We start from the raw sequence: 44,059 nt of genomic DNA on the forward strand, positions 1-44,059 counted from the left end.
CGCGACGACGCGCAAGAGGCCGTTCTGCCCCAGTTCGAGCGTATCCGGGCGGCTCTGGCCGCGCCGGTGAAACGCGGGCTGTTCCGCAAGGCACTGCCGCCGCCCAAAGGCTTGTACCTGTGGGGCGGCGTGGGGCGCGGCAAGTCCATGTTGATGGACATGTTCGTCGAAACACTGGGGCATATTCCGGCCCGGCGCGTCCATTTCCATGCCTTCATGCAGGAAATCCACGCGGGCATGCATGAGGCGCGCGAAACCGGCGTGCAGGATGCACTGGCGCCGGTGGCGGCCTCGGTCGTGAATTCCGTGCGCCTGCTGGCCTTTGACGAGATGCAGATCACCGACATCACTGACGCGATGATCGTCGGGCGGCTGTTCGACCTGCTGCACGCGGGAGGCGTCGTCGTTGTGACCACCTCGAACCGGCATCCCGACGATCTGTACAAGGATGGCCTGAACCGGCAGCTGTTCCTGCCCTTCATCCACCACATCAAGCAGCAGCTCGAAGTGTGGGAACTGACGTCGCCCACGGATTACCGGCAGAACCGGCTCGAGGGCTCGCCGGTCTATTTCACACCCATCGGACCCGAGGCGCGAGAGAAGATCCGGGCCGTTTGGGCCGACCTGTCCGGTGGGCCGGCCGAACCATTGACCCTCCATGTCAAGGGGCGCGAGGTGGTTTTGCCCGCGTTTCGCAATGGAGTGGCACGGGCCTCGTTCTACGATCTGTGCGGCCGGATGCTGGGGCCGGGGGACTATCTTGCCATTGCTGATGCGGTAAAAGTATTGGTGCTCGAGGACATACCGCGCCTGTCGCGCAACAACTTCAACGAGGCGAAGCGGTTCGTCACGTTGATCGATGCGCTGTATGAGGCGAAGGTGAGGTTGATCTGTTCAGCGGCCGCCGAGCCCGAGATGCTGTATGTCGAGGGGGAAGGTGTTTTTGAGTTCGAGCGCACAGCCTCGCGCCTGCGGGAGATGCAGGCACAGGACTGGGGACAATAGCGAGCGTTGCCTCTGCCGTAGCTGTGGCTCAATGAATGGTCAGCCGTTTTCGCGTAGGATGTTGCCCGCGAGGTAGAGCGAGCCGCAGATCAGCACGCGCACCTGAGGGTCGGCTTTGATGATGGTGTCGAGGGCTTGGGACACGCTGCTGGCGGTCGTCGCGGGCAGGTTCACCGATTTGGCGGCGGCGGCGGTTTCGTCGGCGCTCAGCGTGTTGGTCTCGCCCGGGATGGAAACGGCGGTCAGGCTGGCGGCTTGCTGGGCCAGCGGGGAGAGGTAGCCGGTCACGTCCTTGGTGTTGAGCATGCCGCAGATCAGGTGTGTGGGTCGCGGGGGCAGCTTGGCCAAGACGTCCGCCAGCGCGACGCCGGCGGCGGCGTTGTGGCCGCCGTCGAGCCAGAGTTCGGCCTGAGGCGCCTGTTCGACCAGCGGGCCGGTCTTCAGTCGCTGCATCCGGGCGGGCCATTCGGCGCGTGTGACCGCTGCCTCGTAGGCCTCATCGCCCAGATCGAGGTGGCGCAGCACCGCCAGCGCGGCGCCGGCGTTCTGGATCTGGTGGGCGCCCAACAGGTTTGGCAGCGGCAGGTCGCGCAGGCCGGTTTCGTCCTGATAGATCAGGCGGCCATGTTCCTCGTAGACGTGCCAGTGCTGTCCGTAAGCCAGCAGCGGTGCGCCGAGGCGGGCGGCGGTGGCCTCGATGACCTCCATCGCTTCGTCCGGCTGCGGGCCGACGATGCAGGGCACGCCGCGCTTGATGATGCCGGCCTTTTCGGCGGCGATCTTGGCCAGCGTGTTGCCGAGGAACTGTTCATGGTCGATCGAGATCGGGGTGATGACCGTGACCGCGGGCTTTGCGATCACGTTGGTAGCGTCGAGCCGCCCGCCAAGCCCCACTTCGAGCAGCGTGTAGTCGGCGGGCACGCGGGAAAAGGCCAGCAGGGCCGCGCAGGTGGTAATCTCGAAATAGGTGATGTTCGCGTCGCCATTGGCGGTGTAACACTCATCCAGAACGGCGGTCAGGTCGGGTTCCGAGATCAGCTCGCCCGCCAGGCGGATGCGCTCGTGGAAGCGTGCCAGATGCGGCGAGGTGTAGGCATGGGCCGTCAGCCTTGCCCCTTCCAGCCCGGCGCGGATCATCGCCTGGGTCGAGCCCTTGCCGTTGGTGCCAGCGATATGGATCACCGGGGGCAGCTTGTCCTGCGGGTTGCCCAAAGCTTCGAGCAGACGCCAGACACGGTCCAAGGTCAGGTCGATGATCTTGGGGTGCAGCGCCATCATCCGGTCGAGGATGACGTCGGATGTGGGCGCGGTCATTTCTTGGGCTGGTCTTCGGCAGGCTTGCTCTGAGCGTCAGGCTGTTCGGCTTCGCCCCCTTTCGGGGCGGGCAGATCGCCTTTGACCGCCGGGGGCAGACCCATCAGCATCCGGGTGATGGTGATCAGCTCGTCCCGCAACTCGGTCCGTTTGGTGACGCGGTCCAGCATGCCGTGATCCAGCAGGTATTCGGCGCGCTGGAAGCCGTCGGGCAGTTTCTCACGGATCGTCTGCTCGATCACGCGGGGGCCAGCGAAACAGATCAACGCGTTCGGCTCGGCAATATGCACGTCGCCGAGCATCGCGTAGGACGCCGTCACACCGCCGGTAGTGGGATGGGTCAGAACGACGATATAGGGCAGGCCCGCCTCTTTCAGCATCTCCACCGCGACCGTAGTGCGCGGCATCTGCATCAGGCTGAGGATGCCCTCCTGCATCCGGGCACCGCCGGCGGCGGAAAACAGGATCAGCGGGCGCTTGAGCTTTACCGCCTCTTGTGCGGCGGCGATGATGGCGTTGCCCACATACATACCCATCGAACCGCCCATGAACGAGAAATCCTGCGCCGCGGCCACGATCGGCGTGCGGCCGATCTCGCCGGTGGCAACCAGCATCGCTTCTTTCTCGCCGGTCTTTTTCTGCGCTGCCTTCATGCGGTCGGGGTATTTCTTCTGATCGCGGAACTGCAGCGGGTCTTCCTTGGGCGCGGGCACTGCGACTTCGGTGAAAATACCACCGTCGAACAGGTGCTTGAACCGTTCGCGCGGGGTGATCAGCATGTGGTGTCCGCACTGGGTACAGACATTCTGGTTGTCCGCCAGTTCACGGTGGAACAGCATCGTTCCGCACTCGTCGCATTTGTGCCAGAGATTCTCGGGCACCTCACGGCGGGAGAAGATCGAGTTGATCCGGGGGCGGACGTAGTTTGTGATCCAGTTCATGTCGGAACCTTGCTGATGCGGGTTGCAGTCAAATAAGACGCTACGGAAGGAAATGCAATCAGCGCCTGAGTGCAAGTCGCGCAACAAGCCAGCTGACGATCATCACCGCGAAATCCACGACAAGCCACTGGCGCAGGATACCGGTGTCCGATGTTTCGAACGGAAGATGATAGAGGGCCAACCCACCCAGACCGTCAGGCAACGATACAATCAGCAGAGCTGTTACATTGTTGGCAAAATGCATGGCGATTGCGGGTCCCAGCGTCCCTGCTCTGGCGGTGATGTCGGCACTAAGCAGGCCAAAGACAAAGGCCCAACCTGCGATCAGGATCGCATTGTCACCGGCGGCAAGAGGTGCGTAGTGCCCGGCGGCAAAAATAAGGGAGGGTACGCCCATCCAAATCCACGGGGCCCTGAACCGGGCGGCCAGCGATTGTTGCAGGAACCCGCGGAACAGAATCTCTTCGGCGCTGACCTGAATAAGGACAGCCACCAGCGCCAGCGGCAACAGCAGCAGCCACCTGAAAACCGGCAGGTTTGGCTCCAACGGCGGTCCCATATCGTATGGGGGCAGAACAAAAAGCAGAGCGCCCAGCACGACCAGCGCCCGCAGAACCCGCCAGAATTGTCGAGCAGTCAGAATCGGTGGCCCGACCACCGAGATCAGTTTCCGGTGCTGCAACTGTCGCACGGCCAATCCGACGCCCAGCGTGGCGAAGGCGAAACTGGAAAGGATGACCAGCAGCGCCAGGGCCGAGGACCCGTCTTCGAAACCGGACACCAGTTCGGCCGAACCAAACGAGGTTATAGCGGCAAGGAGAACCAAGTTGAGTGCCAGAACGACGACCGTGATGATGGCGAACCCGAGCAGCATCCGCCAGAGTTCGGGATAAGCCCTGGCCGGCGCCACCAGGATTTCGTGCGGGGCATAGGCCGGGTGTGGCTGCGGGTCGCGCATCCTAACCGCCCGCCCCGGTCTCGGCTTCGGGTGTCAACGGGGTATTAGACAGCAACAGTCGTTCCGAGACGGTTGTCAGATACCCGGCCACCGTTTCGAGAAGGCGCATCGAAACAGCCGCGTCACCCTCTACCACGGCGCGCAGCTCTTCCGCGCCGATCCGCAGGAACGAACAGTCGGTCATTGCGACGAGGTCAAGTTGCCGAGGCGCTCCGGTGATTATCGACAGGTCGCCGATCAGGCGGCCTGGCTCGACGACGGAGATGTTGCGCTTTTCACCGTCCGGCATCGTCCATTCCAGGCTCGCCTGCCCGGAGATGCACAGATAGGCCGCGTCGGGCGTTTGGCCGCGCGAGAATATGGTCTGCCCCGCCGCCGCGTCGTACCATTGTGCCGAAAAGGCCAGCAGACGCTGATGTTTTCCGTCAAGCCTCGAAAACAGTTCCGTCGCCGAAATGATCTTGAGTTTTCGGCTGAAGTCTTCGGGTTGTTCGTCATCCGCCTCGGCCTTGGAACGCGATACACCGTCGATTCGGCCGTCCTTGATTTCCACGTACATGTCATAGGCTTCGGGATGGCCAAAATGATCTTCCATGAAGATCATGACCGAGTCGGGAAGCAACTCACGCAGCTTGAGGCGCGTGCGCAGACGGCTTTCCGAATCGTGGCTGGCAAGAACCTTGTCCAAGATCAGGATGTCGGGCCGCTTGATCGCTGCCCGTGAAAACGCGGCACGTTCCTGGAAAACCGTGGGCAGGTTGGCCCCGCCAAGACCGGTCGGCAGATCGTAGATGATGGCCGCCAGGCGACGGGTGAGGCCGGCCTCGATCAGGACTTCGGCTACGGCATCCTCGATCTCTTCGGCATGTGCCCCGGCCATCAGCGACACGCGGCCATACAGGGCATTTTCCATGACGGTCAGGCGCGGAACATAGGTTTCGGGGGCCACAGGAATGAACAGCCCGTCGAAAGATGCGTGCAGGTTTTGGGCCTGCGTGCGCCGGATCGATAGGATCTTTTCCTTGTATTCCTCGGGGAAACTGGGGCCGATCTGTTCGGCGGTCAGCATGAACGGCACCGTCAGCAACAGCGCCATTTCACGTTCGGACAGGGTTGCCTCACCTTTCGACATGCGGCGTTCGTCGATGTCGAGCAGTCGGTGGTACATGTCCTTGGACATGCCCAAGCGCAGGAACAGCGGGTGATCCGTCCCTTCGCGGCCGAATGTTTTGCGCAGCGTGCTGAGAACCGCCGTCGCGATGCTCAGGGCGTCCTTGTCCAGATCATGGGCCCTCAGCATGGCAAGAAATCGAGCGTCCCCGGCGAGGATGTCCGGTGAAATGTTGCGCGACGGTGAGGCAAACAAAAGGTTGCCCCCCAAAGGTACGGCCGGGTTGAACCGGTCCGGATCGAACCGGTAAACGTATTTGTCCAAGCCCTTTTCCTTGAGACGCGCTGCAACCTTGTCGCGCGCATCCACGATCGCCTTGGCCAGATGGGGGTGCAGTTCGGGATCGAATTGCGAACGCAACGTCCGCCGGAACATGAATTCGTCGATGCCCATCGCCTCGACCAGTTCGAACCACCAATCCCGGATCTCGTCGATGTTCTGCAGCCCTGCAAGGCGAGGGTCGACCCATTCGTCCTCCAGCAGGTCCGGGGAGTTGCCGGCGCGCACGGCTTCGACCTGATAACGTGATGGGGCCTTCAGAGCTTCGGCCTCGTGCTGGGGATGGGGACGCAAAGGCATCAGCAGGTTGTCCCCAAGCGTGCCGTTGAACAAGTAGGGTCGCGAGTGGGCATAGCCGACACGGGCGGCGATCACCGCCTGATGGAGTTCGCGAAGGTTGTGCCCAGACAGAAGGACCTCGCCCTGAACCGGCAGGATCTCGCGGATCAGCAACTGGGCCAGCGCCTGTCTTTCCGAGTCGTGCGAGGCCTTGATGGCGACCCGAGCGCCCTTTGGGATCGTCAGGTCGATGTCTTCAAGTATCAACTTGCCGTCTTCGTCGCGCACCGTGACATTGCGCAATTCGATGTCGCCCTGCAGGTGCGGGATGCTCTCCGGTTCGCCATAGAACAGTTCTTCGGGGATCATGTTCTCGGGTGCAAACCGTTCGGTGACGACCTGCCAGCGCAACGACATGTCCTGAACCTGATTGTAATAAGTCAGCAGATCGCGCCAAGGGCCGCTGAGGTCCTTGTACGCCCCCAGCGCCGCAACCAGCGCACCGACTGTCACTTCGCCCGTGATCGCGAGATAGCCGCCGACCGAATAGAACAGAAACGGCGTCATCTGCGTGATCAGGTTGTTGAGGAACTTCATGAAGAATTTCTTGTTGTAGATCCGGACCCGGATATCGAACAAGGTTCCCAGACGATGACTGAACTGCGCCAGCCGATAGCGCCAACCACCGTTCGCGCGCAGGTCGCTGATACCGGCGGCGGTTTCACCGATCTCGGTGCTCAGGTGGCGGATCTCCTGAATACGGTCCTTGTTCAAAAGGTTGATCTGGCGCTGCAGGCGCGGGATCAGCCAGGCTTGCAGCGGGATCAGCGCGATCGAGGCCAGCCCGAACCAGACGCTCTGCATGAACAGGAATGTGACAATCGTCATCATCTGACCGAACTGGAAAACCGGCTGGGCGATCGCGTCGCCCATCAGTCCGCCCATCGGTTCCGCTTCAGACGATATCATCGACACCAGCTCGCCCTGGCTTGTGGTCGAGAAATACGGCTTGGGGAAGCGCAGCATCCGGCTGATCAGGGTGAACCTGAGCCGACGCAACATGCGTTCGGCCAGGATCCCCTTCATGGTGTTGATGCGCATCTTCATGAGGCCGCCAGCCAGGACGGTTCCCAAGAACGCAAAACACAGGATCAACAAGTATTGGACCTGGGTCACCTTCGTACCGAACAGCGTTACCGTGTTTCCGGTCGCGCCGATGGCGTCGTTGATGATCTGCTTGGGCAGTTCAAGCGAGGCATAGAGAAACGGAAACGAAAGTACGGTCAACAGCAGCAGAATGAACTGCTGTTTCTTGGAATGTTTCCAGATGAACGCGAATAGGGTGGGTTCCATGCCCCGGCCTCGTCTTGTTTTTTGGACTGCGGCCCGTTGCGGAGGATCCACGGCGACCGGGTGACTGACGGTAAGCTCTGCCCCGTGCTATTTCAAGAACGTGCCCCTGCGTGATCTTGCAAAAAAGACCGGCCGGCAGGACTGACGTTCTTCACAATTCGGGAATTTTGCAGTGCTATCTGTCGAAGGCGGGTTTATTCCGCCCGCGGATTCCGACTAAAGAGGTGCAGTTTCAGGCACTGGGCACATGAGTAGACTTCTGGATCGGTATTTCAGCCGCAAGGCAGTTGGGCACTGGAAACGGACGGCGCAGAACGCGCCGCACGAGGACCTGCCTCTGCTTCGCCAGCAGCGTGAGCAGGCGCGTGTTCTTCGCGCCCAACTTGATCGTCTGATCCAGATTGCGGACGGGCGCCTGACCCGCCCGCATATCGGCACCCAGAATTTTCCGAGGCCGCTTGGCACGGATTGGGCCTGGCGCCCGGATTTGTGGGGCAGCCCCCTGCCCGTTACGGGCCTGGTATCATTGTCTCGCAAGGCGCAGCTTGATGACAGCGTGGCGCTTTTCCATGACTGTCCGCTGGCCGAGATTGCAGTCCGGCAAATCCGCAACAGCGGGGAAAAGGACCTGGCGCCTTTCAGCCTGGCGATCGACGTATTCAGCTTTCAAGGCTCGTTCCTCTCCGTGTCTGTCGAACTTCCGGGCAGCGCCGCCGAGGGTCTGACGCGGCAACACCTCGTCCGGGCTCATGTGACGGTCGACAGTGAGCGCCCGGCCGAGGTCTTTGCGAGGCTTAACATCCAGAATGGACCGAATACCGAGCAGGTGCTGCGAAAGCTGGAACCGCAACATGCGACATCCGACATCGATTTTGATCTTGCGCATCTGTCCTTGAACGAACGTCGCATCAAGAAGATGTGGCTGGACCTTATCATCCAGGATCCTGGTATGAACCGTGTGGTGCTGCGGGATCTGACCCTGTGCCGCCATCATCGCGCTGACTTGTGAAGGGAAAGGCCATGGCGGAAACAAAACTCGTCCCGATCCGGTTCGAAGACGGCTTATGGGAAGGCCACTATTCAGGAAGTATCGCACCCCAACTTGAAGCCCGGTACCGGGATCAGATCCTGCAAGATATCGAGGTTTCTGAGGCCGAAGGTGGCTGGCATGTTCGGGTTCCCGTACCAACGGTCCTGTTGTCCGATGGTGTGCATAGTGTGATTATCCTCGACAGCGCTTCACAGGAAAAAGTGGGTGACATCACCGTAATCGCGGGTGCGCCGGCCGTGGGCGATATCCGCGCCGAGATGGACCTGCTGCGCGCCGAACTTGACCTTCTGAAGCGCGTGGTGCGTCGGTTGAGCGCTGATCAGGGTTGATCGGCCAAAAGCCTGCAGGTTCTACGTAGCCGAAGCCTGCTTGGACGCATTCCTATCTTTTTCGCTGAATTCATGCATGATTGAGCCACCAAGGAAACTCTGGGGGCCGGATGGAACGTGACAGCATTATCAAGGTCATAGCGCTGATGGTAACGGCGTTTGGCATCGGCATAGACTTTACCGGTGCGCTGATGCTGGTTCCCGCGATCGAAAACTCGTTTGATGCCAATATCACCAGTACTCAGTGGGTATTGAACATCTATGCGCTGTTCTTCGCCATGACGATGGTTGCAGGTGGCCGGCTGGGCGACATGTACGGTCATCGCAAGATCATGATCATCGGATTGTCGCTGTTTCTATTCGCCTCGGTCATGTGTTTCGTATCTCCCAGTCTTGATTTCCTGATCGGCGCACGCGCGCTTCAGGGTATCGGCGCGGGATGCGTGTGGCCGTGCACGCTGGCTTTCGGGGCCACAAGGGTATCCCGTGAGGAACACCGTGCCATGGTGATGGGTTTGATCCTTGCCGGTGTCACGACCGGCAATGTATTTGGTCCGATGATCAGCGGGTTTGTCGTCAACCTTGGGGATTGGCGCCTGTTCTTTCTGGCAAATGTCGTCTTCTCGTGCATCTCGATGGCCACGGCATTCGTGCTGATGCAGCCGGACAAGAGCCACAAGACAGGTGAGCACATTGACTTTACCGGAATGGGTGTCCTTTCTTTTGCTGTCCTGCTGCTGCTGTACGCGCTGGATGTCGGATCGGACTGGGGCTGGCTGTCCGTTCCGCTGATGTTTCTGTTTTTCCTCAGCGCGGCGCTGTTTCTGTTGTTCCCACGCGTGGAAAAACGGGTGAAAGAACCGCTTTTGCTGCCGCAGATGATGCATAATCCGCAATTTCGCATCACCTTGGGGCTGAACATGTTCAACGTCTCGGCGGCCTTTGTGGGGTTGCTTTATTTTCCGCAATACATGCAAAAGGTTCTGGGCTGGTCGGTATTTGAATCTGCTCTGGGCCTAGCACCGCTGACCGTTCTTTTGGCGGTCGGGTCGATCGTGTCAGGCACATTGTATAATGATTTCGGACCCAAGCGCCTGCTGTTCTGGGGGTATCTCTGCGCTACGATAGGCGCGGCCAGTGTCGTCGTGATGCCGGCCGGGCTGGGGTATTTCCAAATTCTTCCGGGGATGGCTCTGATCGGGTTGGGAGCGACACTGACGGTTGGCCCGTCGGGCACCGCCGCCGTTTGCGCCGTCAAGCCCGAACGCGCCGGCCTGGTTGGCGGTCTGAGCTTCATGGTGCACTTGGTCTATGGCGCCATTTCGGTCGCCTGCGCGACGGCCATCATGTACATGGTCAGCCTGTCCAGCTTCCGCGAGCACCTTGCCAAAGCTGGCATCGACATGTCCCTAGCCGATCAAAAAGCCATCAATGGCGGTACTTTGACGACCAAGACCGCGCAGGCTGTCATGCAGAAATTCAGCGCGCCCGAGGCCGAAAAGATCAAATCCGCGTTGTCGATGGCCTTTGACAGCGGGATGGACATGGCTTTTGTCTTTTCAACGCTGTCGGTGTCGATAGGGCTGGTTCTGGCGCTGATGCTTGACGAAAAGAAACTGCACAAAATCGAGAGCTGAGCCAAAAGAAAAGGCCGCGGAAAACCGCGGCCCTTCGGTCATTGTTTGCGCAGCTTACTGCGATGCCCGCTCTGTCGGATTGAAGGCGGACAGGCCTTTGAGAATGTCGATCGCATAGGCCAACTGGTAGTCTTCGTTGCGCAGTTCGGCGGTTTCTTCCGCTTTGGTGCGGTCTTCCTCGATCTGGCGGATTTCATCCTCGGTCAAACTGTCATTGTTCAGGCTGCCCCGCAGGTCGGCCTCGGACCGGGTGCGGGCGTTGCTTTCTTCCTCTTCCTCTTCCTCAGCCTCGGGACGGACGCGGGGCTGTTCCACGATGATGTCGGGGCTGACACCCAAAGCCTGGATCGACCGACCCGACGGGGTGTAGTAGCGCGAGGTGGTCAGACGCATCGCCCCGTCGCCACGCAGCGGCATCACGGTCTGAACCGATCCTTTGCCGAAGCTTTTGGTGCCGACGACGATCGCGCGGTGGTGATCCTTCAATGCACCTGCAACAATCTCGGATGCCGAAGCCGATCCGCCGTTGATCAACACTACAATCGGCTTGCCCTGGGCAAGATCACCCGGGGTTGCGTTGAAGCGTTCACCATCTTCGGGATTGCGCCCACGGGTCGAGACGATCTCGCCCTCGTTCAGGAATGCGTCCGATACCTTGATGGCTTGGGTCAACAGCCCGCCGGGGTTGTTGCGCAGGTCCAGAACAAAGCCGTTCACCTTGTCGATGCCGCCAGCTTCGGCGATCTGCTTTTCCAAGCCCTCTTTCAGGTTCGGGAAGGTCTGATCGTTGAAGGTGGTCACACGAAGCACCACGCTGGCGCCTTCGGTGCGGGCGCGAACGGCGGTCAGTTTGATCGTGTCGCGGATGATGGTCACATCGAATGGGTCGGGTTCGCCTTCCCGCACGACGGTGATGACGATTTCCGAACCGACCGGGCCGCGCATCAGGTCGACTGCTTTGTCCAGCGTCAGGCCCAGGATGCTTTCGCCGTCCACATGGGTAATGAAATCGCCGGCCTCGATGCCCGCCTCATCCGCAGGCGTGCCGTCAATCGGCGAGACGACTTTGACGAAGCCATCCTCTTGGGTGACCTCGATGCCCAGCCCGCCGAATTCACCGCGCGTCTGTACGCGCATCTGCTCGGCGTCGTCCGGGGAAAGATAGCTTGAATGCGGATCCAGCGACGTCAACATGCCGTCGATCGCAGCCTCGATCAGTTCTTCGGGGGCGACTTCCTCAACATACTGGGCGCGGATCCGTTCGAAGATGTCTCCGAACAGGTCAAGTTGTTCATAGACTCCGGCCTTGTTTTCGGCCTCTTGCGCCAGCAGTGGCCCGGCGATCTGGGTAGTCGCAATAATCCCTGCCACGGTGCCGGCCAGACCGGCCATCACAAATCTCTTCATACTCGTCTATCCATCCTTGTCTGTCCGGAACCATGATTCCGGATCCACGGGGCTATGGTTCTCTCTTACCTCTATATAGAGCGTTTCTGGACGATCAGTTCCAGTGCCATCACCGCTTGTTGACAAAATCGCGCCGATTTCTGGTGTTTGACCGGGCATCAGGCCCACTGGTGTGCCTTCGGGGATCACCTGACCGGGGTCCCCATACACCTCCTGAAGGCCGGAGAAGACAAAAAGCAAACCGGGCTGCGGTTCCAGGATCACAAGGTTTCCGAGGTCCAGAAGCGGCCCTCTGTATCGGATCGTGGCCGCTGTCGGCGACAGCACCAATGCACGTGGTCTGGTTCCCAGTACAAGCCCCGGACGCGTGACCCCGGCGGCGTCCGTTTCGCCGGAACGATGGAGTATGACGCCTTGGGTCGGCAGCGGAATCTGTCCTTTCAGTTGGGACACATCCGCGTTCGAGGTTATGATTTCTCCATCCGATATTTCAGACAGACCGCTGGCGAACCCATCCAGCGTCTCCGTCGATGAGATCAGGATGGCTGTCCGTACTGGGTCTTCGATGAAGCGGCGCGGCAGGTCGGTACGGTCCGCTATGGCCTCGCTCAGCTTCGTCCTAGCATTCTGCACGCCTTCCAACCCTTCGGTCAGAGTGTCCGCAGCGCTTTGTTGCAATCGGCGCAGGGTCTGCACCTCGTCCAGATCCCGAGCCAGCGCCCGGGCCCTGGTGTTCAGGCCAGGCGTGACTTCGGACAGCATCATCCCGGTGCGTGCCGCCCCCAGCGGCCCGGCCGGGTGCAGCATCAGAACCGGTGGCGCCGTGGTTTCGATGGTTTGCAGCACGCCCAGCAACTGGCGGATTTCACGTTCCCGCGCGTTCAGCTCGGCGGTCAGCTGGCTTTCGCGCAAAGCCGCCCGGCGCAGCCCATCGCGCATGGCGGCCAGTCCGGCTTCATAGGCCTGAATCGTCTCGGTCAGGGCGCGCACGCGGTCGCGGGCCGTTTCCGCCTCGGTCAGCGCGATCGAGGCCTGTTCCAGCATCTGCGCCGCATCCAGCGCCGCCTGCGCGGGGTCCGTCGCGGCCTGGGCCGCCTGCCCCGCCATCAGGGCCGCCAGAAGAAGCGCGCGCAGCCTCATGACAGCAGGCTCTGACCCGTCATTTCCGGCGGCTTGGGCAGGCCCATCAGGTTCAGCACCGTAGGCGCCAGATCGGACAGGCGACCTTCGCGCAGGGTTGCGCCCTCGGGTCCGCCGACCAGCGCCACGGGCACCGGGTTCAGCGTGTGGGCGGTGTGCGGGCCGCCGGTTTCGGGGTCGATCATGGTTTCGCAATTGCCGTGATCGGCCGTCACGATCATCGCACCGCCGGCCTTTTCCAGCGCGGCGACCACACGGGCCAGGCCCTGATCCACGGCCTCGCAGGCTGTGATCGCCGCCTGCAGGTCACCGGTATGGCCCACCATGTCGGGGTTTGCGTAATTGGTGACGATCAGGTCATAGCCGGCCTCGATCGCCTTGACGAAATTGTCCGTCACCTCGGCGGCCGACATCTCGGGCTGCAGGTCATAGGTCGCCACCTTGGGCGACGGGGCCATATAGCGATCCTCGCCGGGCTCGGGGGTTTCCTTGCCGCCGTTCAGGAAGAACGTGACATGGGGGTATTTCTCGGTTTCGGCCAGGCGGAACTGGCGCAGGCCCTGCTTGGCAACCCATTCGCCCAGCGTGTTCACGATCTCGCGCTTGGGGAAAACGGTCGTCATGTAGGCATTGTGGCCGTCGGAATACTCCACCATGCCCAGCAGCGCCGACAGCTGCGGGCGCGGGCCGGTGTCGAATTCGGCGAAATCAGGTTCGGCAATGGCGCGCAGGATCTCGCGGGCGCGGTCGGCGCGGAAGTTGAGGCAGAAGAACCCGTCACCGTCGCGGACGCCGTCGTAGCCGGGCAGAACCGTGGGCGCGATGAACTCGTCCGTTTCGCCCCGGTCGTAGGCGGCCTGAATCGCAGCGCTTGCGGTATCGGCCTGCCCACCCTGCCCTTTAATGATCGCTTCATAGGCGTGTCCGACCCGTTCCCACCGGTTGTCGCGGTCCATGGCATAATACCGCCCCGAGACGGTGACGACGCGCGCGTTCGCAGGCAGGCGGCGCTCCAGCTCGGCCAGGAAGTCCAGCGCCGATTTCGGGGCCACGTCGCGTCCGTCGGTGATGGCGTGCAGCGCCACCGGCACGCCCGCCTCGGTGATCGCTTTTGCTGCGGCGACGATATGGTTCAGGTGCCCATGCACCCCGCCATCCGAGACCAGCCCCATCAGATGCGCGGTCCCACCCGCCGCCTTCACCTTGGCGACAAAGTCCTGCAGCGCAGCGTTTTCGAAGAACGAGCCGTCTTCGATTGCAAGATCGATCTGGCCCAGATCCATGGCCACGACCCGCCCGGCCCCGATATTGGTGTGCCCGACCTCGGAATTACCCATCTGGCCGCTGGGCAGGCCCACATCAGGGCCATGGGTGATCAGCCACGCGTGCGGACCCTTGGTCATGATCGCGTCGAATGTGGGCGTGTGGGCCAGATAGGGCGCGTTGGCCTGCGTGTCGTCGGACAGACCCCAACCATCAAGGATACACAGGACGACGGGTTTGGGTGCGCTCATGTCGGGTCTCCGGTAACTGCTCTTGTCCGTTCTTCTATCCCCTGCCCGCCGCGTCGTGAACCGCCTTTTGCGGCGACCCGCGCCGCGTCGGGCTATTTCCTGATCTGCTGCCAGGGCCGGGCCTTGCGGCCGCGATACTTGACCGTCAGTTCGGGCGGGGCGTCGCGTTCGTCATAAGCGCCCAGGATCACGCCCTTGCCGCGACTTTTGGTGCGCATCTCGACCAGTTCGGTCGCCGAGCGGGTGGTGCGCTGCGACGGACGCCGGGCCCAGTCGAACAGGTGGTCGTACATTTGCGCGATCACATCCGCATAGGCCGCACTGTCGCCCAGATCGGTCAGTTCGTCGGGGTCGTTTTCCAGATCGAACAGGATCGGGCGGAACCCGCCTTCGCAATGGATCAACTTCCATTTTTTCGTGGCCACCATGAACATCGCCGCATCACGCACCGACACGCCCAGCGTTTCCGCGATGGGCGAGGCCGAATAGTCGTATTCGCAGATCACGAATTTGCGCGGGGTCTCGTCCGCCTGCCCGTGCAGGATTGGCAGCAGCGAGTGGCCTTCCAGAATATGGTCGGGCACCGCACCGCCCGCGACCTCGACGAAAGTGGGGGCCAGGTCGATCGACTCGACCAGCGCGTCGCAGGTGGTGCCGCGCGTGGCATCGGCCTGTTCGGACGGGTCGTAGATGATCAGCGGCACCTTGGTCGAAGCGTCGTGGAAGAACGTCTTTTCGCCCATCCAGTGATCGCCCAGGAAATCGCCATGGTCCGAGGTCAGCACGATCATCGTGTCGCCCATGCGGCCGGTCTGCTCCATCCAATCCAGCAACCGCCCGATCTGGTCGTCGGCCTGCTTGATCAGGCCCATATAGGCGGGGATCACCGCCGCGCGTACATCCTGCCGCCAGAATGTCTGACCGATCTTGGTGTGCATGAAGGCGCTCAGCACGGGGTGCGCCTCGGCCCGCTCGGTCTCGGACCGGTTGGGCGGCAGAACATGCTCGGGCCCGTACATCGAGGCATAGGGCTCGGGGACGATATAGGGCCAGTGCGGCTTGATGTAGCTCAGGTGGCAGCACCATGGGCCGTCATGGGTTTCCATGAATTCCATGCCGCGCGTGGTCAGATAGGGGGTCTCGCTATCTTCCTCGGCAATGTTCGCGGCCTGCGGCGCGTTCTTAAGGAACCAGCCCGACAACACGTTTCCATCGGCATCCAGGCCGGAATTGGCAAAGTCGTGCCAGGGGTTGTCGCCGTCATAGCCCTTGTCGGCCAGCCACGCGTTGTAGGCGCGGGCCCCGTCGGGGTCATAGAACCCGTCAGGGCCTTCGGGGCGCATCCCGTCGTCGCGCTCGAACACGTCGAAACCGCATTCGGCCACGCGCGCGCCGATCAGGCTGTCGGGTTCCAAGCCCAGCCGCGCCATGCCCTCGGCGTCGGCGCGCATATGGGTCTTGCCGACCAGCCAGCAGTCCATCCCCGCCTTGCGCAGATGGTCGCCCATGGTCTGTTCGCCCACCTTCAACGGAATGCCGTTCCACGAGGCGCCATGTGACTGCACATAGCGCCCGGTATAGGTGGACATGCGCGAACTGCCGCAGATCGGCGACTGGATATAGGCCCGCGTGAACCGCACGCCGCGCGCGGCCAGCCGGTCGATATTGGGCGTGTGCAGATGTGGATGGCCGTAACAGCTCAGGTAATCCCAGCGAAGCTGGTCGAACATGATGAACAGGATGTTGCGGGCCTTGGCCATTCAGTGCTGCGCGCCCTGGCTTTCCATCTGTTCCACCATCCGGCGGGCGCGCTTGCATTGCAGCTTGTCACGCAGAGGGCTGTTGGGGTCCACGTCTTTTTGGCACACCACGCATTTGTCGGCCCCCGAGATCGCGTTCAGCCCGCCGCAACTGCCCTTGATGGTCTTGCCCATCAGCATCACGCCCAGCGACATGCCGACCATGATGATCAGCAGCAGAACAAACGCGAGAATAAAGGTGCTCATCAGCCGGCCCGCCCTTCAGTTCGATCCCAGCGCATCCTTGAACGCGCTGCTTTGTACCGTGATATAGGCATCTTCGCCGCCTGTCACATCCCGCGAGATGAAAAACACCGCCAAACCCAGCTGATCGGCCAGTTTCAGCCCCCGCTCCTGCCCCAGCGCCAGCATCGCAGTGGCCCAGGCATCGGCCATCATCGCATTTTCGGCCAGAACCGTGACCGAGGTCGTCCGATGCGTGATCGGGCGTCCGGTGATCGGGTCGATGATGTGCGAATACCGCACCCCGTCCTGTTCGAAGAAGTTCTTGTAGTCGCCCGAGGTCGCCATGCCACGGTTGTCCAGCGGCACGATGAATTGCACGGTCTGCGACCCGGCTTCGGGCTTTTCGATGCCGATGCGCCAGGCCTCGCCCTTGTCGTTCTGACCGCGGGCCACCAGGTCGCCGCCGATCTCAACCATGTAGTTCTCGATGCCGGCCTCTCGCAGCGTCTCGGCCACGGCGTCGATCCCGTAGCCCTTGGCGATGGCCGAAAGGTTGATCCCCACGCCCGGTTGCGCCTTGGCCAGCGTCCCGGCCTGTTCATCCAGCGTCAGCAGGCGCGCCTGCCCCACTTGTTCCAGCGCTGCCGCGATCTCGGCATCCGACGGTACCGGGTCTTCGGGCTTGCGCGGGCCGAAGCCCCACAGCTCGATCAGCGGGCCAAGCGTCACGTCGAACACGCCGCCGCTTTGGTCGTGCACCTGGTTGGCCGCCGCGATCACATAGGCGAATTCCTGTGACACCGGCATCGGGTCGGTGCTGGCCGAGGCGGAAAAGACCGAGACTTCGGAATTCGGGTCCCAGTTGGACATCTTGGCATTCACCTGCGCCAGCGTTTCCTCCACGGAGGTGGACAGGGCCGCCTCGTCCAGATCCTCGCCGATTGCGGTGATGTGATAGGTCGTGCCCATGGTTTCGCCGGACAGACGGACGATCTCGGGCTCCTCGTCGAACAGACAGCCAAAAACAACAAGCGGCAGGGCCAGAGCAAGCAGTCGGCGCATGGGGCGATCTCCTGGAAAAGTGTTGCCCGGCATATGCCAGCGGCCCCACCCAGAGTCAAACCTGCGTCAGGGCACCAGCGGCAGGAAGCCCAGGACCAGCAGCCCGGCCGCAGCGGGCACACCAAACAGCCACGCGCGTTTCTGCCAACCAGGGGGCTGTTCTTTCCACAGTTTGCGAAAATTATGTCCGCAGATCACGACCAGAAGGAAGATCAGGGCGGCAACCGCAGGAGACAGATGGAGTTGGGTCACGGGGTCCGGTTTTTCCTTGCGACCCGGCGCGGTTGCGCCGGTTTTTGAATTTGCACCCTATACAGGTTTCTCTGCTGCGATAAGGTGGTGAGGACAGCCTGTAGCGTTGAAGGAGGAGACCGCCCATGGCCCCAAGCTCTTACCAGCCCCCGACACGTGGCGACAAGGCCGGGTCAAGCACTTACAGCCAATCCGCCGAGTCGAATTTGTCACATACTCAGACCACTGTCGCCAAATTGCTGGAAGGAAAAGGTGATGCGGTGTTTTCGGTTCGGCCGAATGACACCATCCATTCGGTGGTCGAAATTCTAAAGGAGAAACGCATCGGGGCGGTTGTCGTCACCGATCAGAACGGCGCACTGCAGGGGATCCTGTCCGAGCGGGATATCGTTCGCCGCATGGCGGATACTCCGGGTCAGACGCTGCCACAATCGGTCGAGGCGCTGATGACACGCGATGTCCGGACCTGCACGCCGGACGACCTGCTGATGGACGTGCTGAAGACAATGACCGAGGGGCGTTTCCGGCACATGCCGGTTCTTCGCGACGGCAAGCTCTGCGGCATGATCACCATCGGAGATGTCGTGCATTTCCGGCTGAAAGAGCTGGAATACGAAGCCCTGCGCATGAAGCAGATGATCGTCGGCTAGATAGTCACACGTTGTAGCAACGGGCATAGGCCGTATAGGCCTGCCCGCCTGCCTTGGTCTGTTTTCGGGCAGACCTCAGGTCCGACATGACCAGCCCCGTGACCTGCAAGTTCACGCTGGAAAACTCGCGCAGCGCCTGTTCCAACTGGGCACGGGACGTGATGGCCGGCGCAACCGACAGAAGGATCGCGTCACAGGCCTGCCCGATTACCCGGGCGTCAGGAACGGCCAGTACCGGTGGGCTGTCGATCAGAATATTTTCGTAGTCTGCCCGCAACCCCGTCATGAGGTCATGAAAGCGCGAAGACGAAAAAGTATCTGCAGCGCTATGTGTGCTGCGCTCGCCCATCAGAACATCGACCGAGCCCCGCCAGGCTTTGCGCGAAGGCAATCGACATCGTGGTCTTACCCTCATCCGGTGCCGACGAGGTGCACAGAATGACCTGCGGTGGAGCGTCCGAATTTGGCGACAGCAGAGACGTTCGCAGGTTTCTGGCCGCCTCCGAGAGCGGTGACGTCGGATTTGTGGACACGTACCCGGCCAACTGACTGCGCTGGCGGATCGTCGCCAATGGCAAATGGCCCAGAACCGGTACGCTGGTAGTCAGCTCCAGATCGGACCCCGTCGGAACCGCAGCTTGCCGGATTTGTCGGACAAGAACGATGCCCAGCCCCAATGCCGCCCCGGCGATCACCACAAGAAACATGGTCAGACCAGAACGCGGTGCAACTTGTTTGCCCGGAGTGGCTGTCGAAATTATGCGGCAGTCCGGCGTTTGTGCGCCCTGTTGGACGGCGGCTTCCTTCAGCCTGGAAAGAAAGGTTTCGTGCAGCAACTGGGTTGCGCGGGCGTCGCGTTCGAACTGGCGTAATTCGGCCGTCACACCGGCATTCTTTTCATATTCCAACTCAAGTGTCGTGAGCAGTTGAGACAGGGTTCGGGACTGGTGATCGAGTTCGGCGCGTTCGCGGGCATTCTGGGCGATCAATTCTGAAACACGTTCGGCGAGAGCTATCCTAGCGGCTGCGCCTCCCGTGGCGACCTGCCTTGAAAGGCTGCTGAGAATGCGATCATGAATGATTTCAGGAACCTCGCCTCTGAAGTGTTCGGGGTCCAAGTCAACAAGTGTCTGGTCCAGTTGGTCAAGCTCTTGAAGACGGCTCTGCAGATTGGCCAACGTTGTTCGGGTTTCCGAAAGCTGCGCGGCCAGTGCATCGGGGTTGGCGGCCGCAGGATCTTGATGGCGTCCTCCTGCCGGGCGATTTCCTGCTCCAGCCCGGCCACCCGGTCCGACAACCATGAAACAGTTTCGGTCAGTCCTTCGGCTTTTCCGTTGATCTGATTCCGAACAAAAAAGCTGGGCCAAGGTATCCGCAATCTCAGCCGACTTCTGAGGGTCATTGGTTGTTGTGCTGCTCCGGATAACATCTGAATTCCGGACGTTCTTGATAGATATCGCCTGTGTGACGTTTTCCGCGACAATGCCCAGGTCTTCGCTGTCCGGCCGGTCCGCCGGTTTATGCCAAGGTACGGTCCAACGCGATGCGAGGATGGCTGGATTGAACTCGGGATCATTCTGGAGGGTCAACTCCAAATCTAGATTGTGCATCATACGAGCAGAGCCAAGGATTTCGACTTGAGTATTGATGCCGGAGATGTCTCCGCCTAGCCCCGTCATGGCCTGCGACGGCACGTCGGAATAGCCCGCAGGGCGTGTCAGAACCAGCGTCGTTTCGGACCGGAAGCGGGGTTTCATCGCAAAGGTCGAGATCCCAAATCCCTGCAAAAGGCCGCGACCCGCGCAGGCGGCGATTGTGTATCAGTGCGCCCAACACAGCCGGACAAAGGCCAGAAGGTTCAAACCGCCCACGGTTTCCTCGCGCCTGTTCGCGCCATGAGGTTTTTCGTCAGTTTTGTTAGGCCTTTGCAAGTGCTTGCGATCTGACAACGTCTCTCAGCGTCGATTGTCCTTGAATCCGGCAACCGCCTGCAGCGTCCGCCGAACAATCCAAAATTCGAAAGCAAGGCTCGGATTATTGATGTAGTAATGGTCTGCCCAAACTTTTTTCCGAATATCTTTTGGGTTTTATGCGTAACCGACTTCGGTCTGGGCATAGCCGCTGATTTCGGGGCGGACGCCAAGCCGGGCGCGGTAATCGGGCACATCTCGCAGATAAAACCGCGCGTGGTGGATGCAATCTGGGCGGGGACCGATCAAGCTCATGTTACCAAGCAGCACGTTGATGACTTGCGGAAGCTCATCAATCCGGGATCGGCGCAATGCGCGACCCAGGGGCGTGATACACGACGTTTCGACCGGGCCATAGGGTCCACTGATCTCACCGTGCCCGGGCTTAATTGAACGGAATTTGTAGGCGACGAACGCTCTTCCTCCTCTGCCCATACGGATCTGGCGGAAAAACAAGCGCCCTCGGTTTGGAATGGGGTTCATGACCAGCAACAGAACTGCACAAACCGCCACAAGTGGCAACAGGGCCAGAGAAACAGCAACATCCATGAAGCGTTTGGCGACACTGAATGTCAGACTTACGCGCGGCGCGGCAATACCGGAAAAAGTGGTCTGGGAACCAACAAAATCGATACTCATCCATCCCCTTTTGAGCGTCTGATGCCGCGTAGGCTCAGCGGGAGTTTCGCTGCGGAATGGTAAATGCCGAGTTAGCGTTAATGGAGTATTACGAGATCATCTTTTGACTATAGCCGTCATGCTCGACTGGCGGTGTCCGAGGCTTCATTCTCGGGGCTTGTTGATACGAAATTGACGGTGCCCGGGCTGATGTCTGCCGCCGTGAGCCGACCGGTTGCAAACGCGCCGGTGTCGATCGAAATCACCCGGCCACTGACCTTTGGATCTGGGACTATGGTATGCCCGTGCACGACCCATTGGCCATCCGTTCGAGCGGTGGACGGGAAATTGGGGTGCCCCCACAAACAGACATGGCGCGGTTGGTCATCGATTGGCAAAGCCGGATCAAGGGCCGCGTGGACGATGGAGACATTCCCGCTTGACCAGGTCAGTGGCCGGTTTTCGAGCCAAGTCAGAACCGGGTCACCGATCACAGACCGCAACTGATGCGAGATTTGGACAGCATCTTCGCCCAGTGTCGCTTCGGTTATTCCCGTCAGGCCGAACGACGCGAGTGTCTGAAGCCCACCGTTTCCCAGCCACAAGCGACTGGTCCGCTTGGGCTCCTCGATAAATCGAAGCAGCATCTCTTCATGATTGCCCAGCAGACAAATCACTTCGCGCTCGCCGTTTTCCGAAAGATGCCGCAGGTGATGCAAAACCTGAGCGCTGTAATCTCCACGGTCGACATAGTCCCCTACAAATACCAGAGGAATGTCCGGATCGAGCCGGGTCAGCAGTTGCTGCAACAGGTCCAGCCGCCCGTGTATGTCACCAACAACATAGAACCGCCGATCGGGTGCCAGGGTCCCCAGCAGCGATTCCTGCTCAGGCTCGCCGGTACTTCGCCTGAGTTTTTTGATCCACGATCCTATCATCAGACCTGTTCCCTATCGCGCCGTGGCCCCGGCAGCAATGGTGGACAGGGCCGGCTGACGCCACCGCCGTAGATGTGAACAACAGGTTATTGAGGCGGGCGGGCAACGCAAGGGTCCTCGGCACTAGAGTGGCCGCCGACAAACAACAGGAGCTTTCCATGCCTTCTATGACTTACAAACCGGCCGCGCAGTGGTCTGTCGAAAACCGCCACGTTGCGGCCGCGGACCATGGCATTCTTCTCAGCAACGTGGGTGGTGCATCGATCCGCTTTGAAATCGCCACCGACGATGCCATCCCTGAATTGGAAGCGGCTTTGGGTCACACGGTTCAACCGGTGCGGTCTTTTGCGACGCAGATCAGAGCAGGCGAGCGCCTATGGCTGGTCGGTGACGATGCCCTATCGGCCACGCAGTCTGCCGCAGTCCTTCTATGAAACCGCAAGCACCGGACCGGCCCACTCTCGGTTGGCTGCGCTGCCGGATGGTCCTGCCGTTCCGGATTTCACCCCAGAGCCGCTTGAGTTGCGCGCGCCTCCGCGAGTGAAGGCTCCACCCTACCACCTGGGACCGGGTGATATGGTGGCGATCATACGCCCCGCACGGGTTGCCGAACTTGCTGGCGCGGGCGCTCAGCGGAATACCTTCACCGTCCGCGATGACGGCACGATCTCGATCCCCGACGCCGGTCGGGTGCAAGTCCCCGGCCGAACGATAAGTGAGGCGGAAACAACCGTGTCGCTGGAGGTGGTGGCGTACAACTCGAAACACGTCGCAGTAGGCGGGCTGGTTGCAACGCCGGTCGTGGTGCCGCTGACCGTCACTCCCTTGACACTCGGTCAGGCGATTGCCGCGGCCGGAGGCCTGACGACCCGGGATCGAGAGCTGGGCACGATCCGCATCTACCGTAGTGGGGATTTGTAAAAGATTCCGTTGCGAAACTACCTGGCCCGACCGGACTTCCGGCAACTGGTCCTTTTGAACGGGGACGCCGTGTTTGCCGATACCAGCTATGACCTGGACCGGCTCTTGCGATTTATCGCGATCAGATCGACGTCATCAGCCTGAACCGGCAGGCTCGGGGGGTCGCCTTGGCCGAACTTTAGCAGGAGGTCGATCTGCGCAGCGCCGAACTGACGGAGTTACGTGACAATTTCACGGTTCGCAGCCAACTGGGTTCCGAACAGCGCGAAAATGTCTATCTAGGGGGAGAGTTCCGCAAGAATGCTCGTGTTCCCCTGCCCTACGGCCAGCACCTGAGCCTGGCCGACGCTTTGTTCGGCGAAGGCGGTTACAGCACCAGAACGGCAGACGCGTCGCAAATCTATGTACTGCGTGCCTCTCCCAAACCTGAGGAAATCGGTGCGTTCACTGCCTGGCACCTCGATGCGCGCAATCCCGCGGCATTGTCGATCGCGGCCCGTATGGAACTGCGTCCCAACGATATTGTTTTCATCCAGGAACAGCCGATCACGACCTGGGGTCGGGCGCTGGATCAATTCCTGCCCTCGCTGGTCAATGCGGGTCTGGACGCGGCAAATGGTTGACGCGCCCTGCCCTGCATCGGATATGAGGTCCCACCGACCGATAATCCCCTTGACCTTGGCGGGTCGAAAGGGTCCCTGATGGTCGGGATTGTTGATTTGCGTTCGAGGGTTTTATGCAACGGGTATTGATTACGGGCACTGCGGGCTTCATCGGGTTCCACCTGGCCAAGCTGCTGTTGTCCGAAGGGTTTCAGGTCCATGGCTATGACGGGATGACGGATTACTACGACGTCACTCTCAAACAGCGCCGCCATCAGATGCTGTTGCAGACGCCCGGCTTCTCGGCAACCGAGGATCTGTTGGAAAACCACGAACGCCTCATGCAGGTTGCAGACGAATTCCAGCCCGAGGTTATCGTTCACCTCGCCGCTCAGGCGGGTGTGCGTTACAGCCTTGAACACCCGCGCAGCTATATCGATTCAAACGTTGTGGGTACGTTCAACGTGATGGAGGTGGCCCGTCAGCACAAGGTCGGGCACCTGCTCATGGCCTCTACCTCTTCGGTTTACGGGGCAAACGAAGACATGCCCTTTACCGAGGTGGAAAAGGCCGACACCCAATTGACGATCTATTCTGCCACCAAGAAGGCGAACGAAGCGATGGGCCATTCCTATGCCCATCTCTGGGATCTGCCCACGACCATGTTCCGGTTCTTCACCGTATACGGCACCTGGGGCCGTCCGGACCTGGCTCTGTACAAGTTTGTCGATGCAATTCTGGATGGGCGCCCGATCGACATTTACAATCACGGCGAAATGTATCGCGACTTCACCAATGTGAACGACCTGGTGCGCGGAATCCAGTTGTTGATCGATGCGGTCCCCGTCCGTCCGGACAGCCCCGAGGATATCGAGGAGGGTGACAGCCTGTCGCCGGTCGCGCCTTATCGTGTGGTCAACATCGGGAATGGTGACAAGGTGCGTCTGATGGATTTCGTCGAAGCAATCGAGGAAGCCGTGGGCAAGAAGGCGATCCGGAATTACATGCCCATGCAGATGGGTGATGTTCCGGCGACTTGGGCCAATACCGACCTGCTCCAACGCCTGACCGGGTATCGTCCGCAGACCGATTTCAAGGATGGAATCGCTCAGTTCGTCGAATGGTTCCGCGAATACCACGGCAAATGATCTAGTGACCCGGACCTGACGTATGCTTGAAACGAACCCCAATTCCCGTCGGATCGCCGTGATCGGTCTGGGCTATGTCGGCCTGCCGCTGGCCGCTGCCTTTGGAAAGATTGGACCGGTTCTGGGCTTTGACATCAATCCCACGCGCATCGACGCGTTGCGCCAAGGCAAGGACGCCACGCATGAGGTCAGCGAAGACGAGCTGTCCGCCGCCGGGGGGTTAAGATTTACCACCGACCCCGCCGATCTGACGGGCTGTGACACGTATATCGTGACGGTGCCGACACCGATCACAGCACAAAAACAGCCAGACCTCGCACCATTGATGCGCGCCTCTGAAACGGTTGGACGGGTGTTGAAGCCTGGTGATCTGGTCATCTATGAATCAACCGTCTACCCCGGCGCGACCGAGGAAGACTGCGTCCCGATCCTCGAGCGGGAATCCGGCTTGCGTTTCAACGTGGATTTCTTTGCCGGGTACAGTCCTGAGAGGATCAATCCCGGCGACAAGGCGCATCGCATCGCCGATATCTGCAAGGTGACGTCCGGATCGACGCCTAAGGCCGCCGATCTGGTGGACGCGCTCTATGCGCGGATCATCAGGGCGGGAACGCACAAGGCCGAAAGCATCCGCGTGGCCGAGGCTGCGAAGGTGATCGAGAACACACAGCGCGATCTGAATATCGCCTTGGTGAACGAACTCGCCATGATCTTTGGCCGCCTCGGCATCGACACCGATGCCGTGCTGCGCGCGGCGGGCACCAAATGGAATTTCCTGCCCTTCCGCCCCGGCCTTGTCGGTGGGCATTGCATCGGGGTCGACCCCTACTACCTGACCCACAAGGCCGAGGCCGTTGGCCATCATCCCCAGGTCATTCTGGCAGGGCGGCGCCTGAATGATGGAATGGGCGCATATGTCGTGGCCCAGTTGGTCAAGCGGATGATCCGCGAGCGGATCGAGATGACGGACGCCCGGGTCCTGGTCATGGGGCTGACCTTCAAGGAAAACTGCCCTGATCTGCGAAACACCCGGGTCGTGGACATCGTTCACGAGTTGCAGAGCTACGGCGTGATCGTAGACGTGCACGATCCCCATGCCGACCCGCAAGCCGCACGTGACGAATATGGGATCGACCTGCTGGAGCACCCCAAGCCCGGCACCTATGACGGTATCGTCCTTGCGGTTGCCCATGACGCATATCTTGCGATGGATCCGGCCGAAATCCGAGCGTTCGGAAAGGCCCGGAATGTCCTGTTCGACGTCAAATCCTGCCTGCCGCGCAGCGCCAGTGATCTGAGGCTCTGACCCGCGCCAGCACACTGACATGAGAGACACTCTCTGACTGTGAAACCTCTGTCCGCAAGGTCCGAGGCCCTGTGGGTTGCCGCCGGCCATTTCAGCCTTCTGACCGGCGGGCTGGCGCTGGTCCGGGTGCAGACCGGCCTGTTGGAGCCGTCGGTTTATGCGCACTTGGCTTTGGCCTTGACGGTCTTCAGCTTTGGGCAGGTGGCCGGTTTCGGTGGTCTGAACCAAGCCATAACACGATTGTACGCACTGGCCGAGCAGCGGCGGGCGTTGGCGGCCTATCGAAGCTGCGTCTGCAAAAAGTACCTGCAGGCCGCCGGTGCGTGTTCCGCGGTGCTATGCGTCCTTGCTTTTGTGTCAGCGCTGACTGGCGCCGCCACCACTGCGCTGCTAGTTCTTTCCGTGTTGCCGTATTCGTTGTTGAACGGCGCGCTCAGCGCGCTGATTGCGATGGGGAATGCAGCACGTTGTCGTCCGGTGGGCTCAGGGCCTGGGCCTATTTCCTGTTGCGATACGTGATCTGGCTGGGATTTTTGGACAGCCGCCAAGGGCGGCGGTTTCACCGGCTGCAGGGTCTTTGGTATCGTCGTCGAGTCGACCGGACGTTGGCGTTGGTAGCACGCTACATGCGGGACAACCGCGTTGACCCACCGACGGCAATACGCAGCGCTCTGGGTCTTGATGTTACAAAATGAAACCGGCGCAAGATTGCGCCGGTTTTTTCTTAGCCACCAAAGTCGTCCAGCATGATGTCTTCGCGATCAACACCCAGATCCAGTAGCATGTTGATGACCGACTGGTTCATGATCGGCGGACCGCACATGTAGAATTCGCAGTCTTCGGGCGCCGGGTGGTTCTTGAGGTATTCCTCGAACAGCACGTTGTGGATGAACCCTGTGTAGCCATCCCAATCGTCGCCCGGTTGCGGGTCGGACAAAGCAACGTGCCACTCGAAGTTTTCGTTCTCGGCTGCCAGCTGGTCGAAATCTTCAACATAGAACATCTCGCGGCGTGACCGGGCACCGTACCAGAAAGTGATCTTGCGTTTGGTGTTCAGACGCTTGAGCTGGTCGAAGATGTGGCTGCGCATCGGGGCCATGCCCGCGCCGCCACCAACGAACACCATCTCTTTGTCGGTCTCGCGTGCGAAGAATTCCCCAAACGGACCCGAGATCGTGACTTTGTCACCCGGCTTCAGGTTGAAGATGTAGGACGACATCTGCCCGGGCGGAATGCCTTCGGACCCCGGCGGGGGCGAGGCGATCCGCACGTTGAGCATGATGATGCCTTTTTCGTTGGGGTAGTTGGCCATCGAATAGGCCCGCTCGATCGGTTCGGCAACCGTGGATTTGTACTGCCACAGATTGAACTTGTCCCAATCCTCACGGTATTCCTCGGCGACGTCGAAATCGCTGTAGTCGACCTTGTGCGCCGGGGCGGCGATCTGGATGTATCCGCCAGCGCGGAAATTCACATCCTCGCCCTCGGGAAGTTCCAGCACCAGTTCCTTGATGAAGGTCGCCACGTTGTCGTTCGACCGGACGGTGCATTCCCATTTCTTGACGCCAAAGACCTCTTCGGGAACTTCGATCTTCATGTCCTGCTTGACGGCCACCTGGCACGACAGGCGGTCTCCACAAGTGGCCTCGCGCTTGGTGATGTGGCTTTCTTCGGTCGGCAGGATCGACCCGCCGCCCTCCAGTACACGCACCCGGCATTGCGCGCAGGTACCGCCGCCGCCGCAGGCCGACGGAACGAACAGCTTTTCGGCTGCCAGCGTCTGCAGCAGCTTGCCGCCGGCAGGAACCGAGATGGTTTTCTCACCGTTGATGGTGATGTTGACGTTGCCCGATGAAACCAGCCGAGACCGGGCCGCCATGATCAGCGCGACCAAGGCCAGAACGATCAGGGTGAAAAGGACAACGCCGAGCGAGAAAGTTTCCATGCCCCTGCCCCTTTACAGTTTGACGCCCGAGAAGGACATGAAGGCCATCGCCATCAGACCTGCGGTGATGAAGGTGATGCCGAGGCCCTGCAGCCCGTCCGGAATGTCGGAATATTTCAGTTTTTCGCGCACGCCAGCCATGGCGGTGATCGCCAGCGCCCAACCAAAGCCCGAGGACAGGCCATAGGTTGCGGCCTCGGCAAAGTTGTAGTCGCGCTCGACCATGAACAGCGAGCCGCCCAGGATGGCGCAGTTCACCGTGATCAGCGGCAGGAAGATCCCCAGCGCGTTGTAGAGCGGCGGGAAATACTTGTCCAAGACCATCTCGAGGATCTGCACCATCGCCGCGATCACGCCGATATATGAAATCAGGCCGAGAAAGGTCAGGTCAACATCCGGGAACCCGGCCCACGCCAGCGCACCGGGCTTGAGCAGGTAGTTCAGCAACAGGTTGTTGGCCGGAACGGTGATGGCCTGCACGACCATGACCGAGATCCCAAGCCCCAGCGCCGTCGAGATTTTTTTCGACACGGCGATGAAGGTACACATGCCCAGGAAAAAACTGAGCGCGAGGTTTTCGACGAAGATGGCCTTCACGGCCAGTGAGATGAGACCTTCCATCAGTGCGCCTCTACCTGCTGGATCTTGTATTCACGTTCCTCGACCTGGTTCGGCTTCCACGTACGGAAGGCCCAGATGATCAGGCCGATGATGAAAAAGGCCGACGGCGGCAGAAGCAGCAAGCCGTTGGGGACGTACCAGCCACCGTTGTTCACGGTATCCAGGATGGTCACCCCAAACAGAGAGCCCGAGCCGAACAGCTCGCGGATGACGCCGACCAGCATAAGGATCAGGCCATAACCCATGCCGTTGCCCAAGCCGTCGATGAAGGACGCCACGGGCGGGTTCTTCATGGCAAAGGCTTCGGCCCGGCCCATCACGATGCAGTTGGTGATGATCAGGCCCACGAAGACCGACAGCGTTTTCGATATCTCGAAGGCATAGGCCTTGAGGATCTGGTCGACCAGGATCACCAGCGACGCGATGATGACCATCTGCACGATGATCCGGATCGAGCCGGGGATCTGGTTGCGCAGGCATGAGATGAAGAAGGACGAAAACGCCGTCACGAACATCACGGCCAGCGACATCACGAAGGCCACTTGCAGCGACGAAGTTACCGCCAGCGCCGAGCAGATACCCAACACCTGCAGCGTGATCGGGTTGTTGTCGACAAGCGGGTCGACCAGCAGATCTTTCTTGGTCTGTGACATCAGATCTCTCCTGCTTGCAGCTTGGCCAGGAACGGAGCATAGCCCGCGTCCCCCATCCAGAATTTCACCAGGTTGTCGACGCCGACCGTAGTCAGGGTCGCGCCGGCCAGCGCATCGATATAGAAGTCAGGCCCTGCGGCGGGCATGGTTTTGGCGACCGTGATCTGCAGATCACCCGTATCGTCGCGCAGCTTCTTGCCGCTCCAGAGGGCTTTCCAACGCGGGTTGTCCACCTCGGCCCCCAGGCCCGGCGTTTCCCCGTGCTGATAGAATTGCAGCCCGAAGATGTCGTTGCCATTCGCTTCGAGCGCGATGAAGCCATAGAGCGTAGACCACAGCCCATAGCCGTGGACCGGTAGGATCACCTTGTCCAGCGCGCCGTTTTCGTCGCGCAGCAGGTAGATCACGCGGTATTTCGCCTTGCGGCCGATGCCGGCAGGGTCGTCGGCAAGCGGCTCGCTCAACTCGGGGTCACTGGCGGCGGCAATGTCGTCGAACGTGGCCGGGTCGAACTGGTCGTCGACGAACTCACCCGTCGCCAGTTCCAGCACATGCGGTTCGAAAGCGGCAAAAGCCTCGGCCACGTCGATGCCCGGCTCATAAACGCCCGCGACCTGCAGAACGTTGATCTGCTTGTCCTTGAGCTTGTTGGCCTCTTGCACCGGGCGCAGGCTGACGGCCGCTGCCGACACGATCATCGAAGCAACCAGGCACACGGCGACCGCGATGAAAATTGTCTTGCCAACCGAGTCCGGCGAGGCCGCCAGGAACCGGGCGATGGCGCCTTTGGGTTCAGGGGATTGCGTATCAGACATGGCGACGCGCCCTCCGTTTGATGTTTGCCTGAACGACGAAATGGTCGATCAGCGGCGCAAAGACGTTGCCGAACAGGATGGCCAGCATCATGCCTTCGGGGAAGGCCGGGTTCACCACCCGGATCATCACGACCATGACCCCGATCAGCGCGCCATAGATATAGCGGCCCATGTTGGTGTGGCTGGCCGAGACCGGCTCGGTCACCATGAAGGCCAGACCGAACGCATAACCGCCCAGCACGACGTGCCAGTACCACGGCATCGCGAACATCGGGTTGGTGTCCGATCCGATCAGGTTCAGCAGCAGGGTAAAGCCGATGGTCCCTGCCAGACAGCCCACGATCAGGCGGTAGTTGGCAATCTTGGTCATCAGCAGGAAGGCCAGCCCGACCATGCAGGCCAGGGTCGATGTCTCACCAAAGCTGCCCTGGATCGAGCCGAAGAAGGCGTTCCACCATGTGATGCCCTCGGCCGCCAGCGCCTGGTAGCCGTCGGCGGCTGAAACGGCCAGCGCGGTCGCGCCGGAAAAACCGTCGACCGGGGTCCAGACCGCGTCGCCCGACATGGATGCGGGATAGGCGAAATACAGGAAGGCGCGCCCCACCAGCGCGGGGTTGAGGAAGTTCTTACCGGTGCCCCCGAACACTTCCTTGCCGATGACCACACCAAAGATGATCCCCAGCGCCACCTGCCACAACGGCGCGGTGGCCGGCATGATCAGCGTGTACAGCATCGAGGTGACGAGAAAGCCCTCGTTCACTTCATGCCCGCGCACGGTGGCAAAGATAACCTCGAAGGTGCCGCCCGCGACCAGTGTCACGATATAGATCGGCAGGAAATACATTAGCCCGTGCATCACGTTGGCAAAGATGCTGGAGGGATCCAGAGAAATGCCCAGGGCCTGCAGGATGGCGATGCGCCACCCGGTCGCCGACTCCGGGCCCAGCGTCACGATGGCCGAGTTGGCCTGGAAGCCGGTATTGTACATGCCCCACAGGATGCAGGGGATGGTGGCGATCACGACATAGGTCATGATCCGTTTCATATCCACGTAGGACCGCGCGTGCGGCGCCACGGATGTTACGGTTTTCGGAGTGTAGATAAAGCTTTCCACCATCTCGTAGATGGGGAAAAACTTCTCGTACTTGCCGCCCTTGGTGAAGTTCGGCTCGATCCGGTCAAAGAAGCTGCGCAAACCCATGTGGATCAGCCCTCCTTTTCAATCTTGGTCAGGCAGTCGCGCAGCGCCAGCCCGTATTCATACTTGGCCGGACAGGCAAAGCCCACAAGGCCCAAATCTTCTTCGTCAAGCTCCAGCGCGCCCAGGGCCTGCGCCGTGTCGGTATCCATCACCAACAGCGCCCGCAACAGTTGCGTCGGCAGGAAATCCTGCGGCATGAGCTCTTCGAAGGTGCCGGTGGGCACCATGGCGCGGCGACCGCCGTTCAGGTTTGACGTGAAGGCGAACAGCTTTTTGGCAAAGGCCGAACCCAGAACCGGCTGCACCGCGTATTTCGACGGCATCGGACGGATCCAACCCATCGGGATCTGGTCGTGATCCTCGCGGATGATGCAGATCTGGCGCGCGAAGCGTCCCAGATAGGCGAACGGCCCGGTGGCGTGACGACCCGAAAGGACCGAACCCGAAATGACCCGTGCTTCGCCATCAACATTGATCTCGTCACGGGTCAGATCCTCGGTCGAGGCGCCCATGACGGTGCGGACCAGACGCGGTTGACGCGCGCCGGGACCGGTCAGAGCGACCACCACGTTCGGGTCCAGATGCCCCGACTGCAGCAGCCGCCCGATGGCGATCACGTCCTGATAGCCGATGGTCCAGACGGTTTTCTCGGCGGTCACGGGTTCGAGGAAGTGGATATGCGTCCCGGCCAGGCCCGCCGGATGGGGGCCGCTGAAAGCCGCGGCCTCGACGCCCGGCAGATCGACGCCGGGGATCGTGTCGCCATCCTTCTGGCACAGATAGGTCTTGCCTTCGGTCAGCTTGGCCACGGCGGCCAGACCGGCGGCAAAGGCCTCGCTCGCGTCATTGATGATCAGCGCGGCATCGGCGGCCAGCGGCTCGCTGTCCATGGCGGTGACGAAAATCGCGGCGGGCGCGGTGCCCGGCTGCGGCATCTTGGAATAGGGCCGCGTGCGGAACGCGGTCCACAGGCCGGCGGCGCACAGCTTGGCGGTGAGGCCCTGCGCGGTCTCGGCATCGCCCACGCCCGAGAAATCGACACCGGGGTCGTTGGGGTCCGAAACCTCGATCACGACGCTCTGTAGCACGCGCCGCGCGCCGCGGTTGATGGCCACGACCTTGCCGGTCAGCGGCGCCACCATCATCGCCTCGGGCGCGTCCTTGTGGCAGAACAGCGGCGTGCCGCGCTGGACAGTGTCCCCTTCCTGCACCAGCATCCGTGGTTTGAGCCCGATATAGTCTCCACCCAGCACGCCAACCGAAGAATATGCTGGCCCTGGCTGAATGACCTGTTCAGGCGATCCCTCGATCGGAAGGTCCAGTCCCTTTTTCAGTTTGAAAGTTTGCATGTCGCTACGTTCTTCCAAGCCTTTTTCTTGCGCCCGTCATACAGCGCCCTTTGTTTTGGGCACTGCATAGCGCGGAGTTTCGTAAAGCCCGTCGTAAAAACGACGAGGACCGGCCGAAATCCGCGGGCGTCTCTCTGATTACGGCCCCTTTACGCGGCGAAGCGGCCAAACGCAAACCTGTTACCGCCCAAATCGCGTGCCGTGTAGCTATTTTTAACCGAAACCTCGGGTGGAGTACCAAAAACTTGGTAGGAAATTTCGTGTCGCACGGATGGCCCTGCTGATATAAGCAGCCGGAATGGAGAATACCGATCTTGAGATTTTTCTGGTTGCGACACCCGGTCTGGAGGCTCCCCTCCTCGCCGAAGCGCAGGAGGCCGGATTCGTAGAGGCCCGGCTCGCCCCCGGAGGTGTCACGGTTCGTGGCAACCTGCGCGAGGTCTGGCGTGCCAATCTCCAGTTGCGCGGTGCCAACAAGGTATTGGTTCGGGTGGGTTCGTTCCCGGCTGTGCATCTGGCTCAGCTGGACAAGCGGGCACGAAAGTTTCCGTGGGGAGATTTTCTGAAACCCGACGTCCCGGTTCGGGTTGAGGCCACCAGCCGAAAATCCCGCATCTATCATGCCGGCGCAGCACGGCAACGGATTGAAGGCGCAATCTCTGACACGTTGGGGGCCCCGATCTCGTCCGAGGCGACGGTCCGTGTTCTGCTGCGAATCGAGAAAGACATCTGCACATTTTCCCTCGACAGTTCCGGAGAGGCGCTGCACAAGCGCGGGCACAAGGAAGCGGTGGCCAAGGCCCCCATGCGCGAAACGATGGCGGCGATGTTTCTGCGCAATTGCGGCTTTGACGGATCCGAGCCGGTGCTGGACCCGATGTGCGGCTCGGGCACTTTCGTGATCGAAGCCGCGCAGATCGCGATGGGCCTGCCGCCCGGCCGCGACAGAGCCTTTGCCTTTCAGGACTTTGCCGGATTCGACCCCAAGGCTTGGGCAGAACTCCGCACCGACTGGGTCGCGACGCAGACAGATACCGTGTTCCATGGCTCGGACCGTAATGACGGGGCGATTGCGGCCGCGCAGGCCAATGCCAGCCGCGCCGGGGTGGACGGCGCGACGCGATTCCAAAAACGCGCAGTCGCTGACCTGAAACCGCCCATAGGCGGGCCGGGCCTGGTAATCGTCAACCCACCGTATGGGGCACGCATCGGCGACGAAAAACGCCTGCGGTCGCTGTATGGCAGCTTTGGCAAAGTGATGTTGTCCAAGTTTTCAGGCTGGCGTGTCGGGGTCGTCACCAGCAACCAGTCCCTGGCGCGCGCCACCCGCCTGCCGTTGCTGCCTCCGGGTCCGATCGTCGATCATGGCGGCACGAAGATCCGCCTCTATCAAACCGAGGCCCTGCCCTGACCGGCCAATTCCTGCGGGTCCAAGCGGCAGAGTCAGTTCGGACAAAAAGCACACAGAATCCCTCTTGCGCATCAAATCCACTGGGTATAGATCACGCGCCACGGTCGGAGTGTAGCTCAGCCTGGTAGAGCACTGTCTTCGGGAGGCAGGGGTCGGAGGTTCGAATCCTCTCACTCCGACCAATAAAACAAGGCGCCCTGCGGCGCCTTTTTTGTTGGTTGGTCGTATCTCCAAATATGTCCGGGGCAGCAACGTGCTCAATTATTCGGCATCTGCGCACGATCTGCCATCTGGATAGGCGCTTTCCAGAGAATTGAGCGCAGCGCTCCGAGGGTGGCATTGCCTCGCTCTGCCGGCTTGGTCAGTTCGATGTTATGAACCAAACGTTGACCGTTGTTGTAGTCGAACAGAACCCGGACCGCGCCGATGCGATCCTCGAGGCCCTGAAAGCGGCGGGGAGCGTCGAGGCGCACGTGATCGATGGCGTGTCTGAATTGCCGCGCAAGATTGCTGTCCACAATCCCGATGTCGTTCTGATCGACATCGACAATCCATCTCGGGACATGCTTGAAGAACTGACAACCGCCTCCGGCCCGATGGAGCGGCCGGTTGCCATGTTCGTATCCGGGGCTGCAGGCGGCCTGTCCAAAGCTGCGGTCGAAGCAGGTGTCTCGGCCTATGTCGTCGACGGTCTGCATCCCGAAAGGGTCAAGCCCATCATCGACACCGCCATCGCCCGTTTCCAAGTACTGCGCCAGATGCGGACCGAGTTGGCGGAAACCCGACGCGCATTGGAAGAGCGCAAGGTGATCGACCGCGCGAAAGGGCTGTTGATGAAAGCAAAGGGCATTCAGGAAGATGAAGCATATGCCCTGCTGCGCAAGACCGCCATGAATCAGAATCGTCGGGTGGCCGATGTTGCCGAGGCTTTGGTGACCGCTTCGGGGCTGCTGTCATGAGGGCGGTCTCGCTCCGAGCGGCCTATATGCCGTTGGTCGATGCGGCCCCCCTGATCGTGGCGCACGAGATGGGATATGATCAGGCCGAGGGCATCTCCTTGGACCTGCGCCCCGCCCCGTCCTGGTCCTCGTTGCGGGACATGCTGGCCTTCGGACATGTTGATGCGGCACATCTGCTGTCCCCTGTCCCGGTGGCCATGGCGCTGGGGCTTGGGGGGATCGTCACGCCCCTTTCGGCCGTATCGGTCCTGTCGGTCAATGGAAACGTGATCGGCGTTGGCCGCCAACTGGAGGCGCGGCTGCGCGAAAATGGCTATGCCTTCGATTTCAGCAACGCCACTGCGGCCGGAGCGGCATTGGCAAAAGCGGCCGGTGGAACGCTGACCTTCGGGGTTCCGTTTCCGTTTTCCATGCATGTGGAACTGCTGCGATATTGGGTCAGCGGCACGGAACTCGCCTCGACCCAGGTTGAGATCCGCACCGTTCCCCCACCGCTGATGGCCCAGGCCCTGGCCGCCGGTGAGATCGATGCTTTCTGCGTGGGTGAGCCCTGGGGGTCGTTTTCCGTCGATGACCGGGTGGGTGCGCTCCTGCTGCCGGGAAACGCGATCTGGTCCTGTGCCCCGGAAAAGGTCCTGGCCGTGCGAACGGATTGGGCACAGACGGAACCACATCTGACAGGCGCATTGCTGCGGGCGATCTGGCGGGCGGGCCGGTGGCTTTCAAATCCCGATAGCCTGACTACGGCGTCGGAGATGCTGGCGCAGAGGCTATACCTGGATGTTCCGGCGGACCTGGTCGACCGGGCATTGACCGGTCAATTTGCGATTTCAGCGCGCGGTGATCAGCGTCAGGTCGACCGGTTTGTCACTTTTCATGAAGGAGCAACGGGCTTTCCTTGGCGCAGTCAAGCCAAATGGATCGCGCATCACATGGCGCGAAGATATGGTCTTGATCCGTCAAATGCCGAGCGTACGGCGGCCGATGTGTTCCAAAGTGACCTGTATCGGCGCGAGCTGCAGGGAATCGGTGTTGTCATGCCCATCGAATCTGAAAAGCCCGAGGGTGCCGGCGACGACCCGACGCTAATGGCCGGGCCGGGCGGAAAGCTGATGTTGCCGCGAAATGTCTTTTTCGACAGTCGGATATTTGAGCCTTCCCAGTAAGTGCGCCTAATTTTTTTGCACTGCAGCGTCAAATAATGCTGCGTTGCAGAATTTTCGCCTGATGGCCGTCAATTTTGGATGACTCATCTGCTCACCGGTGCGTTTATCAGGACAACGGCAGGCAACGTCGCCCACCGTAGGAATTCGCCCGATGTCTTGGGCAAAACTTCTGAGCAAAGCCGCTCGACCAACCGCCTTCTCCTTCCGGCGGTGTGTGTCGGCGGCTTTTTTTTGGCCCGAACGTTGCTCGGGTCGCCACCCAGCCCGGTTTGGGCCGGACCGAAAGGAACAAAGATGAAAAAACTCATTCTGAGTCTTGTTGCGACGACAGCCCTTGTTGCGCCGGCCACCGCAGAAATGCTGGAGCTGGAAAAGGACGAACTGACCTTCGGCTTCATCAAGCTGACCGACATGGCGCCGCTGGCCGTGGCCTATGAGCAGGGGTATTTCCTGGACGAAGGCCTGTTCGTGACGCTCGAGGCGCAGGCCAACTGGAAGGTTCTGCTGGACGGCGTGATCGGCGGCCAGCTGGACGGTGCGCATATGCTGGCCGGTCAACCGCTGGCGGCGACCATTGGTTATGGAACCGAGGCGCATATCATCACGCCCTTCTCGATGGACCTGAACGGCAACGGCATCACGGTATCGAACGAGGTCTGGGCAGAGATGAAACCCAACATCCCGGTGATGGACGACGGCCGCCCGCAGCACCCGATCAGCGCCGAGGCGCTGGCTCCGGTGGTCGAGAAGTACAGGGCCGAGGGCAAGCCCTTCAACATGGGGATGGTGTTCCCGGTTTCGACCCACAATTACGAACTGCGCTACTGGCTGGCCGCCGGGGGTCTGAACCCGGGCTATTACAGCCCCGAAAACGTGACCGGCCAGATCGGCGCGGACGTGTTCCTGTCGGTCACCCCGCCGCCGCAGATGCCCGCGACGCTCGAGGCCGGCACGATCCATGGCTATTGCGTGGGCGAGCCGTGGAACCAGCAGGCGGTGTTCAAGGGCATCGGCGTTCCGGTCATCACCGACTACGAGCTGTGGAAGAACAACCCTGAAAAGGTATTCGGCATCACCGCCGAATTCGCCGAGGAATACCCGAACACCACCTTGGCCGTAACCAAGGCGCTGATCCGCGCGGCGATGTGGCTGGACGAGAACGACAATGCCAACCGTCCCGAGGCGGTCGAGATCCTCAGCCGCCCGGAATATGTCGGGGCCGATTACGAGGTGATCGCCAACTCGATGACCGGCACGTTCGAATACGAAAAGGGCGACAAGCGCGAGGTGCCCGATTTCAACGTGTTCTTCCGGTACAACGCGACCTATCCGTTCTATTCCGACGCGGTCTGGTACCTGACACAGATGCGCCGCTGGGGGCAGATCCCCGAAGCCAAGGCAGACAGCTGGTATGACGAGGTCGCCAAGTCGGTCTACAAGCCCGAGATCTATCTGCAGGCCGCGCGCCTTCTGGTCGAGGAAGGCCTGGCGGACGAGGCCGACTTTCCCTGGGACAGCGACGGCTACAAGGCACCCACCCCGGCCGAGGACATCATCGACGGCATTCCCTTCGATGGCCGTGCGCCGAACGCCTATCTCGAAAGCCTGCCGATCGGCCTGAAGGGCGACCAGAAGGTCGTCGGGACCGAAGTCCAAGGCTGACCCCGAACCGCCCTGCCCGGCTGCGGTCGGGCAGGGCCCCTGAAACGCCCCGCCATCGCAAGGACGCATCAGATGACAACGGTCGATCCGGAATTCAACGCAGACGCCGCACGGGACGCGCGCCGCGCCCGTCTTTTCACCCGCATCAACGCCGCCGACAAATGGTTCCAGGTGCTGGGCCTCAGCTGGGTCACCCCGGTTGTGAAGGCCGCCGCCGGCGACAATCCCCGCGCCCAGATGGCCGAGATCTGGCGGCTGCTGATCGTGCCAATCCTGTCGATCTGCGCATTTCTGCTGCTGTGGGCGACGCTGGCGCCCAAGGTGCAGACCTCGCTTGGGGCGGTGCCCGGCCCGGCGCAGGTCTGGAAGGAAATGGTCACCTTGCACCAGGACGCGCAGGCCAAGGCCGCCAAACGCGCCAAGTTCGAGGCGATGGTCGAAAAGCGGAACCAGAAGCTGATCGAGGCCGGCCGCGCGGACGAGGTCAAGCAGGTCGCCTATACCGGCGCGCCGTCTTACTACCAGCAGATCTGGACCTCGATCAAAACCGTGTTCTTCGGGTTCCTGATCGCCACGGTCGTGGCGGTGCCGCTAGGCATCGCGGCGGGGCTGTCGCCCACCGCAAACGCGGCGCTGAACCCGTTGATCCAGGTGTTCAAGCCGGTCTCGCCGCTGGCCTGGCTGCCGATCGTGACGATGATCGTCTCGGCCGTCTATGTCACCAATGACGGCTGGTTCGCGAAATCCTTCCTGATCTCGGCCATCACCGTGACGCTGTGTTCGCTGTGGCCCACGCTGATCAACACCTCGTTGGGCGTGGCCTCGATCGACAAGGATCTGGTGAACGTGTCCAAGGTTCTGAAGATGAACACCTGGACCAAGATCACCAAGCTGGTGCTGCCCTCGGCGCTGCCGCTGATCTTCACCGGGCTGCGTCTGTCGCTTGGAGTGGGCTGGATGGTTCTGATCGCGGCCGAGATGCTAGCGCAGAACCCGGGCCTGGGCAAATTCGTCTGGGACGAGTTCCAGAACGGCTCGTCCAGCTCGCTGGCCCGGATCATGGTGGCGGTCTTTACCATCGGCATCATCGGCTTCCTGCTGGACCGGGTGATGTACGCGCTGCAGTCCCTGTTTACCTTTACCAACAACCGGTGAGCGTAATGAGCATTCTCAGCTTCGAAAACGTCTCGAAATCCTTTGGCGAAGGCACCGGGCGCACCGATGTTCTGAACGGCATCGATCTGCAATTGCAGGAGGGCGAGTTCCTGGTGATCCTGGGCTTTTCCGGCACCGGCAAGACCACGCTGATCAACCTGATGGCCGGGCTGGACATGCCCAGCCGCGGGCAGGTCACCTTCAAGGGCGCGCCGATCAAGGGGCCGGGGCCGGAACGCGGCGTGATCTTTCAGAACTACTCGCTGATGCCGTGGCTGACGGTCAGCGGCAATGTCGGGCTGGCGGTCGATACGGTCTTTCCGGGCCTGCCCAAGGCCGAGAAGGCCGCGAAAGTGGCCCATTACGTCAAGATGGTCGGCCTCAGCCACGCCGCGGCGCGCCGGCCGGCCGAATTGTCGGGGGGGATGCGCCAGCGGGTCAACGTGGCCCGGGCGCTGGCCATGAACCCCGAGGTCTTGTTGCTGGACGAGCCGCTGTCGGCGCTGGACGCGCTGACCCGGGCCAACCTGGCCGACGAGATCGAGCACATCTGGGAAGCCGACCGCAAGACCTGCGTGCTGATCACCAATGACGTGGACGAGGCGATCATCCTGGCCGACCGGATCATCGCCCTGAACCCCGACGGCACGCTGGGGCAGGAGTTCCGCGTCTCGATCCCGCGCCCGCGCGACCGGGCGGCGATGAACACCGATGAAACCTTCAAGCGCCTGCGCGCCGAGGTCACCAAATACCTGATGGATGTGGGGATCGAGGCCAAGGTCGAAGGCACCCGCATCCTGCCCGAGGTCACGCCGATCCACGGTGTGCCCGCCGCCGTGACCGAGGCGCAGAAGGGCATGATCGACAGCCGGTTCCTGGATTTCTCGCAACTGCACAAGGTCTATCCCACGCCCAAGGGGCCGCTGACCGTGGTCGAGGATTTCGACCTGAAGATCGACAAGGGCGAGTTCATCTCGCTGATCGGTCATTCGGGCTGTGGCAAATCCACGGTGCTGACCATGGCGGCGGGGCTGAACGAGATTTCCAAAGGCGCGATCAAGCTGGATGGCCGCCACGTCGAAGGTGCCGACCCTGAACGCGCGGTGGTGTTCCAGTCGCCCAACCTGTTCCCGTGGCTGTCCGCGAAAGAGAACGTGGCGATCGGTGTCGACAAGGTCTATCCGAACGCCAGCCAGGCCGAACGGCAGGACGTGGTGGAGTATTACTTGGAACGCGTCGGTCTGGCCGATGCGATGGACAAGCAGGCCAGCGACCTGTCGAACGGCATGAGACAGCGCGTCGGCATCGCCCGGGCCTTTGCCCTGTCGCCCAAGCTGCTGTTGCTGGATGAGCCTTTCGGGATGCTCGACAGCCTGACCCGCTGGGAGCTGCAGGAGGTTCTGATGGAGGTCTGGTCGCGCACCAAGGTCACCGCGATCTGCGTCACCCATGACGTGGACGAGGCGATCCTGCTGGCCGACCGGGTGGTGATGATGACCAATGGCCCGCAGGCCACGATCGGCAAGATCACCCGCGTCGACCTGCCCCGCCCGCGCACCCGCAAGGCGTTGCTCGAACATCCCGACTATTACGCCTACCGGCAGGAAGTGCTGGATTTCCTCGAAGAATACGAACACGGCGCCAAGCCGAAATCGCCCGCCCCCAAGGCCATTGCAGCGGAGTGACCCCATGAAACAGAAACTTGTCGTGATCGGTGCCGGGATGGCGTCGGGCCGCGTGCTTGAACATCTGACCGAGACCGCGCCGGATGCGTTCGACATCACCCTGTTCAACGCCGAACCGCGCGGAAACTACAACCGCATTATGCTCAGCCCGGTTCTTTCGGGCGAGAAGACCTATGAGGACATCGTCACCCATGACGGCGACTGGTACGCGCAGCGGGGCATCGCCTGCCGCTTTGGCGAGCATGTGGTGAAGATCGACCGCGAGACGAAGGTGGTCGAGGGCGAAAACGGCCATGTCCCTTATGACAAGCTGCTGATTGCCACCGGCTCTGCCCCGTTCATCATTCCGGTTCCGGGCAAGGACCTGCCCGGCGTCATCTCCTATCGCGATCTGGACGACACCAACGCGATGATCGACGCGGCCGCCAAGGGTGGCAACGCGGTGGTGATTGGCGGCGGGCTTCTGGGGCTCGAGGCCGCGGCGGGGCTGGCCGAGCGCGGCATGACCGTCACCGTGGTGCACCTGATGGGCCATCTGATGGAACGGCAGCTGGATGAGGCCGCCGGATACCTGCTGCGCAAGGATCTGGAAAGGCGGGGGATCACCGTGCGAACCCAGGCCTCGACCAAGGCCATTCTGGGCGAGGGTCGCGCCGAGGCGGTGCTGCTGGAAAGCGGCGAGACGCTGCCCGCCGACCTGGTGGTGATGGCCGTCGGCATCCGCCCCGAAACCCGGCTGGCCACCGATGACGGGCTGGACGTGGCCCGCGGGATCGAGGTGAACGCGCAGATGCAAAGCTCGGACCCGGATGTGCTGGCCGTGGGCGAATGCGTCGAATTCGACGGCCACCTGTTCGGCCTGGTGGCGCCGCTTTACGATCAGGCCAAGGTCGTGGCCAATACCCTGCTGGGCCAGCCGGATGCATTCGTGGTCAAGGAACTCGCCACCAAGCTGAAGGTCACCGGCTGCGACCTGTTCAGCGCCGGAGACTTCGCCGAGGGCGAGGGACGCGAGGACATCGTGTTCCGCGACCCGGCGCGCGGGGTCTACAAGCGGCTGGTGATTGAAGACGACCGCCTGATCGGCGCGGTCATGTATGGCGACACCGCCGATGGCAGCTGGTTTTTCGGCCTGATCAAGGACGGCACCGACATCGACGAGATGCGTGACACGCTGATCTTTGGCCCGGCCTACCAGGGGGGCGACACCGCGGACCCTCTCTCAGCCGTTGCAGCATTGCCGCCTGAGGCGGAGATCTGCGGCTGCAACGGCGTATGCAAGGGCACCATCGTCGAGGCGATCGCCGCCGGCGCCACCGATCTGGCCGCCGTGCGCGCCAGCACCAAGGCCAGCGCATCCTGCGGAACGTGCACGGGTCTGGTCGAACAGGTCCTGCAGGTCACGCTTGGCGATGAGTTCCAGATGCCGGCGGCGCAACCGATCTGCGGGTGCACCGATCTGACCCACGAGGACGTGCGCCGCCTGATCAAGGCGCAAGAGTTGAAAAGCCAGGCCGCCGTCTGGCAGGAGCTGGGCTGGAAAACGCCCAATGGCTGCCATGTCTGCCGGCCGGCGATCAACTATTACCTGCTGGCCGACTGGCCGCTGGAGTATCAGGACGACCCGCAAAGCCGGTTCGTCAACGAACGCAAACACGCCAACATCCAGAAGGACGGCACCTTCAGCGTCGTGCCCCGCATGTGGGGCGGCATCACCAACCCGGCCGAGCTGCGCGCCATCGCCGACGCAGCCGAGAAATACGACGTGCCCACCGTCAAGGTCACCGGCGGTCAACGCATCGACCTGCTGGGCGTCAAGGGCGAGGACCTGCCCGCCATCTGGGCCGATCTGAACCGGGCCGGTCTGGTCTCGGGGCACGCCTATTCCAAGGGTCTGCGCACGGTCAAAACCTGTGTCGGCACCGATCACTGCCGCTTCGGAACCCAGGACAGCACCGGCCTTGGCATCAAGCTGGAACAGATCCTGTGGGGATCGTGGACACCGCACAAGCTCAAGCTGGCGGTCTCGGGTTGCCCCCGCAACTGTGCCGAGGCGACCTGCAAGGATATCGGCGTGGTCTGCGTGGACTCGGGCTATCAGATCGGCATCGGCGGGGCGGCCGGGATGGACGTCAAGGAAACCGAACTGCTGTGCCAGGTCCCGACCGAGGACGAGGCGATCGAGGTGGTGATGGCCGTCACCCAGGCCTATCGCGAGGGCGGCAAGTATCTGGACCGGCTGTACAAATGGCTGGCCAAGGTCGGCATGGACTGGGTCAGGGCCAATGTGGTCGACGACCTCGAAAACCGCCGGGCCCTGGTCGAGCGGTTCGAGCTGTCGCAGAGCATCTATCGCAAAGACCCCTGGGCCGAGCATGTGCGCGACAAGGCGCCGAGCTATGCCCCAATTGCAGATTTCACCCTGGAGGCCGCGGAATGAGCTGGATCGACATCGGACATATCGACGACGTGCCGCTGCGGGGCGCCCGTCTGGTGAAAACCCGTCTTGGCTGCATCGCCATCTTCCGCACGGCCGAGGCGGAACTGTTCGCGGCCAGCAATGCCTGCCCCCACAAGGGCGGCCCCCTGTCCGAAGGCATCGTGCATGGCCAGTCGGTGACCTGCCCGCTGCACAACTGGGTGTTCGACCTGAATACGGGCGAGGCCCGAGGCGCGGACGAAGGACGGATCACCACCTATCCGGTTCGGCTGGAGGGCGGGCGCATCCTGCTGGACGCCCGCGCCATCACCGAGCGGAGCGCCGCCTGATGGACGGCTCGAACCTGCCCGAGGTCCGATCCACCTGTGCCTATTGCGGCGTGGGCTGCGGCGTGCTGCTGCGCCCGGACGGGGCCGGCGGTCTGACCGTGCGGGGCGACCCGGACCACCCGGCGAATTTCGGACGGTTGTGTTCCAAGGGCACCGCGCTGGGTGAAACGGTCGGGCTGGACCACCGCCTGCTGGCCCCGCGCGCCTTTGGCCGGGACTTGGGCTGGGACGACGCGCTGCAACTGGTGGCCGACCGGTTCCGCGAAACGATCGCAGCACATGGTCCCGACAGCGTGGCCCTTTATGTCTCGGGGCAGTTGCTGACCGAGGATTACTACGTGGCCAACAAGCTGATGAAGGGCTTCATCGGATCGGCCAATATCGACACCAATTCCCGGCTGTGCATGGCCTCGACCGTGGCCGGGCACAAGCGGGCCTTTGGCACCGACACCGTGCCCGGTACCTACGAGGATCTGGATCAGGCCGATCTGGTGGTGCTGGTCGGGTCGAACCTGGCGTGGTGCCACCCGGTTCTGTATCAGCGCGTTCTGGCGGCACGGCAGGCGCGCGGCACCCGGATCGTGGTGATCGACCCGCGCCGCACCGCCAGCTGCGATCAGGCCGATCTGCATCTGGCGCTGAACCCGGGCAGCGACGTGGCGCTGTTCAACGGGCTGCTGACCGAGATTCATCGGCGCGGGGCCGTGGACCCGGACTTCGTGAAGCAAACCTCGGGTCTGGAAGCCGCTCTGGAAACGGCCGGAAACGACCAGATCTCGGAAACCGGCCTGCCCGCCGAAAAACTCGCCGCCTTTTTCGATCTATGGATCAATACCCC

Annotated in this window: 41 protein-coding genes and 1 tRNA gene (1 of these 42 cut by a window edge); 21 read left to right on the forward strand and 21 right to left on the reverse strand. The window is 61.6% G+C overall.

The annotated features are described in order from the left end of the window. Positions 1–1,005: the 3' portion of a cell division protein ZapE gene (gene zapE / locus ACR0NY_RS15210; RefSeq protein ID WP_170341982.1), read on the forward strand. 54 nt of this gene lie to the left of the window's left edge; only the last 1,005 of its 1,059 coding nucleotides appear in the window; its start codon lies beyond the left edge, outside the window; the stop codon is at positions 1,003–1,005. A gap of 39 nt (positions 1,006–1,044) precedes the next feature. Here zapE and ACR0NY_RS15215 read toward each other — a convergent pair whose 3' ends face one another. The 4 genes from ACR0NY_RS15215 to ACR0NY_RS15230 are packed head-to-tail and all read right to left on the reverse strand — an operon-like array spanning position 1,045 to position 7,300. Continuing rightward, positions 1,045–2,319, reverse strand: a complete 1,275-nt coding sequence (locus ACR0NY_RS15215; RefSeq protein WP_170341518.1) for a bifunctional folylpolyglutamate synthase/dihydrofolate synthase — start codon at positions 2,317–2,319, stop codon at positions 1,045–1,047. Further along, positions 2,316–3,260, reverse strand: a complete 945-nt coding sequence (gene accD, locus ACR0NY_RS15220; RefSeq protein ID WP_170341517.1) for an acetyl-CoA carboxylase, carboxyltransferase subunit beta — start codon at positions 3,258–3,260, stop codon at positions 2,316–2,318. The genes ACR0NY_RS15215 and accD overlap by 4 nt, the downstream gene beginning before the upstream one ends. 58 nt (positions 3,261–3,318) lie before the next feature. Continuing rightward, positions 3,319–4,218: a CPBP family intramembrane glutamic endopeptidase gene (locus ACR0NY_RS15225; protein WP_170369312.1), complete on the reverse strand. Its 900-nt coding sequence runs from the start codon at positions 4,216–4,218 to the stop codon at positions 3,319–3,321. A gap of 1 nt (position 4,219) precedes the next feature. After that, positions 4,220–7,300 (reverse strand): ABC transporter transmembrane domain-containing protein, encoded by a 3,081-nt coding sequence (locus ACR0NY_RS15230; RefSeq protein WP_170341514.1) that lies wholly within the window; start codon positions 7,298–7,300, stop codon positions 4,220–4,222. A 247-nt stretch (positions 7,301–7,547) separates the two neighbouring features. Here ACR0NY_RS15230 and ACR0NY_RS15235 point away from each other — a divergent pair, with 247 nt between their 5' ends. The 3 genes from ACR0NY_RS15235 to ACR0NY_RS15245 all read left to right on the forward strand — a co-directional run bounded on the left by ACR0NY_RS15235 (position 7,548) and on the right by ACR0NY_RS15245 (position 10,317). Further along, entirely contained in the window at positions 7,548–8,309 is a 762-nt protein-coding gene (locus ACR0NY_RS15235) for a DUF6478 family protein (RefSeq protein WP_170369314.1), read from the forward strand. Positions 8,310–8,320: 11 nt separating this feature from the next. After that, positions 8,321–8,680 (forward strand): hypothetical protein, encoded by a 360-nt coding sequence (locus ACR0NY_RS15240; RefSeq protein ID WP_170369316.1) that lies wholly within the window; start codon positions 8,321–8,323, stop codon positions 8,678–8,680. A 110-nt stretch (positions 8,681–8,790) separates the two neighbouring features. Continuing rightward, positions 8,791–10,317 (forward strand): MFS transporter, encoded by a 1,527-nt coding sequence (locus ACR0NY_RS15245; protein WP_170369318.1) that lies wholly within the window; start codon positions 8,791–8,793, stop codon positions 10,315–10,317. 54 nt (positions 10,318–10,371) lie between these two features. Here the strand turns inward: ACR0NY_RS15245 and ACR0NY_RS15250 are convergent, their stop codons facing one another. The 7 genes from ACR0NY_RS15250 to ACR0NY_RS15280 form a co-directional block, all read right to left on the reverse strand. Further along, entirely contained in the window at positions 10,372–11,724 is a 1,353-nt protein-coding gene (locus ACR0NY_RS15250; protein WP_170369321.1) for a S41 family peptidase, read from the reverse strand. 6 nt (positions 11,725–11,730) lie between these two features. Further along, a complete protein-coding gene (locus tag ACR0NY_RS15255; protein ID WP_170369323.1) occupies positions 11,731–12,864 on the reverse strand; it encodes a murein hydrolase activator EnvC family protein in 1,134 nt (377 codons plus the stop codon). Continuing rightward, entirely contained in the window at positions 12,861–14,378 is a 1,518-nt protein-coding gene (gpmI, locus tag ACR0NY_RS15260) for a 2,3-bisphosphoglycerate-independent phosphoglycerate mutase (protein ID WP_170369325.1), read from the reverse strand. The genes ACR0NY_RS15255 and gpmI overlap by 4 nt, the downstream gene beginning before the upstream one ends. Positions 14,379–14,470: 92 nt before the next feature. Continuing rightward, positions 14,471–16,138 (reverse strand): sulfatase-like hydrolase/transferase, encoded by a 1,668-nt coding sequence (locus tag ACR0NY_RS15265; protein WP_170369326.1) that lies wholly within the window; start codon positions 16,136–16,138, stop codon positions 14,471–14,473. Beyond that, positions 16,139–16,384 (reverse strand): (Na+)-NQR maturation NqrM, encoded by a 246-nt coding sequence (nqrM, locus tag ACR0NY_RS15270; RefSeq protein WP_093963352.1) that lies wholly within the window; start codon positions 16,382–16,384, stop codon positions 16,139–16,141. Between the two features lie 15 nt (positions 16,385–16,399). Further along, the gene (locus ACR0NY_RS15275; protein WP_170369327.1) at positions 16,400–17,425 is read right to left on the reverse strand and encodes an FAD:protein FMN transferase; all 1,026 of its coding nucleotides are present in this window, start codon (positions 17,423–17,425) and stop codon (positions 16,400–16,402) included. A gap of 66 nt (positions 17,426–17,491) precedes the next feature. After that, complete coding sequence (locus ACR0NY_RS15280) at positions 17,492–17,677, reverse strand: hypothetical protein (RefSeq protein ID WP_093963354.1); 186 nt, start codon at positions 17,675–17,677, stop codon at positions 17,492–17,494. Positions 17,678–17,802: 125 nt separating this feature from the next. Between ACR0NY_RS15280 and ACR0NY_RS15285 the strand changes: the two genes are divergently transcribed. After that, on the forward strand, positions 17,803–18,327 hold the full coding sequence (locus tag ACR0NY_RS15285; protein ID WP_093963355.1) for a CBS domain-containing protein: 525 nt from the start codon (positions 17,803–17,805) through the stop codon (positions 18,325–18,327). A 4-nt stretch (positions 18,328–18,331) separates the two neighbouring features. Here the strand turns inward: ACR0NY_RS15285 and ACR0NY_RS15290 are convergent, their stop codons facing one another. From ACR0NY_RS15290 to ACR0NY_RS15305, 4 genes are all read right to left on the reverse strand, one after another. Then, positions 18,332–18,613, reverse strand: a complete 282-nt coding sequence (locus ACR0NY_RS15290) for a tyrosine-protein kinase family protein (protein WP_170341500.1) — start codon at positions 18,611–18,613, stop codon at positions 18,332–18,334. Between the two features lie 40 nt (positions 18,614–18,653). Then, a complete protein-coding gene (locus ACR0NY_RS15295; protein WP_170369330.1) occupies positions 18,654–20,084 on the reverse strand; it encodes a GumC family protein in 1,431 nt (476 codons plus the stop codon). 330 nt (positions 20,085–20,414) lie between these two features. Next, positions 20,415–20,936, reverse strand: a complete 522-nt coding sequence (locus tag ACR0NY_RS15300; protein ID WP_170341496.1) for a sugar transferase — start codon at positions 20,934–20,936, stop codon at positions 20,415–20,417. Between the two features lie 116 nt (positions 20,937–21,052). After that, a complete protein-coding gene (locus tag ACR0NY_RS15305) occupies positions 21,053–21,853 on the reverse strand; it encodes a metallophosphoesterase family protein (protein ID WP_170369331.1) in 801 nt (266 codons plus the stop codon). 158 nt (positions 21,854–22,011) lie between these two features. Here ACR0NY_RS15305 and ACR0NY_RS15310 point away from each other — a divergent pair, with 158 nt between their 5' ends. The 6 genes from ACR0NY_RS15310 to ACR0NY_RS15335 all read left to right on the forward strand — a co-directional run bounded on the left by ACR0NY_RS15310 (position 22,012) and on the right by ACR0NY_RS15335 (position 26,349). After that, positions 22,012–22,287 (forward strand): hypothetical protein, encoded by a 276-nt coding sequence (locus ACR0NY_RS15310; protein WP_170369332.1) that lies wholly within the window; start codon positions 22,012–22,014, stop codon positions 22,285–22,287. Then, the gene (locus ACR0NY_RS15315; RefSeq protein ID WP_170341491.1) at positions 22,247–22,774 is read left to right on the forward strand and encodes a polysaccharide biosynthesis/export family protein; all 528 of its coding nucleotides are present in this window, start codon (positions 22,247–22,249) and stop codon (positions 22,772–22,774) included. The genes ACR0NY_RS15310 and ACR0NY_RS15315 overlap by 41 nt, the downstream gene beginning before the upstream one ends. Positions 22,775–23,022: 248 nt before the next feature. Then, entirely contained in the window at positions 23,023–23,397 is a 375-nt protein-coding gene (locus ACR0NY_RS15320) for a polysaccharide biosynthesis/export family protein (RefSeq protein WP_437342592.1), read from the forward strand. Positions 23,398–23,510: 113 nt separating this feature from the next. Beyond that, entirely contained in the window at positions 23,511–24,524 is a 1,014-nt protein-coding gene (locus ACR0NY_RS15325) for a GDP-mannose 4,6-dehydratase (protein WP_170369335.1), read from the forward strand. Between the two features lie 22 nt (positions 24,525–24,546). Continuing rightward, positions 24,547–25,830, forward strand: coding sequence for a Vi polysaccharide biosynthesis UDP-N-acetylglucosamine C-6 dehydrogenase TviB (gene tviB / locus ACR0NY_RS15330; RefSeq protein WP_170341486.1), 1,284 nt, complete (start codon positions 24,547–24,549; stop codon positions 25,828–25,830). Between the two features lie 39 nt (positions 25,831–25,869). Then, positions 25,870–26,349 carry a polysaccharide biosynthesis protein gene (locus tag ACR0NY_RS15335; protein WP_170341484.1) on the forward strand — a complete coding sequence of 160 codons (480 nt, stop codon included), beginning with the start codon at positions 25,870–25,872 and terminating at the stop codon, positions 26,347–26,349. Positions 26,350–26,554: 205 nt separating this feature from the next. Here the strand turns inward: ACR0NY_RS15335 and nqrF are convergent, their stop codons facing one another. The 6 genes from nqrF to ACR0NY_RS15365 are packed head-to-tail and all read right to left on the reverse strand — an operon-like array spanning position 26,555 to position 32,414. Continuing rightward, positions 26,555–27,775 carry an NADH:ubiquinone reductase (Na(+)-transporting) subunit F gene (gene nqrF, locus ACR0NY_RS15340; RefSeq protein ID WP_170369336.1) on the reverse strand — a complete coding sequence of 407 codons (1,221 nt, stop codon included), beginning with the start codon at positions 27,773–27,775 and terminating at the stop codon, positions 26,555–26,557. Between the two features lie 12 nt (positions 27,776–27,787). Continuing rightward, positions 27,788–28,396, reverse strand: coding sequence for an NADH:ubiquinone reductase (Na(+)-transporting) subunit E (gene nqrE / locus ACR0NY_RS15345; protein ID WP_050603817.1), 609 nt, complete (start codon positions 28,394–28,396; stop codon positions 27,788–27,790). Then, positions 28,396–29,049 (reverse strand): NADH:ubiquinone reductase (Na(+)-transporting) subunit D, encoded by a 654-nt coding sequence (locus ACR0NY_RS15350; protein ID WP_170369337.1) that lies wholly within the window; start codon positions 29,047–29,049, stop codon positions 28,396–28,398. The genes nqrE and ACR0NY_RS15350 overlap by 1 nt, the downstream gene beginning before the upstream one ends. Further along, complete coding sequence (locus ACR0NY_RS15355) at positions 29,049–29,864, reverse strand: Na(+)-translocating NADH-quinone reductase subunit C (RefSeq protein ID WP_170341479.1); 816 nt, start codon at positions 29,862–29,864, stop codon at positions 29,049–29,051. The genes ACR0NY_RS15350 and ACR0NY_RS15355 overlap by 1 nt, the downstream gene beginning before the upstream one ends. Next, on the reverse strand, positions 29,857–31,065 hold the full coding sequence (locus ACR0NY_RS15360) for an NADH:ubiquinone reductase (Na(+)-transporting) subunit B (RefSeq protein ID WP_170341477.1): 1,209 nt from the start codon (positions 31,063–31,065) through the stop codon (positions 29,857–29,859). Before ACR0NY_RS15360 ends, ACR0NY_RS15355 begins: the two co-directional genes overlap by 8 nt. Before the next feature lie 5 nt (positions 31,066–31,070). Continuing rightward, positions 31,071–32,414: a Na(+)-translocating NADH-quinone reductase subunit A gene (locus tag ACR0NY_RS15365; RefSeq protein WP_170369339.1), complete on the reverse strand. Its 1,344-nt coding sequence runs from the start codon at positions 32,412–32,414 to the stop codon at positions 31,071–31,073. Positions 32,415–32,712: 298 nt separating this feature from the next. Between ACR0NY_RS15365 and ACR0NY_RS15370 the strand changes: the two genes are divergently transcribed. From ACR0NY_RS15370 to ACR0NY_RS15415, 10 genes are all read left to right on the forward strand, one after another. Then, positions 32,713–33,825 carry a THUMP domain-containing class I SAM-dependent RNA methyltransferase gene (locus tag ACR0NY_RS15370; protein ID WP_170369341.1) on the forward strand — a complete coding sequence of 371 codons (1,113 nt, stop codon included), beginning with the start codon at positions 32,713–32,715 and terminating at the stop codon, positions 33,823–33,825. A gap of 105 nt (positions 33,826–33,930) precedes the next feature. Next, positions 33,931–34,007: transfer RNA gene (locus ACR0NY_RS15375), tRNA-Pro, on the forward strand. A gap of 192 nt (positions 34,008–34,199) precedes the next feature. Then, positions 34,200–34,784, forward strand: a complete 585-nt coding sequence (locus tag ACR0NY_RS15380; RefSeq protein ID WP_170341425.1) for an ANTAR domain-containing response regulator — start codon at positions 34,200–34,202, stop codon at positions 34,782–34,784. Next, the gene (locus ACR0NY_RS15385) at positions 34,781–35,950 is read left to right on the forward strand and encodes an ABC transporter substrate-binding protein (RefSeq protein WP_170341980.1); all 1,170 of its coding nucleotides are present in this window, start codon (positions 34,781–34,783) and stop codon (positions 35,948–35,950) included. The genes ACR0NY_RS15380 and ACR0NY_RS15385 overlap by 4 nt, the downstream gene beginning before the upstream one ends. Positions 35,951–36,244: 294 nt before the next feature. Continuing rightward, the gene (locus ACR0NY_RS15390) at positions 36,245–37,612 is read left to right on the forward strand and encodes a CmpA/NrtA family ABC transporter substrate-binding protein (protein WP_093963080.1); all 1,368 of its coding nucleotides are present in this window, start codon (positions 36,245–36,247) and stop codon (positions 37,610–37,612) included. A gap of 72 nt (positions 37,613–37,684) precedes the next feature. Beyond that, the gene (locus tag ACR0NY_RS15395; RefSeq protein WP_170369343.1) at positions 37,685–38,767 is read left to right on the forward strand and encodes an ABC transporter permease; all 1,083 of its coding nucleotides are present in this window, start codon (positions 37,685–37,687) and stop codon (positions 38,765–38,767) included. A 5-nt stretch (positions 38,768–38,772) separates the two neighbouring features. Then, a complete protein-coding gene (locus tag ACR0NY_RS15400) occupies positions 38,773–40,452 on the forward strand; it encodes an ABC transporter ATP-binding protein (RefSeq protein WP_170369345.1) in 1,680 nt (559 codons plus the stop codon). Positions 40,453–40,456: 4 nt separating this feature from the next. Beyond that, positions 40,457–42,892 (forward strand): nitrite reductase large subunit NirB, encoded by a 2,436-nt coding sequence (gene nirB, locus ACR0NY_RS15405; protein WP_170369347.1) that lies wholly within the window; start codon positions 40,457–40,459, stop codon positions 42,890–42,892. Beyond that, positions 42,889–43,221: a nitrite reductase small subunit NirD gene (gene nirD / locus ACR0NY_RS15410; RefSeq protein WP_170369349.1), complete on the forward strand. Its 333-nt coding sequence runs from the start codon at positions 42,889–42,891 to the stop codon at positions 43,219–43,221. Before nirB ends, nirD begins: the two co-directional genes overlap by 4 nt. Further along, on the forward strand, positions 43,221–44,059 hold an 839-nt coding region (locus ACR0NY_RS15415; RefSeq protein ID WP_480771290.1), incomplete at its 3' end, for a molybdopterin-dependent oxidoreductase. The genes nirD and ACR0NY_RS15415, both read left to right, overlap by 1 nt.

It is taken from the genome of Ruegeria sp. BJ5 (assembly GCF_056537865.1).

Bases quoted from the DNA above. Each gene is read 5' to 3' on its own strand.
- ACR0NY_RS15215 (WP_170341518.1), bottom strand. From the start codon at position 2,319: ATGACCGCGCCCACATCCGACGTCATCCTCGACCGGATGATGGCGCTG.
- accD (WP_170341517.1), bottom strand. From the start codon at position 3,260: ATGAACTGGATCACAAACTACGTCCGCCCCCGGATCAACTCGATCTTC.
- ACR0NY_RS15225 (WP_170369312.1), bottom strand. From the start codon at position 4,218: ATGCGCGACCCGCAGCCACACCCGGCCTATGCCCCGCACGAAATCCTG.
- ACR0NY_RS15230 (WP_170341514.1), bottom strand. From the start codon at position 7,300: ATGGAACCCACCCTATTCGCGTTCATCTGGAAACATTCCAAGAAACAG.
- ACR0NY_RS15235 (WP_170369314.1), top strand. From the start codon at position 7,548: ATGAGTAGACTTCTGGATCGGTATTTCAGCCGCAAGGCAGTTGGGCAC.
- ACR0NY_RS15240 (WP_170369316.1), top strand. From the start codon at position 8,321: ATGGCGGAAACAAAACTCGTCCCGATCCGGTTCGAAGACGGCTTATGG.
- ACR0NY_RS15245 (WP_170369318.1), top strand. From the start codon at position 8,791: ATGGAACGTGACAGCATTATCAAGGTCATAGCGCTGATGGTAACGGCG.
- ACR0NY_RS15250 (WP_170369321.1), bottom strand. From the start codon at position 11,724: ATGAAGAGATTTGTGATGGCCGGTCTGGCCGGCACCGTGGCAGGGATT.
- ACR0NY_RS15255 (WP_170369323.1), bottom strand. From the start codon at position 12,864: ATGAGGCTGCGCGCGCTTCTTCTGGCGGCCCTGATGGCGGGGCAGGCG.
- gpmI (WP_170369325.1), bottom strand. From the start codon at position 14,378: ATGAGCGCACCCAAACCCGTCGTCCTGTGTATCCTTGATGGTTGGGGT.
- ACR0NY_RS15265 (WP_170369326.1), bottom strand. From the start codon at position 16,138: ATGGCCAAGGCCCGCAACATCCTGTTCATCATGTTCGACCAGCTTCGC.
- nqrM (WP_093963352.1), bottom strand. From the start codon at position 16,384: ATGAGCACCTTTATTCTCGCGTTTGTTCTGCTGCTGATCATCATGGTC.
- ACR0NY_RS15275 (WP_170369327.1), bottom strand. From the start codon at position 17,425: ATGCGCCGACTGCTTGCTCTGGCCCTGCCGCTTGTTGTTTTTGGCTGT.
- ACR0NY_RS15285 (WP_093963355.1), top strand. From the start codon at position 17,803: ATGGCCCCAAGCTCTTACCAGCCCCCGACACGTGGCGACAAGGCCGGG.
- ACR0NY_RS15290 (WP_170341500.1), bottom strand. From the start codon at position 18,613: ATGACGGGGTTGCGGGCAGACTACGAAAATATTCTGATCGACAGCCCA.
- ACR0NY_RS15295 (WP_170369330.1), bottom strand. From the start codon at position 20,084: ATGAAACCCCGCTTCCGGTCCGAAACGACGCTGGTTCTGACACGCCCT.
- ACR0NY_RS15300 (WP_170341496.1), bottom strand. From the start codon at position 20,936: ATGAGTATCGATTTTGTTGGTTCCCAGACCACTTTTTCCGGTATTGCC.
- ACR0NY_RS15305 (WP_170369331.1), bottom strand. From the start codon at position 21,853: ATGATAGGATCGTGGATCAAAAAACTCAGGCGAAGTACCGGCGAGCCT.
- ACR0NY_RS15310 (WP_170369332.1), top strand. From the start codon at position 22,012: ATGCCTTCTATGACTTACAAACCGGCCGCGCAGTGGTCTGTCGAAAAC.
- ACR0NY_RS15315 (WP_170341491.1), top strand. From the start codon at position 22,247: ATGCCCTATCGGCCACGCAGTCTGCCGCAGTCCTTCTATGAAACCGCA.
- ACR0NY_RS15325 (WP_170369335.1), top strand. From the start codon at position 23,511: ATGCAACGGGTATTGATTACGGGCACTGCGGGCTTCATCGGGTTCCAC.
- tviB (WP_170341486.1), top strand. From the start codon at position 24,547: ATGCTTGAAACGAACCCCAATTCCCGTCGGATCGCCGTGATCGGTCTG.
- nqrF (WP_170369336.1), bottom strand. From the start codon at position 27,775: ATGGAAACTTTCTCGCTCGGCGTTGTCCTTTTCACCCTGATCGTTCTG.
- nqrE (WP_050603817.1), bottom strand. From the start codon at position 28,396: ATGGAAGGTCTCATCTCACTGGCCGTGAAGGCCATCTTCGTCGAAAAC.
- ACR0NY_RS15350 (WP_170369337.1), bottom strand. From the start codon at position 29,049: ATGTCACAGACCAAGAAAGATCTGCTGGTCGACCCGCTTGTCGACAAC.
- ACR0NY_RS15355 (WP_170341479.1), bottom strand. From the start codon at position 29,864: ATGTCTGATACGCAATCCCCTGAACCCAAAGGCGCCATCGCCCGGTTC.
- ACR0NY_RS15360 (WP_170341477.1), bottom strand. From the start codon at position 31,065: ATGGGTTTGCGCAGCTTCTTTGACCGGATCGAGCCGAACTTCACCAAG.
- ACR0NY_RS15365 (WP_170369339.1), bottom strand. From the start codon at position 32,414: ATGCAAACTTTCAAACTGAAAAAGGGACTGGACCTTCCGATCGAGGGA.
- ACR0NY_RS15370 (WP_170369341.1), top strand. From the start codon at position 32,713: ATGGAGAATACCGATCTTGAGATTTTTCTGGTTGCGACACCCGGTCTG.
- ACR0NY_RS15380 (WP_170341425.1), top strand. From the start codon at position 34,200: ATGAACCAAACGTTGACCGTTGTTGTAGTCGAACAGAACCCGGACCGC.
- ACR0NY_RS15385 (WP_170341980.1), top strand. From the start codon at position 34,781: ATGAGGGCGGTCTCGCTCCGAGCGGCCTATATGCCGTTGGTCGATGCG.
- ACR0NY_RS15390 (WP_093963080.1), top strand. From the start codon at position 36,245: ATGAAAAAACTCATTCTGAGTCTTGTTGCGACGACAGCCCTTGTTGCG.
- ACR0NY_RS15395 (WP_170369343.1), top strand. From the start codon at position 37,685: ATGACAACGGTCGATCCGGAATTCAACGCAGACGCCGCACGGGACGCG.
- ACR0NY_RS15400 (WP_170369345.1), top strand. From the start codon at position 38,773: ATGAGCATTCTCAGCTTCGAAAACGTCTCGAAATCCTTTGGCGAAGGC.
- nirB (WP_170369347.1), top strand. From the start codon at position 40,457: ATGAAACAGAAACTTGTCGTGATCGGTGCCGGGATGGCGTCGGGCCGC.
- nirD (WP_170369349.1), top strand. From the start codon at position 42,889: ATGAGCTGGATCGACATCGGACATATCGACGACGTGCCGCTGCGGGGC.